We start from the raw sequence: 57,671 nt of genomic DNA on the forward strand, positions 1-57,671 counted from the left end.
CCCCTGGCCGAGGACGTCAGCGCGCGAGGATCAGCGCGCGAACGTCAGTGCTTCAGGCGGTAGATGAACGCCGCCATCGCCTCGCGCGTCACGCTGCTCTTCGGCATGTACTTCGGTTTGCCCGACTTCTGCTTGATGCCGGTCGAGAGGCCTTCCTTGTACATCCAGGTGATCTCCTTGTAGAACTTCTGGCCGCGCTTCACGTCGGCGAACGGCGACGTCTTCGCTCCCTTGTAGGTCGCGTTCTTCAAGCGGTAGATGAACGCCGCCATCGCCTCACGCGTCACGCTGCTCTTCGGCATGAACTTCGGCTTGCCCGACTTCTGCTTCACACCGGTCGACAGCCCGGACTTGTACATCCAGGTGATCTCCTTGTAGAACTTCTGCCCGGGCTTCACGTCGGAGAACGGCGAGGTCTTCGGAGCTTTGTAGCCCTTCGGAGCCTGCATCCGGAACATGAACGCCGCCATCGCCTCACGGGTGACGTTGCTCTTGGGCGCGTACTTCGCAAGGTTCTTGCCGGCCTTGATGCCCGTGGAGAGCCCGGCCGAACTCATCCAGTTGATCTCCTTGCCGAACTTGTGATCGTAGGGCACGTCGATGAACGGGGTGTAGCTGATGCGCACCTTGGCCTGCGTGCCGGAGGTGGACACCACCGTGACCCGGGCGTTGCTGCTCACCGGGGTCGTCGACTGCCCGGTCTTGCCCGACGAGTAGAACGCCGATCCGCTGCGGAACGGGACGACCGTCGACCGCTTGTAGTCGAACGGGCGCCACACGCCGTCGCTCCACAGCGCCTGGGCCTTCGGGTAGCTCTTGACCACCTGCACGCCGGTGACGAAGCGGGTCTTCCGGCCGTCGTTGAACGAGATGTAGTTGCCGTCGTTGAGACCGGTGCCGGCGTCCTGGCCGCCCCCGCTTCGGAACTCCACGTAGAAGCTGCCTCCGCTCTGGGTGTTGACCTTGAGCCCGCGCAGGCCGGAGTTGTTGCCGGCCCGGTTGATGGTGATGGTCTGCGAGCGGCCGCCGGAGGCGTTCACGCTCTTGACGCTGCCGGAGGGCAGCACGCCGAGCGCGGCCTTCTGCGCGATCGAGAGCGCGGGCGTCACCCCGGGGTAGGACACGCCCATGATGCTCCAGGCGTCGCCGTACTCGAGATCGCGGCAGGGGCTCACCGGCTTCGCCACGCGCAGACCGGTCTGCGAGTCGCCCTGCATCGAGGTCTTCGCGTCGACCCGCGACCCGGTGCACTCGCGCACCTGGCTGTGCCCCAGGCTGAGGTTGTGCCCGATCTCGTGGGCAACGACCGCCTTCATGTCGCTCACCGGTCGGCCGCTGCCGCGAGCCGCGATATCGACCCACACCGTGCCGCCCGAGTGGATGCTGCCCACGTGGCCGAGACCGGCGGGGCCGCAGTTGCCATGGCTCACGTACACCACCAGGTGCCGGCCGCCGGAGTAGTAGTTGGCCGGCTTCTTGCCGAACTTCGCGGCGGCCTTCTGCCACAGCGCGTCGGCGTTGCAGGCGTTCGCGGCCGACGCCGGAAGGGTGCTGTAGCTCCCCAGCTTGATGCCGTTGACGGCTCCGTTGGTCTGGCCCTTCCAGTAGGTGCCCGACTGCGTCACGAGGCTCTCGGCGTTGGCCCTGCTGACCGCACCGCCCACGATCACGATATCCGCCACGTGCTGCTTCTTCGCGGGCGCTCCAGCGGTCACCTCGGGCGCCACCGCGACGCCGGCGACCGGGGCCGGAGCCTCGTTGCGCGCCGCCACCTCGGCCACGGTGTCGAGCGCCTCGGCGACGGCCAGCGAGCCCTCGGCCTCGATCTCGGCCTGCACCTCGGCCCGCGTCTCGGCGTCGAGCTCCGCGATGCCCACGAAGGCGGCGTTCGAGTCGATCGCACCGCCCAGAGCGGCGGTGTCGACCGGTACGATCGCACCCTCGGAGGTCGCGAGCGACCAGGTGCCGCCCTCGAGCTGCTCCGCCGCCTCGTGAGCCACCTCGTGCGCCGCCTCGCTGTGCTCGTCGTGCTCGTGCAGCTCGGCCGTGAGATCGGCGGAGGGCTCGTTCGGCAGGAACAGCAGCTTGCCGCTCACCTCGAGCTCGCTCGGCGCCTCGGTCAGCTCATCGGCCGGGACCTCGACAGGGCCCTCCCCGCCTTCCTCGAGCGTCTCGGAAGCCGCTTCGTCCTGCTCGGCCGGGTCCTCCGGCTCGGCGGGCGCTTCCGCATCACCGGACTCGGCGGGATCGCCCGCCTCCCCCGATTCCTCGGGCGCCTGCGGCTCCTCGGACGAGGTCTCCTCGCCGTCGACCTGCTCCTCGACCGCGGTCACCGGGTCGGTGTCGCCGGTCGACGGATCGAAGGCCTGGGCCGGTGCCGCGCTCAGGACGAGCAGGAGCGCCAGGGCGCCTCCCACGGCGGGTTTCAGAATGGATTGCACGGTTCCCCCTCACGTCCGCTGACGACGCGGACCGACAACAGCTTAAACGAAGCTGTGCGAGTCCTGAAACCAACATCTGAAGAACTCCGCTTTTCGGCATCCCTCGCGCCGCCTGTTCGAGGGGCCAACGCCTCAGAGCAGCTCGGCGAGCTTGTTGTTGTACATCGTCAGCGCAGACCCGATGGCCATGTGCATGTCGAGGTACTGGTAGGTGCCCAGACGGCCGCCGAACAGCACCCGGTCCTCCGCCGCCGCGAGCTCGCGGTACTTCAGCAGGCGATCGCGATCCTCAGGCGTGTTCACCGGGTAGTACGGCTCGTCATCGCGAGTGGCGAAGCGGGAGTATTCACGCATGATCACGGTCTTGTCGGCCGGGTACTCGCGCTCGGGGTGGAAGTGCCGGAACTCGTGGATGCGCGTGTACGGCACATCGGATCCCGCGTAGTTCATCACGCTCGTGCCCTGGAAGTCGCCGGTCGGCAGCACCTCCTGCTCGAAGTCGAGCGTGCGCCAGCCGAGCTCCCCCTCGGAGTAGTCGAAGTAGCGATCCACCGGCCCCGTGTAGACCACGGGCACCGTGCCCACCGTCGCCCGCTTGTTGAGCGGCTGCGACTCGTCGAAGAAGTCGGTGTCGAGACGCACCTCGATGTTCGGGTGGTCGGCCATCCGCTCGAGCCACGCGGTGTAGCCGTCGACCGGCAGCCCCTCGTGGGTGTCGTTGAAGTAGCGGTTGTCGTAGGTGTAGCGCACGGGCAGCCGCGAGATGACCTCGGCGGGCAGCTCGGTGGTCGGGGTCTGCCACTGCTTCGAGGTGTAGTCGCGGATGAAGGCCTCGTAGAGGGGGCGCCCGATGAGCGAGATGCCCTTCTCCTCCAGGTTCCTCGCCGACCTGGTGTCGAACTCCTCGGCCTGCTGCGCGATCAGCGCCCGTGCCTCGTCGGGCCCGTAGGCCGCACGGAAGAACTGGTTGATCGTGCCCAGGTTGATGGGCAGGGGGTACACCTCGCCCTTGAAGTTCGAGTACACCTTGTGCACGTAGCTCGTGAACTCCGTGAAGCGGTTCACGTACTCCCACACCGTCTCGTTCGAGGTGTGGAAGAGGTGCGCGCCGTAGCGGTGCACCTCGATGCCGGTCTCGGGCTCGGCCTCGGAGTAGGCGTTGCCGCCGATGTGCGAGCGGCGGTCGATCACGACGACCCGCTTGCCCGCGCTCGCGGCGCGCTCGGCGATGGTGAGCCCGAAGAAACCTGATCCGACGACGAGAAGATCCATGCGCACCAGCTTAGGGGATGCGCCGACAGGCTCTTCCCCCGTCATCCTGCGCCAGGCGAGACGCAGGATCCTGCTCCACGCCTGGGATCCGGCTCCTGCGGCTGCGCGCGGAATGACGGGTCGCCGGGGTCCCCTTCGGCGCACCGGCGGAGTGCTCGCGACGCCGCCGGTAGACTGGCGGGAACCGTCAGGCACAGCTCACCATGAACCAGCACACCACTCCTCACCGTCTCGCCGTCGATGCGCTCCCCGAGGGCACCGACTCCGTCGACGTCCGCTTCGACGGGGTGCGGATCTGGTCGATCGACGTGCGGAACGCGACGATGGGCGAGTCGTTCGCGGTGGACTGGCCGGAGGCGCTGCGCCCCCACCTCACCGGCCGCGCGCTGGTGAGCGTGCACGACTCCGGCAGCGGCGCCGAGATCGAGTCCCGCGAGGTGCGCTTCGACGCCTCGGAGCATCGCACCCGCGTGGTCGACGGTGCCGGATCGCCCCTCGTGCTCAACAAGTGGGGTCGCCTGGGGGTGTCCCTCGAGGCGATGGGGGCCGAGACGCGGGGCCTCATCGTGGAGCGCTCGGCCCGGATCGTCGAGCAGCTGCGGGACCTCGGTCTGCGCCCCTTCGTCGTCGGGGGCACGCTGCTCGGAGCGGTGCGCGACGGCACGCTCCTCCCCCACGACGACGACGCCGATATCGCGTACCTCTCCGAGCACACGAACCCGGCCGACGTCGCCGTGGAGGCGTTCCGGGTGGGCCGGGAGCTGCAGGCGCGCGGCTACGAGCTCAAGCGGCACAGCGCGACGCACATGCAGCTGCTCTTCCGCGAGGGGTGGGTCGAGGGATCGGGATCCGCAGGGGCCGCCGCGCCCCGACCCGGCGAGGGATCGCCGCGCTCGGGCGGGGCCGGTACCGCACCGGCGCCGGTGCGGCACTACATCGACGTCTTCACGGCGTTCTTCACCGCCGACGGACTCATCAACCAGCCGTTCCACGTGCGCGGCGAGATGCGGCGCGATCAGATGCTGCCCTTCGGATCCGTCTCCATCGACGGCACCGACTTCCCGGCCCCGGCCGACACCGACCGCTGGCTCACGATCAACTACGACGAGAACTGGCGCACCCCCATTCCCGGATATCGGCTGGAGACGCCGGTCGAGACCCGGCGGCGGTTCGACAACTGGTTCGGCTCCTTCAACTTCCAGCGCGAGTTCTGGGACGAGTTCTTCGGCGCGGAGGCGGCGGAGCCCGCCGGTTCGGATCCCGGCGCGGAGGCCGGCACGGGATCGGACGGCGCGGGATCGGACGGCGCGGACGGCACCGGGCCGGATGCGGAGAACCCGGCGGATCGAACTCGCACGGCCGAGGAGCGGCGCTGGGCCGCGGGCCGCGACTGGCTGCTGGCGCAGGCCGATCGTCTGCACGCCCCGGTGCTCGTCGATCTGGGGTGCGGGGCCGGCGAGCTGAGCCGGGCCCTCGCGGAGGCGCGCCCCGCACGACGGGTGCTGGGGGCGGACTACTCCGCGGAGGCGCTGCGGGCCGCGGAGCGGGCCGCGGAGCGGGCCGCGGGATCCCGCGCCGAATTCGCGCACCTCAATCTCTATCGCGCGGACGCCCTGGCCCTCCCCCGCGCCCGCGGCATCTCCGAGCCCTTCGACGTCGTCGCCAATCACCTCATGGAGCAGCTCGGCCATCACGGCCGCGTGTACGCCTGGAGGATCATGCGCATGGCGCTCCGCAGCGGCGGCGGCGCGCGCTTCACCTTCCACGCGGCACCGGCCGCCGAGGTGCGCTTCGAGGATCCGACGGGCTGGCATCTCGAGACGGTTCAGCTGGTCGACGAGGCGGCGCGATTCGGCCTGGAGCTCGAGTTCTTCGGGCTGGACGCCGACACCGAGACCGAGCACGCCGGCGAAACCGCGGCCCCCGCGCCGTCGGACCCTCGACGACACCCCACCGGCGCCATCGTGCGCCTCGCCTCGCCGGGCGCCCGCGAGGGCACCATCCGCCCGGCGGACCCCGCAGCACGACAGGAGAGCACCGCATGAACCTGAGCAGCCTGCCTCGACGCGCGTTCGGCCGCGTGCGCCGCGTCTTCAACCGGCACGGCGCCACCGTCCACCGCCTCGAGCAGGAGCTGCGGGCGGAGCGGGAGCGCATCTCGCGTCTCGAGGCCGACCTCGACGAGCTGCGCCGCGACAGCCTGCGCGTGGCCGAGCTCGTGGACCTCGTGGAGCGGGGACTGACACCCCACTCCGACCACTCCTGACGCGCTCCCGCGGAGGAGTGCCCGCCGGTCTGCGCGCAGTCGCCGGACCCACGCGGGATGGACCCTGCGACTCGCGAGCTCGCGCAGGATGACCGGGAGCGGCGGATCCTGCGGCTCGCGGCACCCGGGGGACCCGGGCCCCGCCGGCGTCCGCCTAACGCACGCCTAACCGCGGAGCCCCTAGACTGCGAGCATCAGCATCGATCGCAGGGAGGCCCCGATGTCGACTCTCACTCACTCGCTCTACATGGTCGGCGCGGGCGTGCTCGCGTTCGGGGCGGTCTTCGCCTCCCATCAGCTCACCGCTCCGCTCGTGGAGCCGGCGGTGCACGAATCCGGTCAGGAGGACGCCGTGGACGATCACGCCGACGACGAGCTCGGGGAGGCGCCCATGCCCGACCCCTCCGAGGCGCTGCTCGAGCAGGCGATCCTCGGCCGCTGGCAGGCCCCCGAGCCCGCGAACCAGGACGCCTTCGTCGAGTTCACGCAGTACGGGCTCTGGTTCTCGTCCGACGGCTGCAACGGGCTGAACGGCTCGTGGATCGCCGCCGAGGACGGCACGCTCACCATCGACGGCACCGAGGCCATGACGATGATCGCCTGCGACAACGAGCCGATTCCGACGGCGGTGCGCTACGCGGTATCCGCCGAGGTCACGCCCGACGGGGAGCTGCTGCTCACGAACGAGGACGGTGAGCAGACCGCACTCGTGCAGGCCCGTCGCGGCGGCATCTCGTTGCAGGGACGCTGGGTGCCGGAGGAGAGCACGGGCGGCTCATACGTCGAGTTCACCGCCGACGGGCGCTGGGAGGGGTCGGACGGCTGCAACGCCGCTTCGGGTTCCTGGGAGCTGAGCGCGGCGGGATCAGACGCCGCCGGTGCCGACCCCGTCGCGTCGGACATCTCCTTCCCGCCGTTCGGGCGGCTCGTCGTCGGAGACCTCTCGGGGATGACGAGAATGGCCTGCGAGGATCTCGACGCGGTCAATCTCCCCCTCCTGCTCGCGGACGCCACGGGTCTCGAGTTCACCGATCAGAACCGAGTGACGCTCCTCGTCACGCAGCCCGACTCCGAGCAGTGGGAGCACGTGCAGCTGCGTCGCGCCGACGAGGGAGAGCCCGTCATCGTCGTGCCGTGACCCGCGGCCCTGATCGAGGAGGACGAACATGCCCGCATCCGCCCGCCACGCGCTCGGGATCCTGGGCGCGGGAGTGCTCGCCTTCGGCGCGGTGCTCGTCGCGCACCAGCTCACCGCTCCGCTCGCCGAGACCGAGGAGCCGCACCCGCCGGTGATCACCGTGCCGCAGGAGACCGGAGCCCCCGGCGATGCGGAGCCCGGCGACGGGACCGGGGATCCCGATGCCGTCCCGACCGGGCTCCCGCTCGAGGAGGCGATCCTCGGCCGCTGGCACGCCCCCGAGCCCGCCAACCAGAACGCGTTCATCGAGCTGACCGGGTACGGCATGTGGTTCGGCTCGGACGGCTGCAACACCGCGGACGGCACCTGGCGCATCGATGAGACGGGGGCGCTCGAGACGGACGACGACGGGTTCATGACCGCGATCGGTTGCGACAACGAGCCCCTCCCCGAGGCGATGTGGGCGGCGACCGCCGCCCGGATCACGGCCGACGACGCGCTGATCCTGACCGATGCCGACGGGGATGAGACAGTGCTCGAGCGCAGCCGGGCGGGAGGCGTGTCCCTCGCGGGCCGCTGGGTGGGGCCCTCCTCCGACATGCTGCTCACCCTCGTGGACTTCGGCGCGGACGGCGTCTGGCGGGCGACCGCGGGCTGCAGCGAGTTCTCCGGCACCTGGAGTCTCGAGGGGCTCGACCCCGATGCACGCAGCATCGATCTGCCGTCGGACGACGAGACCACGCTCCTGTACACCCCCGCGCCGGGGCTGCTCCGCATCGGCCCGGCTCCGTCGGAGCCGAACCCGGTGTGCACGGACGCCGAGATGACGGGCGAACTCCCCTTCGCGTACGGCGCCGACTACTGGCTGGGCTTCGCCTCCCCCGGCATCTTCTCGCTGACCCGGGTCGAGACGGGTGCGCTCCCGGATCGCCCGTTCACGTTCTACCGCACCGAGCCGTAGGCACCCACCGCCGGTTGACGACGAGGCGGCCCCGTCATCCTGCGCGCAGTCGCAGGATCCCGCGGATGGATCCTGCGACTCGCAAGCTCGCGCAGGATGACGGGCGGCGAGACGGCGAGGACTCAGCTCTGCGCGAGCGCCGCCGCGATGATGCGGTGCGCCGGCAGGATGCTGCGGCGCTCCTCATCGATGTCGACGCGGCCCTCGACGAGATCGACGAAGTGCTCGAACTGCGCCGCGAGCGGCTCGAGCCCCGACACCTCGGGCACCTCCATCTCGGTCATCTGCTTGAAGCCGGCGCGGCCGTCGGTGCTCTCGATGTTGGTGTGGCGGTACTTGGTGACGCTGCGCAGCAGCAGATCCACCTCCACCATCGAATCGAGCGACTGGATCGTGAGCCGGCGCACCTTGCGCTGACCGATCCTGCTCGCCGAGGCGGAGGCGATCCCGTCGCCCGGGAAGCGCAGTGTCACGTCGATCACGTCCTCGGCCCCGGGGACGGACTGCGGGTGGAAGTAGCCGAGCTCGGCGTGCACCTTCTCGGGACTCTGCGACCCGAAGATGCGCGAGATCAGGTCGGCGTCGTGCACCAGCACGTCCCAGGCGACGCCGGTCTTGATGCGCGCCCAGTGCGGCGAGTGCCGCTCGGCGCGCACGTAGACCGGATCCTCGATGAGCGCCTGGGCGGCGACCACACCCGCGTTGTAGCGCTCGAGGAACCCGCACTGCACCGGCACCCCGCGCCGCTCCGCCGTCAGCAGGATCTCCTCGGTCTGCTCGAGCGAGGGGCAGACCGGCTTCTCGATGAGCACGGGCAGACCCGCGTCGAGCACCTGCGTCGCGATGCCGTAGTGGTACTCGGTCGACGCGGCCACCACGACGGCGTCGGCGCGCTTCAGCGCGTCCTCCGCATCCGGATACCACTCGCCCCCGTACTGCTCCGCAGCCGCACGGCCGTTCTGCTCGAAGGGATCCACGATCCCCACCAGATCGGCGCGAGCGGAGGCCGCGATGATGCGCGCGTGGTTGCGGCCCATCGATCCGGCGCCGAACAGCACTACTCTGGGGTTTGCCACGGGGTCCTCCCTCTCTCGATTCCGCCGACGGTGCGCGTGCTCAGGAGCCCGCGCCGATGACGATGCGCGGCACCCCGGCCCAGCGAGCGGGGTCGGTCGCGTTGCGTCCGTCCGCGAAGAGCCGGATGCCCGGGAAGTCGGCGGGGCCGAGCTGCAGGTACTCGGCGTGATCGGCCTGCAGGATCACCACGTCGGCCTCGTCACCGATCCGGTGGGCCGCGAAGCCGTATCCGGCCAGCTCCTCGTCCGAGAACAGGGGATCGTGCACGGTCACCGTCGCGCCGCGCTCGGTCAGCGCCTCGACGGTGGGGAACACGCCCGAGACGGCGGTCTCCTTCACGCCTCCGCGGTACGAGGCGCCGAGCACCGCGACTCGCAGCCCCTCGAGGCCGCCGATGACCTGCTCGACGCGGTCGACCACGTAGCCGGGCATCGTGGCGTTGTAGTTGCGGGCGGTGCGCACGATGTCGGCGTCTGGATCGGTCGACAGGTACAGGCGCGGGTAGACGGGGATGCAGTGGCCGCCGACCGCGATGCCGGGTCGATGGATGTGGCTGAACGGCTGCGAGTTGCAGGCCTCGATGACGCGGTACACGTCGATGCCGGCGGTGTCGGCGTAGCGCGCGAACTGGTTCGCGAGGCCGATGTTGACGTCGCGATAGGTGGTCTCGGCCAGCTTCGCCATCTCGGCCGCCTCCGCGGTGCCCATGTCCCACACCCCGTTGGGGCGGGGCAGGTCGTCGCGCTCGTCGAAGGTGAGCACGGACTCGTAGAACTCGATCGCGCGGCGCGCGCCGGCCTCGTTCAGGCCGCCCACCAGCTTGGGGTACTTGCGCAGGTCCTCGTAGACACGACCGGTGAGCACGCGCTCCGGCGAGAACACGAGGTGGAAGTCCTCGCCCTCGGCGAGACCGGAGACCTCCTCGATGAGCGGCTTCCAGCGCCCGCGGGTCGTGCCGACGGGCAGCGTGGTCTCGTAGGAGACGAGGGTGCCGGGGGTCAGGTGCTCGGCCAGCGAACGGGTGGCGGCGTCCATCCAGCCGAAGTCGGGCTGCCAGGTCTCCTCGTCGACGAGCAGCGGCACCACGAGCACCACGGCGTCGGCGCCGGGGATCGCCTCCGCGTATTCGGTGGTGGCGCGCAGCTTGCCAGCCGGCACCTGCTCGGCGAGCTTCTCGGCGAGCCCGGCCTCGCCGGGGAACGGCTCCTCGCCGCGGTTGATGCACTCCACGAGGGCCCGGTTGACATCGACTCCGATCACCTCGTGCCCCATCGACGCGTACTGCGTGGCGAGGGGGAGGCCGATCTTTCCGGTAGCGACTACTGCGATCTTCACGCGTGCGAGTCTACCGCTGCCGTTTCGATGCGCGCTGCACGGCGCGATCGTACACCTCGCGGTAGTCGGCGCGGCGACGCTCCTCGGAGAAGGTCTCGCGGGCGTAGCCGGCGATCTCATCGGGCGTCCAGCGCTCGGGATCGGAGGCCAGCTCGGCGATCGCCGCGGCGAGCGCCGTGCCGCTGCGCGTCTCGACCGCGCGCGAGGCCGCCGGAGGCAGGAACGCCCGGTGCCCGCCCTCCCCGCTCGTGACGACCGGCAGCCCGTGCCCGAGCGCCTCGGCCACGGCGACGCCGAAGGTCTCACCCCGGGTGGGCAGCACGAACAGGTGGGCTCGCCGCAGCGTCTCGGGCAGCGCCTCGGGGTCGACGTGGCCGAGGAGGGAGACGCGCTCGGCGATCCCGAGCGCCGTCGCGTGCGAGCGCGCCTCATCGGCGAGGGGTCCGGATCCGGCCCACTCGAGCCGGGCGTCGACACCGCGGTTCCGCAGCTCGGCGACCGCGTCGATGGTCTCCAGCACACCCTTCCAGGGGATCAGGTTGCCGACCCCCACGAGCCGCAGCGGGCCGTCGCCGCGCTCCTCGGGCCGCTGCGGCAGCTGCCCCCGCTCCGCCGCATCGGCCGGGGCGAGGCGCACCCGGTTGCCGATCACGGCGGTCGGCTCGGATCGGAAGCGGTCGACGGCATCGGCCAGGGGCCGGCCCACCGCGACCATCGCGTCGGGGCGGCGCAGGCCCGGCCGCAGCACGGCACCGCCCAGGCGGGCGCGCAGCGTGGCGGGCGTGCCGACCAGCCCCGACCAGTGCTCGGTGTGCACCCACGGGCGGTGCGGTCCCGCGAGCGCGACCGGCAGGATCGCGGGGAAGGCCATCGTGTGCACCAAGTCCGCGCCGACCGCGTGCCGACGGATCTCCCGGATCGCGGCGCGCCAGGTGCCGGGGCGCGAACTGCTGAACAGGCCGCGGTGCACGGTCACGCCGTCGTCGGTGCGCCACTGCGCGGGGCCGTCCGGCAGCGCGGGATCGTGCAGGTGCAGCACGGCCACCCGATGGTCGCGCGCGAGCAGCTCGACGTCGCGCAGATTGAAGATCCCGGATCCCGGGGCCGAGGGGGTCGGGAACCAGGGGGTGACGGCGAGCACTCGCATACGCCCATGCTAGAGCGCGCCGATCGATGCGCGCTGCGATCCCGCGCCGAATCCGACGGTGCGCCGCCTTCTAGGATGGAGTGCATGAGGATCATGAGCGTCGTCGGCGCACGCCCCCAGTTCGTCAAGCTCTCCCCCGTCGCCCGGGCGATCACCGCGGCCGGGCACGAGCACGTCATCGTGCACACCGGACAGCACTACGATCCGATGCTCTCCGACGTCTTCTTCGAGGATCTCGGGATCCCGCAGCCGGACGCTCACCTGGGTGTCGGGTCCGGCACCCACGGCGTGCAGACCGGCGCGATCCTGTCGCAGATGGACGAGGTGCTCGAGCGCTTCTCCCCCGACTGCGTGCTGGTCTACGGCGACACGAACTCCACGCTCGCCGCCGCGGTGAGCGCGGTGAAGCTGCACTATCCGGTGGCTCATCTCGAGGCGGGACTCCGATCCTTCAACCGCGCGATGCCGGAGGAGCACAACCGCGTGCTCACCGACCACGCCGCCGATCTCTGCCTGGCGCCCACCGAGGTGGCGATGGGGCATCTCGCGACCGAGGGACTCGCCGACCGGTCGGTCCTGGTGGGCGACGTGATGACCGACGTGCTGTTCCGGGTGCGCGACGCCGTGCTCGAGAGCGGTGCGGCGAACCCGCTGCACGGGGTCGACCCGGCCGAGGGCTACTACATCGCCACGATCCATCGCGCCGAGAACACCGACGACCCCGCGCGGCTGCGCGAGGTCGTCGCGGCGCTCGCCGCCGCCGACAAGCCGGTCGTGCTGCTCGCCCACCCGCGCGTGCGCGCGAAGGCCGCGGAGCACGGCATCGACCTGGACGGCGGCGCGCTGCGGACCCGGGATCCCCTCGCCTACCCCGGGCTGATCGCGGCGGCCCTCGGCAGCGCCGGAGTGGTGACGGACTCGGGCGGCCTGCAGAAGGAGGCCTTCCTGCTGCGGGTGCCGTGCACCACCGTGCGGCGCGAGACGGAGTGGGTCGAGACGATCGAGCTCGGCTGGAACGTGCTGGCCAACACCGCCGGCGAGATCACCGCGGCGCTCACGCGGCCGAGACCCGAGGACACCAGCGCGGCTCCCTACGGCGACGGACGCGCCGCAGAACGGGCCGTGGCGGCCATCGCGGAGCGCATCGCCCGCTGAGCCCGCCGGAATCGACCGGTGCCGGAACCCACGCCCGGCGGAACAGGCGTGCCTCGCGAGCCGGCGCGGGTCGCGAGCCGCGACCGTCTCCGTCTGGCGCCTGCGCCTGCCGGACCGATCGTCCGGCTACGAGCCGCTCAAGTCGGCGGCGACCCGCCGGGCGCGCGCCTCCCAGGTGTGCTCGTGGCGCACCTCTCGCGCCCGCTCGGCCGCCCGCCGCCGCTCGGCGGGATCCGCGGCCAGGCGGTCCAGGAGCTCGCCGAACGCCGCGCTGCCGTACGGGACCGTCCAGCCGACGCCCTGCTCGCGCACGAAGCGCCCTGAGAAGCTGCCGTCGGAGGCGAGCACCGGCTTGCCGTTCCCCAGGTATTCGAAGAGCTTGAGCGGCACCGCGAAGGTCCAGTACAGGATCGGTTCGACCGCGATCAGGCAGGCGTTCGCCGCGTCGTAGAGCTCGCGCAGCCCCTCGCCGCTGCGGTGCACGACGCGGATGTTGGGCGCCATCAGCTCCCGGTACTCGGGCTCGCGCCGCTGCCACTCCGCCTCGCGCGTGCAGATGGTCAGCGACACGCCCTCGCGGCCCGCGATGGCGCGCACGCTCTCGTGCAGCCGGTAGTTGTCGCCCAGACCGCCCACGTAGAGCAGCTGGAGGCCGCTGTCGCGGGGCCGCTCCTCCCCCGGCCGGGCGGCGGCCGCGGACGATCCCGCTTCCTCGTCCCCGACCCCGGGATCCCGGATCTCGCAGCCGGGGGGCAGCTCGCGGAAGCGCGCCGGGTCGACGATGGGCACCCACTCGGCCATCTCCATCGACGGGAGATAGATGTCGATGCCCGCGCGGCGGTAGCCGCGCAGATCCCGACGGTGGAGCATGCGCAGGATCGCGGAGAGCGGCCACCGCACCACCTCGGTGAAGATGGGGAAGTTCCAGTAGATGTCGCGGTAGAAGAGGCCCACGGGGATGCCGGATCGGCGGCAGAACCGCAGGAACCGGATGTCGCGCGTGAGGCTGGTCGCCGGGGTGACCGGCTCGCCGAGCCCGGTGGGCGCCGTCGCGTTCTCCGAGTACACGAAATCCACCCGCAGCCCGTTCCGGATCTGCTCGCGCACCCGCTGGATCCGCTCGCGCCGTTCCGGGTGACGGCCCGAGATCTCGATCACCCGGTAGCCGATGGCCTCGAAGGCCTGCCGCATCCTGAGCGGCCGGATCCCACTGGCGCTCTTCGCCTCGGGATCCAGGCGATAGGCGACGTGGAAGATCATCACGGGCCGTCCGTCAGTCATGCGCGCCGGCTCCCTTCTCGGGCGCACCGGCGAGCCCGCTCGGATCCGCTGCCCCGACGATCGCGGCGATCGCACGCGCCCATCCCTCATTCTGCCGCTCGGCTGAGAGGCCGGCCGCCGCCGCATCGGCGTTGCGCTGGTATCCGCGCACGGCCTCGACGGTGAGGCCGTCGAGCGCGCGGGTGATCGCCGGCACGTCGAAGTCCTCGGTGACGATGCCCAGACGATGCTCTTCGAGCAGCTCGGCCATCGACGCCGTCGGGCCGATGACCAGCGCGAGGCGCGCCTGCACGTAGTCGAAGAACTTGTTCGGCAGCGCCAGCGCGTTGTTGGTGTTCGTCGGCGGGAGCACGTGGATGCCCACGTCGTAGCCGTTCAGCGTGGTGAGCAGCTGATCGTGCGGCACCGGGGGCAGCAGACGGACCCGGTCGCCCGACTGCTCGGCGAGTCGCGCGAGGCTGTCGTAGTACGGAGTGCCCTCGCCCATCAGGTAGAGGTCGAGTACGGCGTCGAGCGAGCTCTCGGCCACCGCGCGCATGATGCTCTCGAGGCGGCGGTTCTTGAGCGCGGCCCCCGAGTGCACGAGCCTGAGCGGCGAGGCGGCGGGATGCGGCTCGAGATCTCGATACGGACTGGCGTTCGTGACGACGCCGGCCTCGATGCCGAACTCGTCGTGGTAGCGACGCGCGATCGTGTCGCTCACCGTCGTGGCCGAGCGGGCGCGGCGCGCGTACCGGCGCAGCAGCCAGAGGTAGTACGGCCGGCGGATGCGCACCCACTCCGGGTGCTGATCCTGGCGGCCGGGCCAGTACTCGTGCAGGTCGAGGTGCACGCGCTCGCCCGGCGCTGCGGCGAGCGCCAGACCGGCGGTGTCGAGGTCGTTCGCGAGCACGGCGTCGAAGCGGCGGCCCCGGAGCAGCCGCCGGCCCTCGCGCACGGCGGGCGTCACACGGTAGGCGAGCCCGAAGAGGCGCAGACGGATGCAAGCGGCCCGGAGGAGCACTGCGGCCCGCGACTCCTCGGGCGAGACCTCCAGGTGCTCGTCGACGCTGGCGGGCGCCGGGCCGTAGCCGCAGGTGACCACCCGGTACGCGCCGGAGAAGCGGTCGATCTGCTTCAGCAGCCGGGCGTCCGAGGCGATCCGGGAGAAGGAGAGGATGAGGAGGGAGGGTCGGTGCACGGCTGCTTCCTGGATCGGGGCGGGGTCGGACCCGGCTCGGGTGTTCGGCGAAACGCTCACAGCAGCCCCGCCAGCTCGGCCTGCAGCCTGAACTCGGGCACCTGCTCGACCACGTCGTCGAAGGTGCCGCGGCCCAGGATCCTGCCGTGGTCGAGGTAGCAGACCTGCTCGTAGTCGCGGATCGTCGCGAGGCGGTGCGCCACGGTGATGAAGGTCACCTCGCCCTGGAGCTCCCGCATCGACGCGGTCACGCGGTTCTCGGTCGCCGTGTCGAGCGCGCTGGTGGCCTCGTCCATCACCATCACGAGCGGATCGGAGTAGAGCGCGCGGGCGATGCCGAGGCGCTGCTGCTGCCCGCCCGAGATCGCGGCCCCGCGTTCGCCGATGTGCTCGTCGATGCCGCGCCCGCGCTGCGCGAGCTCACCCAGATGGGCGCGCTCGAGCGCGTCGCGCACCCGGTCGGGATCGTAGTCGTCCTCCCACGTCAGCGCGACGTTCTGCGCGATCGAGGCGTCGAAGAGCGCCACCCGCTGGGGCACGTACCCGACCCGCGAGCGCCACTGCCGCATCACGTCCGAGATGGGCACGTCGTCGACGAGCAGCTCGCCCGACGTGGGCACGCTGAGACCGAGCAGGATGTCGATGAGCGTCGACTTGCCCGCGCCCGAGGGGCCCACGACCGCGAGACGCGTCCCGAAGGGCACGGTGAGCGTCAGACCGTCGAGCACGTGGTGCTCGGAACCCGGGTAGTGGAACCGCACGTCGCGCAGCTGGATGGCCCGCGGCGCCTCCGGCAGCGCTCCGCGATCCTCGGCCTGCGCGTTCACGACGTCGTCGGCACGGGCCGCCGTGAGCTCCCGGATCACGTCCCGGGCGTAGATCTCGTTGGCCCCCGCCGTGGTGAAGGCCGACTGCACGGTGGTCATGGCGGGGATCATGCGGAAGCCCGTGGCGGCGAAGAGGGCCACCGCGGTCATCGCAGCCGCGAAGCCGCCCATCAGGTACGCGCTGCCGCCGATCACGAGGAAGCCGCCGATCAGCGCGCTCTCGAAGGCGTATTTGGGCACGATGCCGAGGAAGGAGATGTTGGCGCGAGCTCGGGTGGCGATGCGCCGGTTCTTCGTCACCACGCGGCCGATCTCGTCGAGCTTGCCCCGCAGCGCCACCTCCTTGAGCGCGTCGACCATCTCGGTCATGATCGTGGCGACGCGGTAGGCGTACTTCCGATTGTTGATGCCCGCCTGGCGCGCGCGCCGCGAGATCACCAGCAGCATCAGCGCCGAGAACGCGGAGAGGTAGAGCAGCGCGATGACCGCCGTCGCCGGCTGCGCGATGACGAGCACCGCCAGCACCGACACGAACGTGAGCACGTTGCCCGGCACCTGCGACAGCGGCAGGATGAATCCCATGTTGGTGTTCGCCATCGAGCTGTCGACGATGCGCGTGACCTCTGCGGTGCTGATCTGCGAGCGCTTCTCCCAGTTCGAGTGGGTGTAGGCGCGGAACAGGGCGTCGCCGACCTCGAGCTCGTAGCGGGCGAAGCGGCGCGTGGCGAACCAATGCAGCACGATCGCCAGCACCCCCTTGAGCAGGAACAGCGCGCAGATCACCACGACGATCCACACGGTCGCCTCGGGCGGGACGCGTCCGATCACGGGCAGCTCGATGTCGTCGCCGCTGGCGATGGGGGTGACGACGGCGACGATGAGCGCGAGCGCGAGCGTGTCGAGGATCGCGAGCGCGCTCGTGACGATCGAGTACCACACGTAGAACGGTTTGGCGCCCTTCGGGAGCACGCCGAACACCTCGACCAGGGTGCGCCACAGTGATTTCATCGCTCTGCCTCCTCAGCGGGCGCCGCGCACCCCATCCACTCCGCGAGCACCAGGCCGCTGCGCCGGCCGTCGTGGTGGCGGCGAACGAACCCCGGGCCGCCGGCCGCGATCTCCGCGTAGTGGCCGGGGTGCCGCGCGACGTCGGCGAGCACCGCATCGAGCGTCTCCGGGGTCGCCTCGACCACCGGCAGCGCGTCGCCCGTCAGCTCCAGGGTGCGCTCGCGCACGCGATCCGACACGTGCGAGATCACGAGACGGCCCGCGGCGAGCGCCTCGCACGCCGCGACTCCGTAGTCGCCGACGCGGAACTGGTCGACCACGATGTCGGCCGCGCGGTAGGCGGCCGGCATCTCGGCGTGCGGGATGCCGGCGACGGGGCGGTAGTCGATGCGGCCCGCGGCTGCGAGGCGGTGCAGCACCGGCTCGATCAGCTCGGAGCCCTTCACCGTCGAGCTCGAGGGGATGTGCACCACTCGCGGCGGGCCGTCCCCCCCGAACGACGGCGCGGGCGAGGCCCAGCGGCCGGGGTCGACGACGACGGGGAGCCACCGAGCACCCGGCAGTTCGTCGAGCAGGGCGGGCGTGGAGACGAAGACCGGGATCCCCGCGGCGCTCACGAGGGATCGGTTGCGCGCGGTGACCTCGCGGAACGTGCGGGCGAAGTCTGCGTCGTCGAAGTGGGAGTGCGGTTCGGCCGCGAGGTGGCGATCGGGGTCGCGGATGTCGCTGCCGTGGAAGACGAGCGCCGTGCGCACGCCGGCGGATTCGAGGGCTCGGATCTGGGCGAGCGGCTCACCGCCGAGCAGGCCCGCGAACGGCGGCAGCCCGGATTCGAGCAGCGCGGCGTCGAAGCCCGACACCGCCGCGAGCTGACGGCGCTGCCAGGCGCGGCTGTGGGCGCCGTAAGCGGACGGCACGGACTGGTCGACGTCGAAGGCGAAGCCGCCCCCGCGCCTGAAGGCCATGCTCACGGCGGCGATCCCGAAGCCGGTGCGCTCGGCCGCCCGGGCCCACGCCGCACCCTGCCCGGCGCTGTTCGCCGGACCGATGAAGAGGCTGCGCGCCGCACCCGCACCCGCGGGTCGCGCCACCGGCGGGAAGGACTCCCCGGCCCGGCGCAGTCCGGCGATCTGCAGCAGGTCGTAGACCACCCGCTTCGGCGTGCGGCGGCTCACCGCTGCACCGCCGCGACGAGATGCTGCACGGCGCGCTCCGCGACCGCCCCGAGGCTGACGTTGCGCACGGCCCACTCCGACACCCGGCGGCGGCGCTCGGCGTCGAACGGCCGGCGGGCGACCGCGATCATCGCATCGGCCACCGCACCGGGGTCCGCGGCCACGGCCGCCCCGAGCGGGGCCCCGTCGACCTCGGTGCGCACGAAGTCGACCGCGGGCCCGGGGCCCGAGTGCACGAGCGGCGCCCCGCAGACCGCGGCGCTGTAGAGCTTCGTGGGGAACGCGAAGTCGTATCCGGCCCCCGGGCGCACGCTCGCGATCGCCGCCGCGGCGCCCTGCAGGACGGGCGCGACCCGCTCGGCCGACATCACCGGCTCGAACGACACGGCGTGCGCGATCCCGAGCTCCGCGGCTCGCGTCTCGAGCGCGTCGCGCTCGGATCCCCCGCCGATGAACCGCAGCCGGGCCTCCGGCACCTCGTGCAGCACCGCAGGCATGGCCTCCACGAAGACGTCGGCGCCGTGCCACTCCGAGGCGGTCCCGGCGTAGACGAACACGAGTCGGCCGTCGGCCTCCGGCTCGGGGGTCTCCTGCAGCGCCCCGGCGAAGCGGGCGGCGTCCACGCCGTTGCCCACCGTCACCACGGTGCCAGAGACCCCGAGCTCGGCGAGCCGCCCCGTCACCCCGTCCGAGACCGAGAGCACCACGCGCGCGCCCCGCAGCGCGAAGCGCTCGATCCGGCGGACCAGACCGACCATCCATCCCGGCGCGCCGGTCTGCGCCGAAGCGTCAGACCAGATGTCGGCGGCGTAGTAGGCGTAGGGCGTGCGCCGCAGTGCTGCGGCCAGGTGCACGAAGAAGCCCGTGGTGGGCGGCGGCTCGGAGACGATCAGGTCCCGGCGCGGCCCGAAGAGCACCCGCAGGAAGAGGGGGATGTCGAAGCTCATGTACTGCACGTAGCCGCGCACGTATCCCGCGCGGTCGCGCAGCACCGGGAAGCGGGCGACGCGGTACACCCGGTGCGCGGTCGGCGCCCCGGAGCCGGGATCCCGAACGCTTCCGGAGGCCGTGCGGAGCGCGGTATCGGCGGGGCCGGCTTCGAGCCCGCCGGCGTCTGCGCCGGCAGCGGAGGCACCGGTTCCGGCATCGGACCCGTCCGTGCCGGGAACCGCGGACCTCAGCGACGCCGGCGGCCGCACCGTCAGCACGGTCGCGTCGTCGCCGCGACGGGCGAAGGCCGCGGCGAGCGCGGCGAGCCTGAACGAGGCGGCACTCGGCTCGGGCTCGAAGATACGGCTGGTGATCGCGATGCGCACGTAGTCGGGGCTCCGGCTGGTCTAGGCGCCGGCCCGCAGCACGGCGGAGACGCCGGCGACGATGCGCTCGAGATCGCCCTCGCTGAGCGAGGGGTGCACCGGCAGCGACAGCACCTCGGCCGCCGCGCGCTCGGTCTCGGGCAGTTCGAGGCCGGGCGCGAACGGCGCGAGCGAGGGCAGGCGATGGTTCGGGATCGGGTAGTACACGCCGGATCCCACGCCGTGCTCCTCCCGCAGCGCATCGCGCAGGCGGTCGCGCTCGGCGGCATCGACGCGGATCGTGTACTGGTGGTAGACGTGCACCGCGTCCTCGGCGACGTAGGGGGTCGTGAGTCCGGCGACGCCCGCGAGGCCCGCGTTCAGCACGGCCGCGTTGCGGCGGCGCAGTTCGGTCCACCCGTTCACCTTGGTCAGCTGCACGCGGCCGATCGCGGCGTGCACGTCGGTCATGCGGGCGTTGAAGCCGATCACCTCGTTGGCGTACTGGGTCTCCATGCCCTGGTTGCGGAGCAGGCGCACCCCCCGGGCGATCTCGTCGGTGGCGCACGACACCATGCCACCCTCGCCCGAGGTCATGTTCTTCGTGGGGTACAGGCTGAACATCGCGAAGTCCCCGATGGTGCCCACGGGCCGCCCGCGCCACGAGGCGCCGTGGGCCTGCGCGGCGTCCTCGTAGATCGCGAGGCCGTGCTCCCGCGCGATCTCCTCGATCTCGTCGACGAGGAAGGGGTGCCCGTAGAGATGCACCGGCATGATCCCCTTGGTGCGCGGCGTGATCGCGGCGCGCACCGACTCGGGGTCGAGCGTGAAGGTGCGCGGCTCGATGTCGGCGAACACCGGGGTGGCGCCGGTCAGCGCGACCGAGTTGCCCGTCGCGGCGAAGGTGAACGAGGGCACGATCACCTCGTCGCCCGCCCCCACTCCGGCGGCCAGCAGGCCCAGGTGCTGCCCGCTCGTGCCCGAGTTCACGGCCACCGTGGCGCGTCCCTGCACGAAGTGCTCGGCGAACTCGCGCTCGAAGGCCGCCACCTCGGGTCCCTGAGCGATCATCCCGGAGCGCAGCACGCGGTCCACCGCCTCGCGCTCGTCGTCACCGATGATCGGCCTCGCCGCGGGAATGAGCTCAGCTGACATGCATCCACCTTTCATGCACGCGGGTTCGCGCGCCCATCATCTGCCAGAATACCTGTATGACCCTTGAACCAGCGGCAGAGCGCCCGGTCGCAGCCGCCGACGTCTGGGTGGTCATCCCGCTCTACAACGAGTCGACGGTCATCGCGGGCGTCATCGCGGGCCTGCTGCCGGTCTTCCCCGACGTGGTCTGCATCGACGACGGATCGCGCGACGGCTCGGGCCGCATCGCGCTCGAGGCGGGCGCCCGCCTCGTCACCCACCCCATCAATCTGGGCCAGGGCGCGGCGCTGCAGACGGGCTTCGAGTACGCGCTCGAACGCGGCGCGCGCTACGTCGTGACCTTCGACGCCGACGGGCAGCACCGCGTCGAGGACGCGGCGGCGATGGTGCGGCGCGCCCGCGACGAGGACCTCGCGATCGTCTTCGGATCCCGGTTCCTCGACGACCGCACCGACCCCGGCATCCTCAAGAAGATCGTGCTCAAGACCGCGGTCTGGGTGACGAACCTCACGACCCGGACCCGCCTCACCGACGCGCACAACGGACTGCGCGTGATCCGCGAGGACGCGCTGCGGCGCATCAAGCTGCGGCAGGATCGCATGGCGCACGGCACCGAGATCGTGGTGCAGCTGGGCCGCACCGGCCTGCCCTACGCGGAGCAGCCGGTCGAGGTGATCTACTCCGACTACTCGAAGGCCAAGGGGCAGTCGCTGCTCAACTCCGTGAACATCCTCGTGGACCTGATCATCCGTTAGGCGCCCCCATGACCCTCTTCCAGCTCCTGCTCATCGCCGCCGTGATCGCCGCGGCGGCGCTCGCGGTGCGCTTCCTGCCGGGCGAGCGCTCCCTCGCGCTCAAGCGGATCTTCGCGATCCTGTTCGTGGCCGCCGCCATCGTGGCGATCATGTTCCCGGCCGTGCTCACGGGCGTCGCCAATTTCTTCGGCATCGGGCGCGGCACCGATCTGCTGCTCTACCTGTTCATCGTCGCGATGCTGACCTTCGCGGTCGCGGTGGTGCGGGCGAAGGCCCGGAGCGATGCGCGGGTGACCGAGCTGGCGCGGGCCGTGGCGCTCATGGAGACGCGGATCCGGGAGCAGCTCACCGACCCCTCGGATCGGAGCGCCGATCCGGCTCCGGGCGCACAGCCCCGCCGGGACGGCGACCCGGACCCGGGCGATGGCCCGGAGACCGGCCCGGTCCCGGGCGGCGATCCGGACGCCGACCCGGATCGGGGCGCGCGCTCGTGAGCTGGGTGGCCTTCATCGCGCCGGCTGCCGCGTCGCTCGCACTCATCGCGATCCTCGGCCTCCCCGTGTCGTTCGCCCTGCGGCTGCGCGGCTTCGCGGTCGCCGTGGTGGCCGTGCCCGCCGCGTTCGCGGTGATGGCGGTCTCGAGCATCGTCGCCCCCGTCGTCGGCGTCTCCTGGTCCCTGCTGCCGCCGCTCGCCGTGACGGTGCTGCTCTCCGCGGTGCTCTGGCTCCTGCGCGGCCGGCTGGGGGCCTCGGAGCGGATCCGGAACCGCGCGAGCGCCGCGGCCCAGCGCCGCGACCTGTTCGTCTCGCTGGGTGCCGCCGCGATCGGCGGCGCGGTCATCGCGCTCTCGCTCGTCGTTGGACTCGGGCGGGGCGACGTGATCTCGCAGACCTTCGACGCGGGCTTCCACCTCAACGCGGTGCGCTACATCCTCGACTCCGGATCGGCGTCGCCGCTGACGGTCGATCTCACCTCGCCGGGCACGCCGGTCTTCTACCCCGTCCTCTGGCACGGCTTCGTGGCGCTGCTGGTGCAGCTGACGGGCGCCTCGATCCCCCTCGCCACGAACGCCGCCCTCGTCGCCGTCTCGGCGGTCGTCTGGCCGCTGGGCGCCCTCGCGCTCGGCCGGGCCGTCGCCGGGCCCAGCGCACGGGTCGCGCTCATCACGGGGGCGCTCGTCGCGGCGTTCCCCAACTTCCCGCTCTTCCTCGCCGGCTACGGCGTGATCTACCCCAATCTGCTCGCGCTCGCGCTGCTGCCGTACCTGCTGGTGGCCGGGCTGCAGACGCTCAATCTCGGGCCGGCCCGACGATCCATGCCGCTCTCGCGGGGCACCCGCTGGCTCCTCCTGCTCGGCGCGCTGGGCGCCGCGGTGCTCGCGCACCCCAATGTGATCCACGCGGCCCTGATCTGGGGGGCGGTGCCGGTGCTGTGGGCCGCCGTGCGGGCGCTGCGGGGCGCGCCCGTGCCCGACGCGGGCGGGCTGCTCGCGATGCCGAGCCGCCCGCCCGCACTGCGCCGCGGGAGCGCCGTGCTCGGCCTCGTCCTCTTCGCCGCCGCGACGCTGGCGGCGTGGATCGGCGGGCGCACCGCCGACAACGTCTGGCAGGGCTTCTACGGTTTCCGCGCCGCCCTGCTGCAGCTGCTCGACGGCACGCCGCATCTCGAGGGCTCCGCCTGGACGGTCTCCCTGCTGGTGCTGCTGGGAGTCGTCATCGCGTGGCGGCACCCCCGGCTGCGCTGGCTGATCGGAAGCGCGGCCGCACTCGCATTCTTCTACTACATCGCCGACGGCTTCCACACCGCGGAGTGGCGCACGCTGTTCCTGAGCCCCTGGTACAACGACCCGCGGCGCCTCGCGTCGCTGGTGCCGTTCGGGGCGCTGCCGCTCGCGGTGCTGGGCGCGTCGGCGGCCTGGACGATGCTGCGGCCGGGTCTGCGGCGCCTCGCAGCCGCGCGTGCGACGCATCCGCGCCGGGCGCGTCGCGCGCTGACCGCGTGGGCGCTCCTCCTCCTCGTGGCGGCGGGGCAGGCCGGTACGCTCACGGCCCTGCAGATCGTGCGGGACAGCTATCAGGAGCCCGCTCCCCTGCTCAGCGACGACGAGCTGCGTCTGCTGGAGCGGCTCGACGACGTGGTGCCCGAGGGCGAGCGGATCCTCAACAACCCGCTCAACGGCAGCGCCCTCGGATACGCTCTGGCCGATCGCGATGTGGTGTTCCCGCACGCCGGCGGACGCTACGACCAGCGCGGCTACGAGCTGGTGGACTCGATCGTGGACGACCCCGCGCGGGCCTGCGAACTGGCCGACGCACTGGATGTCGGCTTCGTGCTCGACTTCGGGATGGACTACGTGCTCGACAGCGACACCCGCCGGGGTGTGCCGTTCCGGCACATGCAGGAGCTGGATCGCTCGCCGATCCTCGCAGAGGCCGACCGCGAGGGCGATGCCGTGCTCTACCGGGTCGACTGCGAGTGAGCCCGGCCCGCGCCGTCCGCGGCGGAGCGGGCCGGCCCCGCGACGACGTGCCGGGGCGACGCGCGATGCCGAAGCGGAGCGCCCCGCTCGGTGCGCTGCTGCTCGGCGGGCTGCTGCTCGGCGTCGCGCTCACCACCGGCTGCGCAACGGGTGACGGGCGCGCGGGCGGCGCACCGGACCCGTCGGCATCCGGACCCGGGTCGACCCCGGCCCCGACCCCGTCGGCGGAGAGACCCGTCCTGCCGCCGGCCGGCGCCGCACCGGACTATCAGCTGGGCGGAGCCTATCCTCCGGCCGACGGGGTCGGCATCGTGGTCCGGGATCGCCTGGCGGCTCCCGATCCCGAGCGCTACTCGATCTGCTACGTGAACGGCTTCCAGACGCAGCCCGGGGAGATGCACGAGTGGCCCGAGGAGGTGCTGCTGCGCGACGCCGACGGACCGGTCGTCGACCCGGACTGGCCCGACGAGGCGCTGCTCGACACGTCGACCGAGGCTCGGAGGGACGCGATCCTCGCCAGGGTCGTCCCGTGGATCGAGGGATGCGCGGCCGCAGGGTTCGACGCGGTCGAGTTCGACAACCTCGACACCTACACGCGCTCCGGAGGCGCGCTGACCCGGGAGGGCGGCATCGCGCTCGCCGAGGCGTACGTGGCGGCCGCGCATGGAGCGGGTCTCGCGGCGGGTCAGAAGAACGCCGCTGAGGATGCGGCGCTGCTGCGGGATCGCGCGGGCTTCGACTTCGCCGTGGCCGAGGAGTGCGCGGCCTACGGGGAGTGCGCCGCTTACACCGGGGTCTACGGCCGGAGGGTCATCGACATCGAGTACACCGACATGCTGCCGCGGTCCTTCGCGAGCCTGTGCGCGGACCCGGACTCGCCGCGGTCCATGGTGCTCCGGGATCGCGAGCTCGCGGTTCCCGGCGATCGGGCGCACGTCTTCGAGGTGTGCGACTGAACCGCGCGTCGGGTCAGCCGTACTGCTCGTCGTAGCGCATGAGGAACGCGGCGAAGGCGTCGCGCTTCGTGGTGCCGTACTCGTTGTAGCGCACCTTGCCGCCGGTGGTGATACCGGTGGTGATGCCGTTGTCGTACATCCAGCGGATCTCGCGGTAGAACTTCGAGGAGCGATTCACGTCGGCCAGGGGTTCTCGCCCCGTCGGGGTGTACCCCCTGGTGCCGCTCAGACGGTAGAAGAACGCGGCCATCGCCTCGCGCGTGATGGCCTGCGTCGGCCGGTAGAGCGGTTTGCCGGACGCCTGCCTGGTGCCGGTGGCGAGCCCCTCGGCGTGCATCCAGCGGATCTCCTTGTAGAACTTGGTGCTCCGGTTCACATCAGCGAAGGGTTCGGGGCCGCTCGGCGTGTAGCGGGGCGAGCCCGCGTAGCGGTAGAGGAACGCCGCCATGTCGGAGCGGCTCGTACTGCCGGCCGGGCGGAAGTTGCCGGCCTTGTCGCCCGTCGTGATGCCGCGATCCGCGAGCCACATGATGTGCCGGTGGAACTGCTGATGCGCGGGCACGTCGGCGAAGCGCGGGCGCGCGCCGTCGGCGATCGAGATGGCGCCGCCGGGCCAGCGGTAGACGTTGGCGATGCGCATCGTGCGCAGGTCCCATCGCCCTCCGAGCGTGTAGGCGTGGTACACGAAGCGCCAGGAGCCCTTCGCGTCGACGAAGACGCTGCCACCGCCCGGTCCCTGCACGGATCCGGCGCTGGCGAGCAGCCGATTGTCACCCGCGGGGCGCTTGCAGGGGGCGGTCGGCCCCTGGGGGCAGATCGCGTAGCTCGTGGAGTAGCTGCTGGTGGTGTTGGGGCCCGACCAGAACTCGCCGCTCGAGTAGAACAGGTAGGTGGTGCCGCCGATCGTGGCCATCGAGGGGTTCTCGATGGCGTGCTTCTCCCAGGGGCTGGACAGATCGCGCTGCAGCAGGTCGACGGTGCGGGATCCGGCCTTGAGACGTCCCGTGGAGGTATCGATCTCCTGCGCGTGCAGGCCCTGGCGGGTGCCGGCGGCGTTCTCGCTCTTCCACAGGAGATACCACTTGCCCCCGTACGAGACGGGTTCGGGATCGATGACGCCGTTGGGGCGGTCCCCGGGGCACACGACGTTCGAGTTGCCGCTGATGTAGCGGTAGGGGCCGGCCGGTTTCGTCGAGGTGGCGAGCCCGATGCAGAAGCGGTCGGGGCCGCCGCCCGTCGCGCGGATCGAGAGGTAAGCGTGGTACTTGCCGTTGAAGCGGGCGACGCCGGGGGCCCAGGTCTCCTGCGAGCGCCAGCCGAAGTCGCCGGAGTCGGCGGGGTTGCGGGGCATCTTCCGCGCCCAGCCGGGCCGCGGCGATACGAGGCCGTCGGCGTTGAGCCAGGCCTCGCGGCGCTGCAGGGCGGGCGTGCTGTCCGGCACGAGGTAGTTGAAGCTGCGGATCTCGATCGGGATCGCGTCGTCGGTGAAGGGGTCGTAGTCGTCGGGCCGGCCGCGGTCGTACCATCCCATGTCGGAGGCGTAGGAGGTGACGTTCCAGTTCCGCAGGTCGGTGCTGCGCAGCACCGGGAGGTTGCGGTTGCCGGAGTTCGTCGAGAAGGCGTAGTAGGCGGTGCCGCCGGCCTCGGTGACCGGCAGGATCTGCGGGTCGGCGAAGTTGCCGACGTACGCCGAGCCGGGCCACGGCCACATGCCGTTGGCCGCCGGCGCGGTGATCGGGAGCGGCCGCGGCGGCTCTTCACCATCGGGAACCGGAGCGGGCGCCTGCACGGAAGGGGGCGCCTCTTCGACCTCCTCGGCATGGGCCGGAGCGACGATTGCGCCGCCCAGCATCAGCGCCGCAATGGCGATCGAGGCGGTCAGCTGTGAGGTCTTCCGAGCGAGTCCCATGCGCCTTCCCTGAAATCGATGAACTTCATCAGCCTAACCGAGCGCCCGGCCCGGTAGCGGTTCCGGGGCCGGCTCACGGGACCGGGACCGGGCGCCCGGGGCCGGGCGCCAAGGGTCAGCACCAGGGGCCGAGGCCAGCGACAAGGGTCGACACCAAGGGTCGGCTTCCGGGGCCGGGACCGAGGAGCGACGCCAAGTATCGGCACCAAAGCTCGGTAGCAGGGGTCGGCGTCAGGGCCCAGGTTCGGTGTCAAAGCTCGGCGTCAGGGGTCGGCGCCAGGGTCGGAGAGGGCGCCACAGGTCGGCGGCGAGAGCCGAGGATTGGGATCGAGCCGAGGACCGGAGCCAAGCCGCGACGGGACCCCTCTCCCCGGGGTTCAGGCTGCGAGTGTACAGCGGCGCCGTGGTGGATCGAGGTCTCCCCAGGCGAATCGGAGTTCGATACGGGGTCGCATCGCGATCGTTCTGCCTCCGGGGTCGTGGAGGGCGAAGTCGTCGGTACGGACACCGGTATCCGCGCCGGGAGCGTCACCGGTACCGGCTTCTGCGCCAGGACCATCGCGGGTACCGACACCGACCTGGGTACCGACACCGACACCATCACCGCCGCGGCCACCGGCCCCGGCGCCGATATCGATATCGGCGCGGCCGTCGACGGCGAGGCTGTCGGGCCCGCCGATGCCTGCGCTGCGGCCACCGGTTCCAGGGCCGCTTTCATCTCTGACCGGGTCGGTATCGTCGGAGCGCGTGATGCGCCAGCCGCCGTTGTGGAGCTGCATGTGGTGGAAACGGCAGAGCAGGATCCCGCGATCGAGATCGGTGCTCCCCTGATCCCTCTGCCACTCGTCGATGTGGTGGGCCTCGCAGTACGCAGGCGGTCGATCGCAGCCCGGCCACCGGCACCCGCCGTCTCGGACCGCGAGCGCGATGCGCTGTCGGGCCGTGTAGAGCCGCCGCTCCCGCCCCACATCCAGGGGCCGCCCCGACCGGTCGACCGTCACCGGCACCACTCCGCTCGCGCAGGTCTGCTGCCCTACCACTCCGGCCGGGATCGCGGCGGGATCGTCTTCGAAGTGCCCGGCACCCCGGCGAACGGTGCGCCGGTCATCGGCAGGATCGACGATCTGCACGAGACGGACGCCGGCCTGCCGGGTGCCGAACACGGTCTCGGCGTCGGCAGGCGTGCCGGCCCGCAGCAGATCCATGAGCAGGTCGAACTCGAGCTGCTCATTCGTCCGCGGATCCTCGATCAGCTCCCGCGCTCGGGTCTGCTCTTCGGGATCCACGAATCTCGGTCCGCCGCGCCGGGGTCGCAACGCGGCATCTCGCGCCGACCGCAGCCACGCCGCCGACACGTCGTCGAACGCGATGCTCCCGCGCGTGACCCCGTCCCGGTCCCTCCACATCCGGAACGACCGCTGCTCGTACCGGGCCAGGTACCGCCGCTCAGCACCCACGGGGTCGAGCCGATCCCGTACCGCACGCGCCGCGCACCCCAGATCCTCGACCGTCCTCCAGCCCGCCTCGGCGACCAGCTGCTCCGCCGCCACCGACCACACCGCCGCCCGCTCCCGCGCCTCGCGAGCACAATCGTGCTCCGGCACCGGCAGAGACGGCGACGGCGCGCTCGACCCCGCGCTCGACCCCGGGTTCGATCCCGGATCCGACTCCAGCGCCGGACTCGATCGCGGTACCGGGCTCCCGTCGCCCCTCAGCACTCCCGGCGCGGCCGGCGCGGCCGGTGCGACCGGCACCTCGCAGTCATGAGCGGGAGGATGGCCGAGCCCGCGGAAGATCGTATCGTGCTGAGCCGCGGTGATCGTGCCGTTCAGCAGCGCGGACCCCAGCGGCGCGTGCCACGGTGCTGCCGGGGCTCGGCTCCCGAAGCCTCCGGGGCCGTTCGACTCAGCGCCATCGGCTCCGGCACGACCGGTCCCGGCACTCCCGCCCTCGCCGCCCTCGCTGCCCTCGCCGCCCTCGCCGCCCTCGGCACCGTCCGCTCTTTCGACTCCTCCGATCGGATGATCCGCTGCATCACGGACGACGTCGCCCATCTCGGGGATGCTCCCGCTGCCCTCTGGTACAGGGACTCTCCCACTCGCACCTGTTTCGCGGCCTCGCCCCGGCTCATCCCGGTGATCTGCTGCACCAGTGACACCGCGTTGCGGTGCCCCGCGGACTGCGCCAGTCCTGCATGTCCCGCCGAGCGCGAGGAGCGCTGCGCCACCACACCCGCGGCGGCCACACGCAGCCGTTCCGCCATCTGCCCCACCGCAGCGGCCAGCTCCAGCAGCTGCACCGCGCCCTCGTCGTCGAGACGCCCCACCGCTCCCGGCAGCAGCGCGGCATCGGGCACCTCACCCGTCAGGGCGCGGATCGCAGCGACCCGATCGATGAGGTGAGCAAAGAAGGACATGCTCAATTTTCCCATTTGATCAGGGAAAATACCTAGGGATAACTCGACGGTTTTTGTCGCGTTTCGGCGCTTGTGGACGAAGCATCAGTGGCGCCGCCCTCCCCCGCCCCTCCCTCACTCGGCCCGCCCCCGGAACCCGCGAGATATCCGCCACCCGGTGTTCCCACCGCGCAACATCGACCCCCGCCCGGGAGGAGCGAGCCCGGAACCGGCGAAGAGCCCGCCGTCGCCGCCGGCACCGATCGTCCGACGCGAGCCGGCCCGCCGCGGACCGATCCGCGGCCCTCATGCCCACGGTCGCAGCGAGTCTGCGCATCGGCGGATCCCCGCCAGGAACCCGCCACGAACTGCACAGCCCGTCTCACCGGGCAATTCTCGGCCCCTGTTCGAGCGCAGAGCATGAGGCCTCCGACACGCTCAGATCGCCGCTTGCCCCGGCTCACCGGCCCGCATCCCGCCACGGCAGGGTGAGCGCAGCGAACCGCGGCGGTCCGAGGCTCGCCGCCCGAAAGCGCCCTGAGATCTCGACGGGCTCCACCGGTGGGGCATTCGATCACGACCGATCCAGTCCGCGGGGAGCGGCCTCGATCTCGACAGGCTCGATCAGCCGGAGGGGCCCTCGATCCCGACAGGCTCCATCAACGGGCAGCACCACAACCCCAATCAGCGAACACCACCACAAGCTCGATCAGCCCACCACACCACCCCGGGCTCGATCGGCGGGACGCCCCGCGAGCTCAGAACTTGCCGTCGTACCGCATGAGGAACGCGGCGAAGGCGTCGCGCTTCGTGGTGCCGAGCGCGTCGTAGCGCACCTTGCCGCCCCCGGCGTCGATCCCGGTGGTGATGCCGATGTCGTACATCCAGCGGATCTCGCGGTAGAACCTCGACGAGCGGTTCACGTCGGCCAGCGGTTCCCCGCCCTTCGGCGTATAGCCCCGCAACCCGCTGAGCCGGTACAGGAACGCCGCCATGGCCTCCCGGCTGATACTGCTGCTCGGCTTGTACAGCGGTTTGCCGCCCGGATTCCGCACGCCGGTGGAGAGGCCCTCGGCGTGCATCCACCGGATCTCGCGGTAGAACTTCTGCCCGGGCCGCACGTCGGCGAAGGGCTCGGGCCCGGAGGGCGTGTACCGGGGCGAACCCGCATAGCGGTAGAGGAACGCCGCCATGTCGGATCGGCTCACGTTCGCCTTCGGCCGGAAGTTGCCCGCCCGGTCGCCGGTCGTGATCCCGCGATCCGCGAGCCACTTGATCTGCTTCGCGAACTGATGGTCTCCGGGCACGTCCCCGAAGATCGGCTTGGGCCCGTCGGTGAGCACGAGGCGTCCGTTGCCGAGACGGTACAGGTTGGTGACCCGCATGTTGCGCACACCCGGGCTGCCGCCGAGCTCGTAGGCGTGGTAGGCGTACTTCACCGAGCCGTCCGCGGCGGTGAACAGGCTGCCGCCCGCAGGGCCCTGCACCTTGCCGCTGCTCCGCAGCAGGCGGTTGTCGCCGGCGGGGCGCTTGCAGGGAGCCGTGGGGCCCTTCGGGCAGACGGCGTAGCCGGTGGCGTAGTTGCTGGTGTTCCCTGCGGACGCCTGATAGTTCCCGCCCGAGTACAGCAGGTAGGCGGTGCCGCCGATCACCCGCATGGTGGGGTTCTCGATGGTGCCGATCTCCCACGTTCCCGAAGACATGCTGCGCGTGAGCAGCGTGACGCGGGATCCGGTGAGCTTGCCGGTGGCCGTGTTGATGGGCTGCGCGTAGAGTCCCTGCTCCACGCCGCCCCGACCCTGCCCCTTCCAGAGCAGGTACCACTTGCCGCCGTACTGCACCGGCTCGGGATCGATCGCGCCGCCCGGGTCGCTCGGCTGGCACTGGATCGCGTCTCCGCCGTTGGCGTAGCGGTAGGGGCCGCCGGGTTTCGACGACGTCGCGAGCACGATGCAGAATGCTCCGTCGGGGGCCGCGCCCGCGGCGCCGGCCGGCTTGACGCGCAGTGACATGTACGCGTGGTACCTGCCGTTGAAGTGGGCGACGCCGGGGGCCCAGTTCTCCTGGCGGTTCCACCCCCGGTTGCCCATCTTCAGGCCCATGTCGTGGGCCCACTTCGGCCGCGGGGAGACGAGCCCGTCGCCGTTGAACCAGGTCTCGCGCTCCTGCATGAACCGCGCCGAGGCGGTTCCGCGCGGCGTCTGGTAGGTGAAGCCGCGGATCTCCGACGGGATCGCCGTGTCGGCGCGAGGGTCGTAGTACCCGGGATTGGAGTACATCTTGTCGTAGTCCGCGTTCCAGGGTTTGGTGCTGAAGTTGAAGTTGCGCTCGTCCCAGCCCGGCTGCGACGAGTACGCGGCCGGGTACCAGTGCTTCAGATCGGTGCTCCGGAGCACCGGCAGCCGCAGCTGGCTGGTGGTGGTGCCGAAGGCGTAGTAGACGGTCTTGCCGCCCTCCCGCACCGGCAGGATCGTGGGATCGGCGAAGGTGCCGGTGTAGGGGCACCCGGGCCGCATCCAGGTCTTGTGCGCGGCGCAGAGCGAGCTCGCCGCGAGGATCGGGCCCGGATCGCTCTCAGCGGCGACCGGCGCGCTCCGGTCCTCGGCCGGTTCCGGTTCCGGTGCGTCCCCGGCGGTTTCCGATGCGTTCGCGGAGGATCGGGCCGGATCGGCATCGGGGACCCCGCCGTCCGCACCGGGATCGACGCCGGGATCCGGATCCGCGGCTTCCGAAGCGTCCTCACCTGTGCCGGCCCCGGCGCTGTCACCCGTACCGGTCTGCGGCTCGGGATCCTCGGCGCCCGGCAGGCCCGGGGCATCGTTCTGCCCGTCACCGGATGCGTCGCCGAAGGACTCGGCCGCGGCGGTATCGCGACCCTCCGCGAACGCCGGACCGGCGACGCCCGCCGTCGAGCCCACCACGAGCCCCGAGGCCAGTACCAGCGCGCAGAGGTGCTTCCAGAGCCGCACGGCGTCCTCCCCCGGGTCGAGCGATGCGTCGGAGTCAGCCTAGCCGACGCGGAGCGGAGCCCCGCATGCGGCGGGATCCTGGAGGCCCCGATCTCGACAGGCTCGACCGGCGAGGAGAGCACGCCCCGGGTCCCGGTAGGCTCGGCCGGCAGGGCGAGCAGATCCCGGCGGGCTCGACCGGCGGCACTCGCCCACCCCGCACGCTCAGCCCGTCGGGTCGATGGCCTCGGTGAACATGCGCAGCGAGCGAGCGGTGAACGCCTCGGGGTCGAACTCCCCCGTTCCCGAGAGCCGCCCGTCGGCGACGCGGTGCAGCGCCTCGACGAGGCCCTCGAGCGAGATCGGCACGAGCGGCCCGAACGCCCCGTCGTGCAGCACGGAGCGCGATCCGGGGGTGTCGGTCGCCACGACCGGCGCGCCCACGGTGAGCGCCTCGAGGATCACGAGCGGCTGCCCCTCGTGCAGCGACGGCAGGATCAGGGCCCCGGCCGCTCGGAGATGCGCCTGGGGATTGGGCACGAGACCGCGCAGACGCACGAGGTCGCCGATGCCGAGCGCCGCGATCTGCCGCTCGAGCTCGAGCCGAAGGGGTCCCTCGCCGAGGCAGGTGATCTTCACGGGCCGGCCGAGCTCGTCGCGGCAGGCGGCGAGCGCTTCGAACAGCTGCGCGTGGTTCTTCTCGTGCGAGAGGCGCGCGATGACGCAGGCGTGGGCCCCCTCCGAGGCGTACCACTCGGCGTCCGAGGGGTCCATGGGGATCTCGGCGAGGGCGCGGATCTCGGCGACGTTGATGGTGTTCTCGATGGTGATGTGCTTCTCGCGGGGCACCCCGAGGTGCTCGTGCATGGTCTCGGCGTTGTAATCCCGCACGCCGTCGCTGACCGAGGCGCAGAAGGCCATGCGATCCATCGTCAGCAGGCCGGCCCGCAGGCGCGGGTACTTGTTCTCGATCTCCTTCCACATCTCGTTGTGGAAGATGATGCCGCGGCGGCCCCCGGCGATGCGCACCCCGTCGTTGACGAGGGCGATGTTCTTCGCGTCGTAGGCGCTGAACTCGACGGCGGAGTGGAAGACGGCCTGCCCGAAGAGCCGCCGCGCCTCGCGCTCCATGCCGCGCGCGACGTGGCGCTTCGCAAGGGGGAAGTCGATGTAGCGCCGGGTGGAGAAGAACTGCAGGGCCTCGCGCTCCATGCGGGTGCCGGCGTACTGGCCCACCTGCGGCAGCACGCGGGAGTAGCGCCGCACGTCGGCGAGCGTGTCGGCCTCGGCCCCCTCGAGCGCGTTGCGGTTCGGCATGAGGTAGGGCGCGTACTCGCTGCCGTCGAGCGCCGCGATGAGGCTGCGCACCGAGCGGGTGATGCCGTTGGGCGGCAGCCCGCCGGTGGAGAGCAGCACGGCGCGCCGGGGGGCCGGATCCGCCGATGCGGCGGATGTCCCCGCGTGCGACGCGGCATCGGGCGCGGCAGCGGGCTGCGCGTCGGGCACGGGGACCGGCGCGGGATCGCCGCCGGCGCCGAAGAGCAGCTCGACGGCCCGTCTGGCCGAGGTGCCCGTCTCCGGCGAGCTGAAGCGAGCGGTCTGCTCGGCGTACTCGTCGACGAAGCCCTGGCGATCCTGCACCGCCTGCAGCAGCAGTTGCCGAGCCTCCTCCGTGCTGCGCGCGTCGGCGCCGGGCACCTCCTCGGCGCCGAAGTACAGGCCGCGGTCGGCGGAGTAGGCCTCGATGTCGGCGATGAGCTTGACCACCGGCACGCCCACGGCCGCGGCGTCGAAGAGCACGCTCGAGAAGTCGGTGACCACGGCGTCGGCGGCGCCGATGAGCTCGTTGGTGTCGAGCTGCGGCGGCACGAAGACGAAGCCGTCGGGGTCGGCGGCACCGCGGAACGCCTCGCTCACGTAGTGGTGCGCGCGCACGGCGATGGTGAGCCCCGGCGCGCCCAGACCTCGCGCGACGTCGACCACCTGCTGCACCTCGGCGTCGCGCTCGGTGAAGGTGCCCTTCCAAGTGGGCATGTACAGCACCAGCCGGCCGTCGGCGGGCACGCCCAGCTCGGCGCGCAGCGCCGTGCGATCCTCGTCGCTCAGCTTCACCGAGAGATCGTTGCGCGGGTACCCGCCGCGCACGAAGACGTGCGGGATCAGCTGGTCGACGTCGTGCCCGCGCGAGAGCACGTCGAGGGTGTGCGGGTCGGGGCCGAGCACCGCGTCGGCGTGCAGGAAGTTGCGGCTGATGTTGCCGTAGGCGAAGGGCTCGGAGCGGTTGTCGCGGCCCATCGTCTTCCACGGCACCCCGTGCCAGGTGTTGAGGTAGCGCTGGCCGTCGCGCTTGGAGAAGCCGTACTCGATCGTGGAGTTGTTGACGATGTACCCGGCGCTCGCCAGGTAGCGGAAGTGGCCGGGCGATCCCTTGCGCACGAACACCACGTTCGGGCGGTCCAGCAGGGAGGGGTGGATCGCCGCGCCGGGGGCGATGCTCCAGACGTGCAGCAGATCGGGGTGCTGAGGATCGTCGAGCAGTTCGCGGCAGATGGCCAGCGGGTTGCAGGAGGTCGTGGCGCCCAGCGACGACTCGTACAGCACGGTGCGGGGTTGGATCGGCTCGGTCTCGCTGCACTCGTCGTAGAAGCGGTCGAGCGGGGAGCCGAGGTCGGTCCAGGCCTCGAGGCTCAGCGGCACGAACGGCAGCCGCTCGACCTGCGCGGCGCGGATCGCCGCCCACGCACCGGGCCACTCCTCGGCCTCGGCGAGCCGCGCCGCGAGCTGCAGTGCGGCCTGGGCGCGCAGCTCGTGTCCGCTGGCGCGCGCGGCGATCTGGCGCAGATGCTCGACGCGCAACGGCCGCACGAGCTGCTGGTTGAAGCGCGAGACGAGCGCCTGCAGCTGCGGATCGACCTCTCCCTCCAGCGCCGATCCCGCGATCACGGACTCGGGCCCGGGGCCGTCGAGATAGCTCTCGACCGCTCGCTGCTCGCTGCCCGGCGCGTCCCCGGGCTCGCGCTCGGCGACGATCGCCGAGCGCCGGAAGCGCGCGAGCGGGGTCAGGTCGCGCTGATCGGATCCCGCGTACACCTCGAGGGCCTCATCCGGCCGGTCGAGGAGCTCGAGCAGGCCGCCCAGCGCCTCGCGCGTCCCGGGGGCGCGGTCGGGTCGCGCGGCGGCGTGGCGCGCGTGACGCAGGGCGAGATCGAGTTCGCCCAGCTGCAGCCGGGCGAGAAAGCTGAGCTCGAAGAGGCGGGTCTCGGCGGTGTCGGGCAGCTCGCGCAGCAGCTCGGCGGCCTCGTCGGCGTGCTGGTACTCCTCGAACTGCAGGCTCGCCACGCGCAGCAGATCGAAGCCCTGCACGGCGGACTCGGGCGTTCCCGCACAGGCCGGGGCCGGGGCGAAGGCCCGGTAGGCCTCCTGCGCAGCCGCCGGTTCGCCGATCTGCCGTGCGCAGTAGGCCCGGATGAGCAGGCGCTCGTCCCCGGCCGGCAGCGCCGGAAAGGTGCTGAGCTCCTCCCAGGCGTCCGCGTAGCGTCCCTGCCGCACCAGTGCATCGGCCAGCCACCCCCGCCAGGAGAGCCGGGTCTCCTCGTCGCCCGCGAGAGCGATCGACTGCTCGACGGCGTGGATCTCGCGGTGCAGGTTGCCGCGGGCCCGCTGGTTCCAGGCCTCCTCGTCGTAGATGCGAGCGCACGCAGGATCGATCTCCTTGGCCCGCTCGATGTAGACGTCGCCGAGTGCGAGGGCCCTGCGGAGGTAGTGCGCCTTCGCGATCTCGACGAGCATGGCGGCTGTCGTGTCGTCCTGCTCGGCGAGCCGCTGCGCGTAGCTCAGCGCCGCTTCCGCTCCGTCGCGCTGCTCCACGTAGTCGAGATACGGCACGAGCGCCTCGGGGTAGTCGCGCAGCCGCCCCTCGAGGCGCTGCTGCGCCCGCTCCACCAGCCCGGGCGAGAACCGATTCGCGGCGCGCAGCACGAGGAAATCGCGACGCCAGGGCCGCTCCCGGTCCACGAGCAGGCCGATGCCCTGGGCGACGGATCGCGAAAGCGTGCGCATGGAACTCATCCCTGCGAGTGTACTCCGGGGTCCGCTGCGCGGAACTCAGTCCCGGACGAACTCCACCTCGGAGTCCGGGGAGAAGAAGGCAGTCCCGTGCTGGAAGCGCAACGACCTGCGGCCGTTCTCATCCAGAGTCTGGATCTTGCCCGCGACGAAGCCCCAATCGCCCGCCGGCCCCCCGGCGGCGGCGTACGCGCGCTGGAACGCGCCGTTGCGGAGCCCCCGGGTGACCTTCAGCGACGACGAGGCCAGGATCATGCCCTTGCTGCAGGGCTGCATCAGTCCTCCGCCGTTCTCGTCGATGACGACGGGTTCGCCCTCGAGCACGCCGTACTCGCTCGGATAGGCGGTGACGAAGCGGTCCAGCGACTCGCGCAGATCGAAGGGGCCCTTCCTGGCCTGCCGCAGGCGCCGGGCGGCCGCCCCGCTCGTGCTGTCGAGCACCTTGAGCGCCTCATCGATGGGCCCGTCGAAGATGGCCCGGCCCTGATGCAGCACCACTCCGCGGTCGCAGAGCTGCTTCACCTGGCTGGCGCTGTGGCTCACGACGAACATCGTCGTGCCGCGGGCCCGCATCTCCTGCATGCGGGCGGCGCACTTCTTGCGGAATGCCGCATCGCCGACCGACAGCACCTCGTCGATCAGCAGCACATCGACCTCGGTGTGCACGGCCACCGCGAAGCCGAGCCGAGCCTGCATCCCCGACGAGTAGTGCTTCACCTCGGTGTCGATGAACTCGCCGATCTCCGAGAACTCCAGGATGTCGTCGAAGCGCGCGTCGGTCTCCTTCTTCGACATCCCGAGGATCGCCGCGTTGAGGTAGACGTTGTCGCGACCGGTGAGGTTCGGGTTGAACCCCGCGCTCACCTCGATGAGACCCGCGACACGACCTCGGGTGCGCACCCAGCCGCTGTCGGGCCGCATGACCCCGGAGAGCATCTTGAGGGTCGTCGACTTGCCGGATCCGTTGCGCCCCATGAGGGCGATCGACTGCCCCGGGGGGACCTCGAGCGTGATGCCGTCCACGGCGTTGAAGTGCGAGCTGAGCTTCTCCCGCTTCAGCAGCGCGAGGAACGACTCCTTGAACGAGCTGTTGTACTTGAGCGTGAACGACTTGGTGATGTCGTTGATGACGATCGCCGGCTTCTGGGCGACGTCCGCCGGCTGCGTCTCAGAGGTGCTGGGCAAAGTTCCCCTCCATCTTCCGGAACGTGAGCTGCCCGATGAGCAGGGTGGCAAACGCGATCGCAAGGCCGATCATCGCGTTCAGCATGAGGTGCTCCGGCCGATCCGACCCCGGTGCGATCGGCAGCCAGAACACGTCGTGGAAGAGCTCGACGGTCACCGTGACCGGATTGACCATGTACAGGTGGTAGATCCAGGAGGGTGCGAGGTCGCGCACCAACTGCGAGGAGTAGAGCACGGGCGAGGCCCAGGTCGAGAACATCAGGATGAGGTCGACGATGTTGCCGGCGTCGCGGTAGGCCACGTTGATCGCGCCGAAGAACAGCCCGAGCCCGAGCGCGAACACCAGCACGATGACGAGGCCGAGCAGGAAGACGAGGACCTGCATCCAGGTGATCGTCCACCCCAGGAAGATGCAGATCACGAGCAGCACGGCGGCCTGCGGCAGGAAGTGGATGAACGCGGCTCCGACCGCCGAGACGGGGAAGAGCTCTCGCGGCAGATAGATCTTCTTGACCAGCGAGGCGTTGCCCGTGATCGCGTTCGTCGAGTTGCGCAGCGCCTCGCTGAAGAGGTTGACCGTGATGATCCCCCCGAACAGGTACACCGGGAAGTAGTCCATGCCCCGGTTCGCTCCGAGCAGCACCCCGATCACGAGGTAGTACATGAGGAACTGCGCGGCGGGGCGCACGTAGGACCAGATCCAGCCGAGCACCGAACCGTAGTAGCGGGTCGCGACGTTCTTCTTCAGCAGCAGCGAGAGGAGATACCGGTGCCGCAGGACGTCCCACAGGCCCTTGCTCTTCCCCGGAGCACTGTAGTCCGGGTCTGTGAGCGCCGCTTCATAAACCACGAGGATGCAGTCTACTTCGTTTCCCTGACGACCCTCTGCAGCACCGGATCAACCGAGGGCCGCGGTGACCGGGCGCAGATCGGGGTGGGCGCGCCACCACGCGATGTGGCCGTTCAGCGCGGCGAGGTCCTCGGGCAGCCAGTCGCTCCCGGTCAGGAACTCGCCCGCCTCGTAGTGGGCCCGCAGCGCAGCGGCCACCTCCGCACCGCACCCGGCGCGCTCGATGCCCACGGCGTTGACGCCGGTGAGCCGCGGCGGAGTGCCGTACACCTTCGCGAACGGGGGCACGTCGCGGGTCACGGGCGTGCCCATCCCCACCATCGCCCCCGGGCCGATGACCCGTCGCTGATGCACCACCGCGTTCATGCCGATGTTGACCCGATCGCCGATCGCGCAGTGCCCCCCGATCGAGACGCCGGCGGACACGGTCGCGTCGGCCCCGAGCAGCACGTCGTGCGCGAGGTAGGCGCGGTTGAGCACCCAGCTGCGCGCACCGACGGTGGTCTCGCGGTAGGTGCCCTGGTGGATGACGGCGCCCTCGCGGATCACGGCGCCCTCGCCGATGCGCACGCCGGAGTGCTGCAGGTCGCCCGTCCAAGCCGTGTTCTGCGGCAGACTCGACATCTCGGGAGGGGCGCCGACCTGGGCTCCGGGCCCGATCCAGACGCCGTCCTCGATGACGCAGGGGCCCAGGACGACCGCCCCCGGTCCGATCTTCACGCCGTCGCCGACGACGACGCCCTCGCCGATGAACGCCGTCTGGCTGATCTCACTCATTCGGTCCCTTCCCCCGCAAGCTGCGCAGCTTCAGGCGCACGCGATCCCGCAGCGCGGCCCCCGGGGGCCGCACGCGATGGCGCAGCTCCGCATACTGGGCGTGCAGACCGGCGATCTCCTCGCGAGTCCGTTCCAGCTGCTTCTCCAACTGCCCGATCCGGGAGACGTGATCCTGCTCGGTGAACGAAGCGTTCAAGCGGTAGAGGTTCGTGCCCTCCTGCGCCACGCGGGCCACCGCGAGCAGTTCCTCGTTCCGCTCGTCGGTCCAGGACGTCTCAGAGACGGACGGGAGATCCTCGCGCGGCACGGACTCGCCGTCGCCGATGTCCGCGACGATCCCGTCCCACCATCTCGACTGGTACGCGCGCCGGGCGAGGCCGACGGCCCGCACCCCCGAGCGGATCCTTTCGCCCTCGGTCCAGAGCGCCCCGAGCACGCGGGAGCCGAAGAGCGCCGTCCATGACTCGTAGGGGATCGCGAAGGACTCCATCCCCAGGTTGGCGAGCGCTCCTCGCATGCGGACGGCGGAGTAGTAGCTCGTCACGATCCCGATCGCGGGGGTGCCGACCGCCGCACCGAACACCACCGGGTGGTAGCGCGTCGACACGGTGAAGACGGCACCTGCGGTGACCGACAGCAGATCCCGCGCCGAGATGATGTCGAACGACCGCACCCGGCCACTCGCCGAATAGGCCGCGATCCGCTCGTGGCCGAAGCGATCGCCGTCCTGCCCCAGGTCATCGGCGTCGCCCAGTCGGCCCATGTGCGGCAGCAGCACGATGTCCGCGTCCTGCTCGGCGACGATCTGATCGAGCATCGTCGCGAGCTTGCGATAGTACTCCTCGCGGGAGAGGCCCGTCGACCAGGCGTGGTACGTGAAGCTTCCCACGACGTAGCGCTCGGAAAGGCCCAGCAGATCCCGCGCTTCCTCCGGGGTGCGCGACGGCTCCAGCAGGATCGCGTCGTCGAGCGTGTGCACCACGTTGCCGGCATCGCCGACGATCTCGCGCATCAGAGCGGCCGTGGTGCGCTCCCGCGCGCCGAACACCCTCGCGTAGGAGGCGATCTCGCCGACCAGCTCGCGATCCTCGGGGAGGAGGTGGGGGCCCACGGTCTGGCTGGACACGTAGAGCGGGATCCCGAAGTGCTCGGCGAGCCGCTTGAGCGTCAGTCGCTCGAAGATGTGGTGCATGCCGCTGGAGTTGAGATTGCCCCCGCCCGCGATGACCACGGCGTCGGCGGCGCGCACGGCGTCCACGGTGCGCACGGCTTCCGCCGGGATATCCCCCTCGCCGCGCGCGCCCGCCACGATCGCGTCGAGATGGCGGATCTTCGGCTCGCGCCGGTAGATGGTGCGGTAGCCGAAGCGGGGCACGGCGTCGACGTCGTAGAACGGCGCGGAGATCCCGGGGTCACCGGCCATGAGGGTGACCTGTGCTCCTCGCTTGCGCAGTTCGGCGATCGCCACCTCGGTCATCGCCTCGTCGCCCAGATGGTAGTTGCCGTTCCAGCTCACATCTCCGATGACGACGACCCTCATGGCTACCTCTGTTTCAATCGCGTGCGGAACCGCTGACCAGCCTAGTCGGTGCCGGGCCCGCCCGCGGCGAGGGCCTCCCGCGCCTCGGAGCCGATGACCGCGCCTCTCCGGTAGCCGGGCAGGAGCACGACGTCACCGGGCAGGAAGCGGTAGTCTCCCCCGTCGCCCGTGTAGAGCGCGAACTCGCCTTCGTCATCCGCGGCGATCGCGTCGATCGGAAGCGTGTTGAGCCTGCGATAGTCCCGCGGTCCGGGCGGTTCGGCCGGAAGGTAGACGAAGCGCCACGTCCGCGCGAGCACCTCGGCGGGGAAGGGCTGCATCTCGTGGTGGGAGAGGCCGGTGCTCACGAGCAGCCGCGCGTGCTTCATCAGGATGAAGTGCCGCGCGCTCCCCCTCGTCACCGTCCGCAGACCGCGAAGGGCTTGCCGGTCGGAGGAGGAGTCGACCACGCACCACACGTCGGGTGCGCCGGGTCGCGCGTCGAGCAGACTCCGGCACACATCCGGCAGCCAGGAGGCGCCCGCCTCGTCGGAAACCGCCCAGGCCCCGGAGAAGCGCCGGTCGTAGCCGGTCACGGCGGCGAACCGCAGCGGCAGAGAGTAGCGGAGCCTCGCGAACGCGCTCCGAGCCCGAGCGCCCAGGGTCGGCACAGGGCCGCTCGGAGAAGCCGCACCTCCATCGGGTCTGCGCTGCCCGAGCTCCGCGCGGATCCCGGCCGCCGTCAGCGGCCGGCCGCCCAGCTCGAACACGAAGCCGTCCGTGCTCGTCAGCACCACCGAGTCCGGCGCCGCCGGCGACAGCCGCAGGATGTGCTGGTAGCCCCAGGTCGATCCGAGGTACTCGACGCGACGGACCTTCGTCTCCCGGATCCCGGCTCCGCTCACCTCCAGCCCGCCCGGCGCCCCCGGCGCATCGGAGTAGAACCCCACCCGCAGCGACGACGCGGGGTCACCGCCCAGTCGTTCGACGGGCGAACGGCGCAGCCCGCGCTGCGCCGCGAAGAGCCAGGCCATCCGCATCTCGAGGGGGACGTCGAAGATGCGGAACGACTCGATGCGCCGAGCACCCATGCGCCGCAGGTTCTCGGCGAGCTCCGCCCGGATCTCGTCGAGAACCCCCTGGGCGACGCCGTAGACGGGCGAGTCCGCCTGGCGGTTCCGCCGGAAGAGGTAGAACGTGAAGTACAGCAGGGTGTTCGCCAGCCACTGCGGGCACTCCGCTCCCGCGGATTCGAGCAGGGCCCGGTGCGTCACCCCGAACACCGTGGTGAAGCGCTCGATGTTGCGCTCCTGCGTCTTCACGATCGAGGAGTCGTCGATCCGGCGCCGATAGCAGTACTCCGCCGACGGCACCAGCACGTACCGGGCGCCGTTCAGCAGCAGGTAGCGCATGATGAAGTCGGCGTCCGAGGCCGTCGGCAGATCCTCCCGCACCCGCTGCCGGTGCGCGGCGATGCGCTCGGCGCTGAAGAAGACGGTTCCCCCGAGCGTCTGGATGTCGTCTGGGGTCTCGATCAGATCCACCGCACGGCGCTCCCCTCCCGCGTACTTGAAGTCGAGCGGGTGCCGGATGTCCCTCCCCTGCGGGTCCTGCAGGCGGATGCGGCCCACGAACATCCACTCGTCGGGGTGCGCCGCGCGCGCCGCCTCGATCTCCGCGAGATAGCCCGGGTCGAGACGGTCGTCGGGGTCCGGCGAGGAGACCCACGCGCCGCGCGCACGAGAGAGACCGGCGTTCCTCGCGGAGGCGACTCCGCCGTTGCGCTTCACGACGGTGCGCACGGCGTAGTCGGTGCGCCCGGCCCACTCGCGCACGACCTCCTCCGACCCCTCCGGGCAGCCGTCGATCACGAAGACGAGCTCGTACCCCGAGTGGTCGGCGGTCTGGGCGTCGAGCGACGCGAGGAACCCGGGCAGGTACTCGGCCACCCGGTAGCAGGCGAGGATCAGCGTGGTGTGGGGCGTGCGGGCTTCCCAAGCCGCCTCGGGGAGGTTGCGGTCGTCGGCCTCGACCGGCTCGTCGCGAGCATCGATCGGATCCCTGCTCATATGCCCCCGCTACCCGTGACGTCAGGCCCACAATCTACCATCGGGCGGCTCCGGCGAGTTCGTCAACGCAGCTCTTCCCGTTTAGAATGTGCTGGTGAACAGTTCAGCTGCACCCAAGCTCATCGTCATCGGCCAGGGCTACGTCGGCCTTCCTCTCGCCGTCCGGGCGGTCGAGGCGGGTTATGACGTGATCGGCATCGATTTCGATCAGCGCCGCATCGATGCGCTGAACCGGGGCGAGTCGTACGTCGAGGACATCCCGGACGACGCCCTGGCCGCGGCGCGCGAGTCGGGGCGCTATCGCGCGACGAACACCTACGACGAGGCTGCGGGATTCGACTACGCGGTGATCACCGTGCCGACCCCGCTCAAGGACTCGCTGCCCGATCTGAGCTTCATCGAGAGCTCGGGCGCTTCACTCGCCCCGCACATCACCCCGGGCGCGACGATCGTGCTCGAGTCGACCACCTACCCCGGCACGACGCAGGAACTGCTGATCCCCATCCTCGAGCAGGGCTCCGGCCTCACGGCGGGCAGCGACTTCCACGTCGGCTACAGCCCCGAGCGCATCGATCCGGGCAACCAGAAGTTCAGCTTCAAGACGACCCCGAAGATCGTCTCGGGCATCGACCAAGCGTCGCTGGAGCGGGTCGACCGGCTGTTCTCCGACCTCGTCGACCGCACGGTGCCGGTGAGCACCCCCCGCGAGGCCGAGATGGCCAAGCTGCTCGAGAACACGTTCCGCCACGTCAACATCGCGCTCGTCAACGAGCTCGCCGTCTTCGCGCACGAGCTCGGGGTCAACGTCTGGGAGGCCATCGACGCCGCGGCCACCAAGCCCTTCGGATACATGAGGTTCACCCCCGGACCGGGTGTCGGCGGTCACTGCCTCCCCATCGATCCGAGCTACCTCTCCTGGAAGGTGCGCACCGAGCTCGGCCGCAACTTCCGCTTCGTCGAGCTGGCGAACGACGTCAACGAGCACATGCCCGATCACGTCGTGCAGCGCACCATGCACCTGCTCAATGACGAGGGCAAGGCGCTCAAGGGCTCGAACGTGCTGCTGGTCGGCGTGGCCTACAAGAAGGACTCGGGCGACTCCCGCGAGTCCCCGGCCCTGCGGATCATCGAGCTCCTGGGGCAGTACGGCGCGCGCGTGCTCGCCGTCGACAGTCACGTCGAGGACCACCGCTGGCCGGCGGGAGCCGAGCGCGTCGAGCTGACCCCCGCGACCCTCGCCGAAGCCGACGTGGCCATCGTCGTCACCGACCACTCGGACATCGACCTGTCGCTGCTGGTCGACGCCCCGCTCCCGGTGTTCGACACCCGCAACAGCGTGCAGGGAAGCAACATCCACCGGCTCTAACCCCCGGGGCCGGGGCGCAGGGCGCCTCGGGCCGAAACGGAACCGCAAAGAAGGATCATGCGCCTCTCCTCTCAACGCCAGCTCATCGCGATCATCGTGCTCGGCGCCTGCGTGCTCGCCACCGCGGCCGTGTGCCTCTTCGCCCCGCTGCGCATCGCGCTGCTCGCGCTGCTCGTGGTGCCGGCCGTGTGCAGCTTCGTGGTCCTCGTCTTCCTGCGGAAGACACTCTCAGCCGTGTATCAGCTGCGCGACTCCCTGCACGGCGGGGTCGCGACCGACACCGCCGCGACCAGCGAGGCGGTGCAGCGCGAGTTGGGCGTCGTGACAGCGCGCCTGGACCGCATCGAGCACCATCTCCCCGAACGGATCGCGGCTCGCGTGGCATTCGAGAACGCGCGGCGGGACGAGCCTTCGACGCCGGGCTCCTCGGCGGATCAGTAGCCCAGATCCTCCTCCATGTCGCTGCACATGAACGCGTCGAACGAGTTCGCCGGATCGGGTGGGCTCGGCGAGCCCACCGAACTCACCCGCATGGAGTTCATGCGCCTCAGTCGTCAGTCGCCCTGGCGCATGCTCTCGATGGGCAGCCGGCTCCGCTCGTACGACGTGCTGGAACGCCTCGCGCGCGATTCGACCGAGGGCAGGATGAGCTGGCCGCGCATGCTCGCGTGCATCGAGGACGGGACCTCTTCCTCGCAGATGCGGGAGTGGAACGCTCCCTATGCCGTGTGCTCCGTCATTCTGGCGTGCGTCCTCGATCCCGGTCCGCGGCATTTCTCCGCGGCGTCCACCGTGCTCCATGCGCTGGCAGGCGAGTCGAAGCTGTGGACGAAGGGCGCTGCCCACGCGCTCCGGCTCGCGGCTCAGACCTCGGTGCTCACCGACGCCCACGCGCTGTTCCGGGAGTTCGCCAAGCTCCCCTTCCTCCCTCCGGGGGTGGTCTGGGCCGGTGAGACCGACTTCCTCCGCCCGCAGACGCGATCGGAGTGGGACGCCTCCGACGGCGCAGCGGGCGCGGACGGGGAACCCGGCCAGTTCGACATCTGGTGGAAGGCGTTCAACGCGCCGTTCACCGAACGCGGTCTGGCGCCCTACGGCCTGCAGCCCGAGGGCTTCGACGACCCCGAGCGTCTCTTCTCGGCGATCCGGGCGCCCGAGGTCGCTCCCGCTGCGCTCCCGCGGGAGCAGCAGCCGCTCGTCACCGTCATCGTGCCGACCTACTGCCCCGACGCCGGCTTCCTCAACACGATCGAGTCGCTGATCCGGCAGTCCTGGTCGAACCTCGAGGTGCTGATCGTGGACGACAGCTCGCCTTCCGGTCATGAGTTCCTGGCCGCCGCCGCAGCCTCGGATCCGCGCGTTCGCGTGATCCCCCTGTCCGAGAACGGCGGGGCCTACCGGGCCCGGAACGCGGGCCTGCTCGAGGCCCGCGGCGAGTTCGTCGCGTTCCAGGACGCCGACGATCTCTCGCATCCCAAACGCATCGAGTTGCAGGTGCTCCCGCTGCGCGAGAACACCGGCCTCATCGCGTCGGTCTCGCGTGCGCAGCGCGTCCTGACGGACGGTACGCTGACCTACTTCGGCTACCTGCCGCATCGCACCAACGCCTCGTCGCTGACGTTCCGCCGCGCTCCGGTGCTCGAGCGTCTGGGACGGTTCGATGCCGTGCGCAAGGGCGCCGACTCGGAGTTCACCGAGCGTCTCACCAGCGCTTTCGGCGGGGACTCGCTGCTCGAACTGCCCGACCCGCTCAGCCTCGTGCAGCTCACGCTCGGCTCGCTGTCGCGTTCGGACTTCCGCCCCACGTGGATGTCGGGCAACCGTCTCAGCTACATGCGCCAGTTCCAGGCCGCGCATCGCAGCATCGCCGCTCAGGCCGCACCGGACTGGAGGCTGAGCGACGCTCGCCCCGCCATCACCCGTTCCGCCCCGGGCATGCGGGGCGAACCGGCCCGTGAGCGGCTCGCGGTCGCGGTCGTCTCGGACTGGAACGACAACATGGCGCCGCTCCGCGACGCCACGACGCTCGTCCGGGGTCTCGCGGCCGGGACCGAGCAGCCCGTCGGACTGGTCAACGGAGTCCGCCCGCGCTTCAGCTCCATGGAGCGAGCGCCCATCGACGACGGACTCGCCGAGGCCGTCGAGCGCGAACGGGCCGTGTGGGTGAACTGGATCGATCCCACGAGGATCGATCGGCTGATCTTCGACAGCCCCGAGTTCCTCTGGGCGCTCCCCCACCCGGACGAGCTCGGCCTGCAGGCGGGGCGCGTCGAGATCGTGCTCGACGAGTACCTCCGTCGCGTGGACGTCCCGACCCTGCCCCCGATCGAGTGGTGCGAGGACCGGGTGCGGGAGCGGTTCGGGGTCCGCCCCGTCTGGCTCGTCGCGTCGGCGTCTCTGCGGGACCGGCTGCGCTCGCGCGGCAGCGACGCCGAACTCCTGAGCGGGATCGCGGCCGGCCCGTCCGGGGCCCGGCCGCTCGTCCCTCTCCGACCCGTCATCGGCGTGGTGCTCCCCGCACGCGCGGATCATGCGCAGTGGGACTGCGCTCGTGTGCTCGCCCAGCTGCCGCCCTCCGGGATCGGCGAGGTCGTGCTGTACGACGAGACGGGGGCTCTGGATCCGCAAGACCCGCTCGCGCAGCGACTGCCCGTGCTGACGTCGGGGGACTGCGACCGGGAGGAACTGCTGCGACGCGTGGGCATCCTGGTTCCCGATCTGTTCGGGGAGCGCCTGCTCGCGGCCGAGACCTGGGTCCGCAGCGGCCTCCGAGCCGGCGTGCCGATCGCGCTGCCCTACGGCGTCGAATCCATGCAGCAGCCGCCCGCCCTGCGCTATCCCGTGGGAGGGGCGCGGGATCTGCTCTCCGTCCTGATGCTCGATCCCTCCTACGCCGAGATGCGGGCCGATTCTCCGGCCCGGTTCGAGCCCGCCGCCGAGCCCCCGGCGATCCGCTTCGTGATTCTCGGACCCGAGGATGAGGAGCAGGTCGAAGCCACGCGGGAGTCCATCCGCGGACTCTCTGACGATCACGAGATCCGTGTGATCCACGGCGACCGGATCGGCGACCTTCTGCGGGAGGGGACGCTCGACGGCCTGTCCGCCTCGTCGCGCGTCTGCCTCGTGCCCGCTGGGAGTCGGTTCGCCACGGACGCCTTCGCCGGACTCCACGGATCGGCCGCCGAAGACCTGCACGTCTTCAGCGAGGCGGCCTACGAGTACCGTCTCAACCAGGAGCTCGAGGGGGTCGGCACCGTCGTCGCCGGAGGGGGCGCTCCGCTCTGGGCCGGTTCCACGGCCACCCTGGTGCGGGCCGACGTGCTGTCGGCGGTCGTCCATCGATACTCCGGGCACGGCATCGGGGACGGCATCGCATTCGCTGCGGCGCTGTCGGTCAGCGGCGGTTTCGGCGTGCTCGGCGGCGTGCACTCGCCGAAGGGGCACGAGGACCGCGCGGACGAGGCGCCCGAGGCGCTCACGGAGAGCTGGTACACCGCCTTCGCCGACGACTGGGCGCATCTGCTCGAGACGACGCGGGGGATCGGCCCCGCGCACGACTATCTGCAGGAGGTGTTCGTCTACCTCCTGGCCGTCCGGCTGCGGCTCAACAGCGGGCCCGGCCAGAAGCTCACGCTCTCGGACGCCGGTTTCGCCGCGTACTCCCGGCTCCTCACCCGCGCGCTGAGCACCGTCGACGACGCCCGGCTCTGGTCGCCGCGGACGCGGGGCAAGGCCCTCTCGTCCGCGTTGCGGCACTTCCTCCTCCGGCTGAAGCACCTGCACGATTTCGCTCCCGCGCAGCTCGAGGACGCCGACGGGCCGTTCACCGAACTCAACGGACTCGAGATCGAACGGCCGAAGGCGACGCGGATCACCATCGACGGGATGCACACGAGGGACGGCGTGCTCACGATTCACGGGCGCCTGCCGCTGCACTTCGACTATCCCGGCTACGACCTCGTGCTCCGCACCGGCGAGGAGTCGTTCCCCCTCCAGGATCGGGGCAGATACGCCGACGTGCTGCTGCACGGGCACCTGCTGTCCCGCGCGCGAACGTTCAGCGCGGAGATCCCTCTGACCGGCATCGGAGAGCGCGTGGAGTTCCGCTACGAGAACGACCGCGTCTCGCTGCCGCTCCAGCTCTACTTCGCGCGAGCCGCGGCGAAGCTGAGCTATCAGCAGGGGGCCTACTGGGCGATTCCCGGCACGGGAATCCTCACACCGGTGCATCGCGGGATCGCGATCGCCCCGTACTCGCGGAGGAGGCTGATCGCGGCCGAGATGCGCAGACAGCGCTTCCTGCGCGGTTCCGGCGATCCCGTGCGCGTCGCGGCCGCGCGCCTGCGGCTCAAGTACTTCCTGTCGCGTCGCCGCTTCAGCCGCAAGCGCATCTGGATGTACGCGGACCGCATCGTGAAGGGCGGCGACAACGGGGAGTACGCCTATGCGTACGCCGCAGCGCAGAACGACGGCATCGAGAAGCACTACGTGCTGCGCCCCGGCAGCGCTCTCGAACGGCAGTTCCTCGAGAAGGGACTCCCGTACCTCTCCTACGGTACGGACGAGCAGCGCCTGCACTATCTCAACGCCTCCGTGGTCTTCGCCACGCGCCTGTCCCCCACCGACACCTTCGGCTTCCAGGACGACCAGAAGCACTTCCGGGATCTGTTCGACGCACGTGTCGTCTACATCAACCACGGCCTCGTGATCGATCGCCTCGACTACGTGCTCAACGCGGGCTACACCGACTTCGAGCGCGTGTGCGTGGTCTCCGGGATGGAGCGCGACAACCTGCTGCAGCCGTCCTACGGATACCGACCCGATCAGGTCGAGGTCACCGGTTTCGCGCGCTACGACGGGCTGGTCTCGGCGCCCCGGCGCACCATCCTGCTGGCGCCCACCTGGCGCACCTACCTGCACGATCCGCAGCAGGGCGACCGCCAGGCCGACGGTCATCGAGCCTTCCGCCGCACCGAGTACTTCCGCGTGTTCGACTCGCTCATCAACAATCCTCGCCTCCACGAGGCGCTGCGCCGATTCGACTACCGCTTCGTGTTCCTCCTGCACCCCAACGCCAGCTCCCAGCTCGCCGACTTCCAGGCGCACGACGAGCGGGTCGAGGTGCGGGCCGCGACCGAGGACGTGAGCTACGAGCAGCTGCTCGTCTCCGCGGATCTCATGATCACCGACTACTCCGGAGTCCAGTTCGACTTCGCGCACATGCGCAAGCCGGTCGTCTACTATCAGCCGGACTCGATCCCTCCCCACTACCGGGAGGACTCGTTCGACTACGAGCGCGACGCCTTCGGAGAGGTCACGGGTTCCGAGGACGAACTGGTCGATCTTCTCTGCGCGTACCTGGAGCGGGACTGCGTCGTCTCGCCCCGGTACGAGCGGCGGATCGAGGAGTTCTTCGGACATCTCGATCACGACAACGCGAAACGCATCTACCGGGTGGGCAGAGAGGTCGACCGCCGGCCGGATGAGGAGCCGCACCATGGCTGACCCCGTCTCCACGATGATCAACCGCGACGCCGCCGACTGGGAACGATCGGCGCCGCACACCACGCTGATCGTCGCCTGCTATCGCGTCGCCGAGTACCTTCCGGCGTTCTTCAGCTCCCTGGAGCACCAGACCGCCGATCACCGGGGCTACGAGATCGTCTTCGTGATCGACGGATCCCCCGATGATTCGGAGGGCATGGTGCGCGAGTGGATGCCCACGACGGACTTCGCGGTTCGCGTCGTCTCGAAACCCAACGGCGGCGTCGCGTCGGCCCGGAACATGGGACTGGAGTGGGCGCGCGGCGCGTGGGTGACGCACCCGGATCCCGATGACCGGCTCGACCCGGACTACCTGGCCGAAGTCGAGCGGGCTCGCGCGGCCTTCCCCGAGGAGACCATGCTCGCGGCACGCGCGATCCTGACCTCACCCGCGGGCGAGGAGATCGGCCACACGCTCGACGCCCGCTACGCGGACGCCGGCATCTCCGTCGTCGACCTCCACGCCGAGCCGCGGAAGATCCACACCCTCGGCGGGGTCGCCTTCTTCAAGCGCGCGGTCATCGAGCGGCACGGGCTGCGTTTCGACGAGCGGATCCTGCAGTCCTCCGACACCGATTTCATCGGGCACTTCCTCCTCTGCAACGACGCGCGCTATGTCCTGGTGCCCGGCGCCGGGTACCGGTATCTCCGCCGCTCCGACGGCTCCTCGATCGTGTCCACCCACAGCGGCAACATGTCGCGCTACGCCTCCCTGTTCGGCATCTCGCACGGCGGGCTCCTCGATCGCGCGGGCGACGAGTGCCCGCCCTGGCTGGCGAACCTGCTGCTCTACTTCGTGTTCATGCTGTTCAGACGCAATCGGCATCCCGACACCCCCGTCGACCTGGCGGGCGAGCACGAACTCGCCATCATCCGGCGACTGCTCAAGCGCAACCTGGAACGGATCGGCGCGGAGTCGATCCGGCGCTTCGACATCTTCGCGGTGCCGCTCGAGTACCGCATGGCCTGGCTGGCCGCGGTCGGCGAGATCGATGCGTCTCCCGTCGAGCATCTCCTGTGGTACCCGGCCTCCGGGTCGAGGCGCGTCGCGATCTATTCGACGGACTCGGCCCCTCCCGTGGATCTGCGCATCGAGCCGCGGACCGCGGTGATCACCGACCAGAAGCGCCGCTCGATCGAGTTCCTCGGGGCCGACTGGGTCTATCAGCACGTCTTCGTGTACCGGGCCGCCCCGGGCTCGCGGGTCGCATTCGCGTGCGGGGGAGGTTTCGAGATCGAGGCCGGCGGCGAGGTGCTCGGAGCCGCGGATATCCGCGCCACGTACGGGCTCGAACCGCCGATCGCGGTGCAGCCCCGAAGCCAGCGGCCTCCGGCCGCCGCCGGTCGGCCGGAGGCGGCCGGCGAGCGCGCCGAGCGCCTCCCGAGGCCCGGCCTGCTGCGTCGACGCGTCTGGGTGTTCCTTCCGGACGAGCACGGCGATGCGCTCGAGTGCCGCGCACTGCACGAGTACACGAAGCGGCACCTCTCGGACGTGCAGGCGAGCTTCGTGCTGCCCGAAGGCTCGCGCCACGCCGAGTGGCTGCGATCGGCCGGCGCACGGACGGTCACCGCCGGCTCCTCCGCCCACCTCGCGCTGATGCGCCGGGCCCAGCTCGTGTTCACCCCCCGGGCCACCCGACAGGCGTTCGATCCCTTCCCGGGGCAGGACCTGCGTCGCGATTGGCGCATCGTTCTGCTGCCGCGGACGGGACTCGACCGGCTTTCCTATCGCGACGGCTCCATCGCACGCGCCGACATCGTCCCCGTGTCCACCTCGATCGAGCTGGAGCGGATAGGCGGTCGCTACGGCAGATCGCTCGTCATGCCGAACAGTGCGAGGTTGAGCGGGCTCCCGCATCACGACCTGCTCGAAGCGGCCCGGATCGCGCCATCCGCACTCGCACTCGCCCCGAGCTGGCCCCGCGACCTGAAGCATCCGGCGATGCTGCCTCCGGAGGGACTCGAGCAGGTGCGCACCACCGATTTCATCACCGGGTGGAACTCGGTGCTGCAGATGCCCGAGCTCCGGGCGCTCGGACAGCGCATCGGACGCGTGGTGCTGCTCCTCCCCGACGGGGCTCCCGCCGACCTGTTCGCCGTTCCCGGCCACGTCGAGATCGCGTCCTCGGCAACCGAGCGGATCGCGGTGCTCGGCGCCGCCGCCGCGGTGCTCACCGACTACTCCGGCACCGACGCCCTCGACGCCGCCTACCTCGGCCGTCCCACCGTGTATCTGCAGACCGCCCCCTCCCGCCGCCTCGGCCCGCCCGACAGCCCGCGGCGGCGCTCCTCGGCGTTCCGCGAGGAAGGATTCGGTCCCGTGGTCCGCACCCCAGCCGCAGCGATGGCCGCGCTGGAGGGTGTCATCGAGCACCTGCCGGACCGCTATCGTCGGCGGGTGGAGGAGGCCTTCGACCACCGGGACGGACGGGCTCGCGCGCGCCTGGTGGATGCGCTGCTCCGATGAGCGGATCCGTTCGGACGAGCGAGCGCGCCCCCGCGCGGCCGGCGCAGGCTCCGTCCTCGTTCCGGCCGGACGTTCAGGGGCTCCGCGCGATCGCGGTGGTGCTGGTGGTGCTCTACCACGCCCGACTCCCCGCACTCACCGGCGGCTTCGTCGGCGTCGACGTCTTCTTCGTGATCTCCGGCTTCCTCATCACCGGTCACCTGTGTCAGAGCCTGGTGCGCCGCGACTTCGCCTTCGGGACGTTCTACGCCCGCCGCGTGCGCCGCATCCTGCCCGCCTCGCTCTGCGTGCTCGCAGCGTCCCTGCTCGTCGCGTGGCTCGTCGTCCCCCCGCTCGCTCTCGCCAGGGTCTCGCGCGACGCCGCGTGGACGGCTCTCTACATCCCCAATCTCCTCTTCGCCCGCGAGGGCACCGACTATCTCGCCTCGCCCGACCCCAGCCTGTTCCAGCACTACTGGTCCCTCGGGATCGAGGAGCAGTTCTACCTGCTCTGGCCGTTCATCATCTGGGCGGTCTACCGGATGTCGCGCAACAGCCTGCGGGTGGTCACGTGGACCATCGCGCTGATCGTCCTCGCGTCGTTCGCCGCGTCGATCCTGCTGACGCCGATCAACCAGCCGTGGGCGTTCTTCCTGCTCCCCACACGCGCATGGGAGCTCGGCGTCGGTGCGCTCATCGCTCTGATCCTCATGCGTCGCCCGTTGCGCGTCGTCCGCCGCGTGCGGGTCGCCATCGCGGGCGTCGCACTCGCCGCGCTGGCCGCCTGCGCTCTGCTGTTCAGCAGCACCACGCCCTTCCCCTCGTACTGGGCGGCGGTACCGGTGCTGGCGACGGCAGCGATCATCGTCGCGGGCCCGTACGACGGCCTGCTCGGCAAGCTGCTGCAGAATCGCGTCGCGCTGTGGATCGGCGCCGTCTCGTACTCCGTCTATCTGGTCCACTGGCCCCTGCTCATCCTGCCCCAGGCGGCCGGTTCCTGGAGGACGCCCCTCTCCTCCTGGCAGTCCCTGCTGCTCGGCCTGCTCGCCTTCCCCCTGGGCTGGCTCAGCTATCGCTTCGTCGAGACGCCCTTCCGGCGTCCGCGAGCCGGATGGCGCGGTTCGTCGTGGCCGGCGCTCGCGGCGGCCGTGATCGCGGGGGTGCTGGTCGCCGGCATCGCCGTGGTCGGCATGCGCGCGGTCCCCGCGATGGCGATGCACGCCGCAGAGGCGGCACCGGATTTCGTGCTGACGAACGCTCCCGTCGCTCCGCCGGTGGTCGGCAGCAACCTCAACGTGCGGTTGCAGGACCACCAGGAGGAGTCCGCTGTTCCCAGCGGCCGGGGCTGCAACCTGACGACGGTCAGCACCGATCCCCCGCCGGGATGCACCTACGGGTCCGATCCGGACGCCCCATCGGTGGCCCTGATCGGAGATTCCCACGCCGCCCAGTGGGCCCCGGCGTTCGAGACCGTCGCCGAGGCCGGTGCCATCCGTCTCACCGCTCACACGAGAAGCGGCTGCCCGCTGCAGGATCGCAGCCTCTCGGCGGGGTTCGACGAGACCCCCGCGTGCATGCTCTGGAAGCAGCAGGTGCTGGACGCGCTCGCGGCGGATCCGCCCGACCTGATCGTGCTGAGCAGCTCGGTGAGGCCCGAACTCACTCCCCCGGAGGCGTACGAGCGCTCGATGCGGGCGCTCCTCCCCTCCCTGCCGTCGGGCAGCCGCATCGTCCTCCTGCAGGACACGCCCCTCTTCCCCGGCGACCCCATGTCCTGTCTGTCGAAGCACACGCGCGCACCGCAGCGGTGCGCGGTCGATCGGGAGGACGGCGTCCACACGGAGATCGCCGCCGTCGACGAGGTGCTCGCGGACGATCTCGGCGTCGCCCGGCTCGACTTCACGGAGTACCTCTGCGGCTCGACCTGCCCACCGGTGCAGGGGAACCTCCTGGTGTTCAAGGACCGGCACCACATCTCGAAGACGTTCTCCCGCGAGATGGCGCCCGTCGTCGCGGAGGCGCTGGCGCCGTTGCTTCCGCAGCAACGGCGGTAGCTAGCCGCCCGCGGCTTCGACGGCCGGCGAGAGACGCGCTTCGAGCAGATCGACCGTCGACTCGATGAACGTGTCGGTCAGATGCGAGCCCTGCCGATACACCAGCACGTCTCCGATGACCGCGGGGCAGCGCTCCGCAGCGGGGCAGGCCAGGTCAGCGGTGTCGACCGTCGTCTCCACTCCCAGCAGTTCGGCGGCGGCCAGCTGGAAGCCCGCTCCCGATCGCTCGATCGCCTCGTCGCGATCGAAGGAGCACTGCGAGAGCTCTTCGGGGTGCTCGGCGACGCATTCGTACACCTCGAAGTCCGGGGCGGGATTGTCGAGCAGGGGGACGACGCGGATTCCCGCCTCCCGCAGCTCGGACCACCACGCCGCGATCATCTCCGCCCCCGGGTCGACGTCCCCACCTGAGTCGACTCCGTCGAACACCTTGCGGCCCGTCGTCACGACCACGTCCGGCGCATCCTGTTTCAGCCGGGCGAGCGCCGAACGATTCCACTCCGCGCAGTTGGCGCGCTGTCGGTCGCCGAGATCGTAGAGCGGTTCGGCGAAGGCGCACGCCGACTTGAAATAGGTGCTGATCCGCCAGCCCCTCCGCTCCGCGATCTGCGAGATCGCCGGTTGCCACTGGAGGATCTTCGAGTCGCCGACCAGCGCGACCTGGAGGTCGCCTTCGGGATCCCCGTACTCGCAGACCACGACCTCGGTCTCGTCGTCGCTCACGACGCAGCCGTCGTGCTGAGCCTGCGGCAGATCAGCGGTCGCATCCGCCGGCGAGGGCACGACTCCCGCCGCCGTCTCGGCGGGCTCGTACGGCAGCACCACCCCGTCTGCTCCGGTCCGCAACGCACCGGCACCGCTCGCGGGCGAGCCGGTCGCGGATCCCGCACCGGTCGAGCTCGGCACCAGCAGGATCAGCACGAGACCCGCGAGTACCCCGACGAAGGAGAGGTTGAGGCCGAACGACACGGTGAGCCCCGGGCTCCCGGCCAACCGCTTCGATCGGCGGATCGGGTTCTCGATGAACTTGAGGCTCAGCCAGGCGAGCACTCCCGAGAAGAGCACCAGCAGCAGCCGGTATCTGAGCCTGAGCTCACCCCACTGCGCCTCCGCCAGCACCAGCACCGGCCAGTGCCACAGATACCACGAGTAGGACAGGCTCCCCATCCAGACGAGCGGACCGAGGGCGAAGAACCGTCCCGCGTCGATCCAGCGCAGATCCCTCCCCGTGGTGGCGATGATGATCGCGGCGGTGCCCAGCACGGGCACGAGTGCGGCGGTTCCCGGCCAGGGCGTCGCCTTGCTGAACGCGAGGGCGGCGAAGCCGATCGCCGCAGCGCCTCCCCAGCCGAGGAGCACCGCGACCGCACGCGGCAGCAACGGCCACCAGGCGGCCCCCACCGCCACCGCGGCGCCCGCACCGAGCTCCCACAATCGGGTCGTGGTGACGAAGAAAGCTCCGTCGGGATTGACCTGCGTGTAGTGCACGGACCACACGAAGCTGGGGATCGCCACGAGAGCGAGGACGGCGCCGGTGAGCGTTCGCACCCGCCCGGTGCCGCGGCCCCTGAGCACCAGCCACGCGCCCAGGGCGAGCAGGATCGGCCAGATCACGTAGAACTGCTCCTCGACCGCAAGCGACCAGAAGTGCAGCAGAGGTGAAACGCCCGCGCCCTCGGCGTTGTAGTCGACGGCCTCCGCGGCGAAGCGCCAGTTGACGATGTACAGCGAGGCCGCGGCGATGTCGGCTCCGATGCTGCGCCAGGAGGTGTTGGGTACGACGAACCAGGCCGCCAGCGCCGTGACGACGAACACGGTGAGCGCCGCGGGCAGGAGCCGCTTCATCCGGCGACCCCAGAAGCTCACCAGGTCGAGCCGACCCCTCGTCTCGATCTCCCGGACGATGTGGCTCGTGATGAGGAACCCGCTGATGACGAAGAACACATCGACACCGACGAAGCCGCCGTGGAGGATCGGAACGCCGGCGTGGAAGAGCAGCACCAGGCCGATCGCCAGGGCGCGCAGTCCCTCGATCTCGGGCCGGAAGGATCCGCGGCGGACAGCAACCCCGCTCTTCTGCGTCGCGTTCCTGCTGCTCATCCCCGACTTTCGATCCTGAAATACACCAGCGGTAATCCTACTCGACGCTTCGTGTACCTTGGCAGGGTGAAGAAGGCTGCAGCATGACGGTGTATTTGACCCACGGCGCGAAGAAGAACGTCGGCGACTACCTCATCCACTCCCGAGCCCGGAAGCTGTGGACTCACCTCCTGCCCGGGGCGGAACTCGTGTCGATCCCGCGCTGGGAGAAGATCGAGTTGCCCGACGACGCCCGTCTGCTCGTGCTGTGCGGCGGACCCGGATTCACCCCGCGCATGGTCGAAGGGGTCTTCCCCGTCGTGCAGAACGCCCTCGAGCAGGGCGTCCCCGTGTCCGGACTGGCGCTGGGATGGCAGGGACTCCCCAAACGCAACCCCGGTTCTTTCGCCATGACGGCGCGCAGCGTCTCCACGCTGCGCGCGATCGCCGAGGCGGGCGCCCCGATCTCGGTGCGCGACGACGTCACCCGGGAGATCGCGCAGCAGTTCGGCATCGAGGCGGTCCGCACCGGATGCAGCGCGTGGTACTCGGTGCCCCACCTCGGCACGGACCCGGAACCGGTCGCGGCCGCGCCGGGTACCATCGTCTACACGACGCCCGCGCACGCGGCGAACACCCGGGAATCGATCGCCATCATGCGCCTGCTGCGCAAGCGGTTCGCCGGCGCGAGACTCATCGCCGCCTTCCACCGGGGCATCCGTCCAGACGCGCAGACCACCCGCCGGCAGAGCATGCCGCTCGTCGCGCAGGCCGCCGCGGCCCGGGCCCTCGGGTTCGAGGTGCGCGATGTCGCCTACGACCTCGACAAGATCGGCTTCTACCGCGACGTCGATCTGCACATCGGCTATCGCGTTCACGCGCATCTCGATTTCGTGAGCCGCCGCAAGCCGAGCGTGCTCATCAGCGAGGACGGACGGGGGTTCGGTCAGACCGCCACCCTGCACGGCAGGAAGCACGTGCTGTGGGCCGGCGATGCGCAACTCGGCGAGAAGCTCGACCGACGCCTGACCGCCGAGATGCGGGCGGACTGGCCCTCGCTCGCGCGCGCGGTCTCGGTGATCGAGGAGACCTACCCGGTGATGCGGGAGGCCGTCCTGCAGCAGGCGCGGCTGTAGCCGGACGGCCTACGCCTCGGCGAGGTCGCCGAGGCCCACCGCCTCGCCGGACTGCTTCGGGACGGCCAGTCGCCGGCCCACCACCGAGTCCCAGGCCGCGATCTCGAGACCCGTGTTCGCGCGCAGCGCGATGAGATCCTCCTCGGTCACGACGGTGCCGGCCGCGAGATCCCTCGTCGTGAAGATGCGCCGACGCGCGTTCTCGATCGCGGCGCCCTGCGCCTCGATGTCGGGGATCCCGTCGCCCGCGAGTCGCCTGAACGTCTCGAGCGACGCGACGTACTCCCGCAGCAGCGCCTCGTCGAACGCGTGGTAGTGATCGTTGCCGACGCCGGCGCGATCGTCGGTGAAGTGCTTCTCGATCACACGGGCCCCCATGATCGAGGCCATGTCGAGCGCCGGGAGCGAACCGTCCGCGGACGGGGC

Annotated in this window: 38 protein-coding genes (1 of these 38 running past the window's edge); 15 read left to right on the forward strand and 23 right to left on the reverse strand. The window is 71.0% G+C overall.

The genetic code is table 11. From position 1 onward, the window contains the following. Nucleotides 1-44 precede the first annotated feature (44 nt). Together ACWKZU_RS15555 and glf are read right to left on the reverse strand one after the other, a co-directional pair. A complete protein-coding gene (locus ACWKZU_RS15555; RefSeq protein ID WP_449283242.1) occupies nt 45-2,441 on the reverse strand; it encodes an S-layer homology domain-containing protein in 2,397 nt (798 codons plus the stop codon). 132 nt (nt 2,442-2,573) lie between these two features. Next, the gene (glf, locus tag ACWKZU_RS15560) at nt 2,574-3,713 is read right to left on the reverse strand and encodes a UDP-galactopyranose mutase (protein ID WP_449283243.1); all 1,140 of its coding nucleotides are present in this window, start codon (nt 3,711-3,713) and stop codon (nt 2,574-2,576) included. Between the two features lie 203 nt (nt 3,714-3,916). On the opposite strand from glf, the gene ACWKZU_RS15565 reads away from it, so the two are divergent. The 4 genes from ACWKZU_RS15565 to ACWKZU_RS15580 all read left to right on the forward strand — a co-directional run bounded on the left by ACWKZU_RS15565 (nt 3,917) and on the right by ACWKZU_RS15580 (nt 8,078). Then, nucleotides 3,917-5,758: a methyltransferase domain-containing protein gene (locus ACWKZU_RS15565; RefSeq protein ID WP_449283244.1), complete on the forward strand. Its 1,842-nt coding sequence runs from the start codon at nt 3,917-3,919 to the stop codon at nt 5,756-5,758. Further along, nucleotides 5,755-5,979, forward strand: a complete 225-nt coding sequence (locus tag ACWKZU_RS15570; RefSeq protein ID WP_449283245.1) for a DUF6752 domain-containing protein — start codon at nt 5,755-5,757, stop codon at nt 5,977-5,979. Before ACWKZU_RS15565 ends, ACWKZU_RS15570 begins: the two co-directional genes overlap by 4 nt. A gap of 220 nt (nt 5,980-6,199) precedes the next feature. After that, the gene (locus ACWKZU_RS15575) at nt 6,200-7,117 is read left to right on the forward strand and encodes an META domain-containing protein (RefSeq protein ID WP_449283246.1); all 918 of its coding nucleotides are present in this window, start codon (nt 6,200-6,202) and stop codon (nt 7,115-7,117) included. Nucleotides 7,118-7,145: 28 nt separating this feature from the next. Next, nucleotides 7,146-8,078 (forward strand): hypothetical protein, encoded by a 933-nt coding sequence (locus tag ACWKZU_RS15580; protein WP_449283247.1) that lies wholly within the window; start codon nt 7,146-7,148, stop codon nt 8,076-8,078. A gap of 122 nt (nt 8,079-8,200) precedes the next feature. Here ACWKZU_RS15580 and ACWKZU_RS15585 read toward each other — a convergent pair whose 3' ends face one another. The 3 genes from ACWKZU_RS15585 to ACWKZU_RS15595 are packed head-to-tail and all read right to left on the reverse strand — an operon-like array spanning nt 8,201 to nt 11,637. After that, nucleotides 8,201-9,154: a Gfo/Idh/MocA family protein gene (locus ACWKZU_RS15585; RefSeq protein WP_449283248.1), complete on the reverse strand. Its 954-nt coding sequence runs from the start codon at nt 9,152-9,154 to the stop codon at nt 8,201-8,203. A gap of 40 nt (nt 9,155-9,194) precedes the next feature. Then, nucleotides 9,195-10,490, reverse strand: coding sequence for a nucleotide sugar dehydrogenase (locus tag ACWKZU_RS15590; RefSeq protein ID WP_449283249.1), 1,296 nt, complete (start codon nt 10,488-10,490; stop codon nt 9,195-9,197). Between the two features lie 10 nt (nt 10,491-10,500). Continuing rightward, nucleotides 10,501-11,637 carry a glycosyltransferase family 4 protein gene (locus ACWKZU_RS15595; RefSeq protein ID WP_449283250.1) on the reverse strand — a complete coding sequence of 379 codons (1,137 nt, stop codon included), beginning with the start codon at nt 11,635-11,637 and terminating at the stop codon, nt 10,501-10,503. Between the two features lie 84 nt (nt 11,638-11,721). Between ACWKZU_RS15595 and wecB the strand changes: the two genes are divergently transcribed. Next, complete coding sequence (gene wecB / locus ACWKZU_RS15600; RefSeq protein WP_449283251.1) at nt 11,722-12,792, forward strand: non-hydrolyzing UDP-N-acetylglucosamine 2-epimerase; 1,071 nt, start codon at nt 11,722-11,724, stop codon at nt 12,790-12,792. 126 nt (nt 12,793-12,918) lie between these two features. Here the strand turns inward: wecB and ACWKZU_RS15605 are convergent, their stop codons facing one another. Genes ACWKZU_RS15605 through ACWKZU_RS15630 form a run of 6 tightly spaced genes read right to left on the reverse strand, consistent with a single transcriptional unit; the run spans nt 12,919 to nt 20,713 of the window. Then, the gene (locus ACWKZU_RS15605; RefSeq protein ID WP_449283252.1) at nt 12,919-14,073 is read right to left on the reverse strand and encodes a glycosyltransferase family protein; all 1,155 of its coding nucleotides are present in this window, start codon (nt 14,071-14,073) and stop codon (nt 12,919-12,921) included. Next, nucleotides 14,066-15,253 carry a glycosyltransferase gene (locus ACWKZU_RS15610; RefSeq protein WP_449283253.1) on the reverse strand — a complete coding sequence of 396 codons (1,188 nt, stop codon included), beginning with the start codon at nt 15,251-15,253 and terminating at the stop codon, nt 14,066-14,068. The genes ACWKZU_RS15605 and ACWKZU_RS15610 overlap by 8 nt, the downstream gene beginning before the upstream one ends. 56 nt (nt 15,254-15,309) lie before the next feature. Next, entirely contained in the window at nt 15,310-17,088 is a 1,779-nt protein-coding gene (locus tag ACWKZU_RS15615) for an ABC transporter ATP-binding protein (protein ID WP_449283254.1), read from the reverse strand. After that, nucleotides 17,085-18,263, reverse strand: coding sequence for a glycosyltransferase (locus ACWKZU_RS15620; RefSeq protein ID WP_449283255.1), 1,179 nt, complete (start codon nt 18,261-18,263; stop codon nt 17,085-17,087). Before ACWKZU_RS15620 ends, ACWKZU_RS15615 begins: the two co-directional genes overlap by 4 nt. Beyond that, the gene (locus tag ACWKZU_RS15625; RefSeq protein WP_449283256.1) at nt 18,260-19,579 is read right to left on the reverse strand and encodes a glycosyltransferase; all 1,320 of its coding nucleotides are present in this window, start codon (nt 19,577-19,579) and stop codon (nt 18,260-18,262) included. Before ACWKZU_RS15625 ends, ACWKZU_RS15620 begins: the two co-directional genes overlap by 4 nt. 21 nt (nt 19,580-19,600) lie before the next feature. Beyond that, the gene (locus ACWKZU_RS15630; protein WP_449283257.1) at nt 19,601-20,713 is read right to left on the reverse strand and encodes a DegT/DnrJ/EryC1/StrS family aminotransferase; all 1,113 of its coding nucleotides are present in this window, start codon (nt 20,711-20,713) and stop codon (nt 19,601-19,603) included. A 56-nt stretch (nt 20,714-20,769) separates the two neighbouring features. Between ACWKZU_RS15630 and ACWKZU_RS15635 the strand changes: the two genes are divergently transcribed. From ACWKZU_RS15635 to ACWKZU_RS15650, 4 genes are all read left to right on the forward strand, one after another. Continuing rightward, on the forward strand, nt 20,770-21,468 hold the full coding sequence (locus ACWKZU_RS15635; protein WP_449283258.1) for a glycosyltransferase family 2 protein: 699 nt from the start codon (nt 20,770-20,772) through the stop codon (nt 21,466-21,468). Between the two features lie 8 nt (nt 21,469-21,476). After that, nucleotides 21,477-21,962 carry a DUF2304 family protein gene (locus tag ACWKZU_RS15640; RefSeq protein WP_449283259.1) on the forward strand — a complete coding sequence of 162 codons (486 nt, stop codon included), beginning with the start codon at nt 21,477-21,479 and terminating at the stop codon, nt 21,960-21,962. Then, nucleotides 21,959-23,947 carry a DUF6541 family protein gene (locus ACWKZU_RS15645; protein WP_449283260.1) on the forward strand — a complete coding sequence of 663 codons (1,989 nt, stop codon included), beginning with the start codon at nt 21,959-21,961 and terminating at the stop codon, nt 23,945-23,947. Before ACWKZU_RS15640 ends, ACWKZU_RS15645 begins: the two co-directional genes overlap by 4 nt. Nucleotides 23,948-24,012: 65 nt before the next feature. Then, nucleotides 24,013-24,903, forward strand: a complete 891-nt coding sequence (locus ACWKZU_RS15650; protein ID WP_449283261.1) for an endo alpha-1,4 polygalactosaminidase — start codon at nt 24,013-24,015, stop codon at nt 24,901-24,903. A 13-nt stretch (nt 24,904-24,916) separates the two neighbouring features. Here ACWKZU_RS15650 and ACWKZU_RS15655 read toward each other — a convergent pair whose 3' ends face one another. The 10 genes from ACWKZU_RS15655 to ACWKZU_RS15700 form a co-directional block, all read right to left on the reverse strand. Next, nucleotides 24,917-26,812, reverse strand: coding sequence for a family 43 glycosylhydrolase (locus ACWKZU_RS15655; protein ID WP_449283262.1), 1,896 nt, complete (start codon nt 26,810-26,812; stop codon nt 24,917-24,919). A gap of 377 nt (nt 26,813-27,189) precedes the next feature. Beyond that, nucleotides 27,190-28,566 carry a DUF222 domain-containing protein gene (locus tag ACWKZU_RS15660; protein ID WP_449283263.1) on the reverse strand — a complete coding sequence of 459 codons (1,377 nt, stop codon included), beginning with the start codon at nt 28,564-28,566 and terminating at the stop codon, nt 27,190-27,192. Between the two features lie 74 nt (nt 28,567-28,640). Next, nucleotides 28,641-29,228 (reverse strand): hypothetical protein, encoded by a 588-nt coding sequence (locus ACWKZU_RS15665; RefSeq protein ID WP_449283264.1) that lies wholly within the window; start codon nt 29,226-29,228, stop codon nt 28,641-28,643. A gap of 737 nt (nt 29,229-29,965) precedes the next feature. Continuing rightward, a complete protein-coding gene (locus tag ACWKZU_RS15670; protein ID WP_449283265.1) occupies nt 29,966-32,176 on the reverse strand; it encodes a family 43 glycosylhydrolase in 2,211 nt (736 codons plus the stop codon). Nucleotides 32,177-32,380: 204 nt separating this feature from the next. Beyond that, a complete protein-coding gene (locus ACWKZU_RS15675; protein ID WP_449283266.1) occupies nt 32,381-36,223 on the reverse strand; it encodes a CDP-glycerol glycerophosphotransferase family protein in 3,843 nt (1,280 codons plus the stop codon). Between the two features lie 36 nt (nt 36,224-36,259). Further along, nucleotides 36,260-37,405 (reverse strand): ABC transporter ATP-binding protein, encoded by a 1,146-nt coding sequence (locus ACWKZU_RS15680; protein WP_449283267.1) that lies wholly within the window; start codon nt 37,403-37,405, stop codon nt 36,260-36,262. After that, a complete protein-coding gene (locus tag ACWKZU_RS15685; protein WP_449283268.1) occupies nt 37,389-38,255 on the reverse strand; it encodes an ABC transporter permease in 867 nt (288 codons plus the stop codon). Before ACWKZU_RS15685 ends, ACWKZU_RS15680 begins: the two co-directional genes overlap by 17 nt. Before the next feature lie 48 nt (nt 38,256-38,303). Beyond that, nucleotides 38,304-39,032 (reverse strand): DapH/DapD/GlmU-related protein, encoded by a 729-nt coding sequence (locus tag ACWKZU_RS15690; RefSeq protein ID WP_449283269.1) that lies wholly within the window; start codon nt 39,030-39,032, stop codon nt 38,304-38,306. After that, nucleotides 39,025-40,572, reverse strand: a complete 1,548-nt coding sequence (locus ACWKZU_RS15695; protein WP_449283270.1) for a polysaccharide pyruvyl transferase family protein — start codon at nt 40,570-40,572, stop codon at nt 39,025-39,027. Before ACWKZU_RS15695 ends, ACWKZU_RS15690 begins: the two co-directional genes overlap by 8 nt. A gap of 41 nt (nt 40,573-40,613) precedes the next feature. Next, complete coding sequence (locus ACWKZU_RS15700) at nt 40,614-42,620, reverse strand: glycosyltransferase (RefSeq protein WP_449283271.1); 2,007 nt, start codon at nt 42,618-42,620, stop codon at nt 40,614-40,616. 94 nt (nt 42,621-42,714) lie between these two features. Here ACWKZU_RS15700 and ACWKZU_RS15705 point away from each other — a divergent pair, with 94 nt between their 5' ends. Genes ACWKZU_RS15705 through ACWKZU_RS15725 form a run of 5 tightly spaced genes read left to right on the forward strand, consistent with a single transcriptional unit; the run spans nt 42,715 to nt 54,030 of the window. Next, nucleotides 42,715-43,986, forward strand: coding sequence for a nucleotide sugar dehydrogenase (locus ACWKZU_RS15705; RefSeq protein WP_449283272.1), 1,272 nt, complete (start codon nt 42,715-42,717; stop codon nt 43,984-43,986). Between the two features lie 57 nt (nt 43,987-44,043). After that, nucleotides 44,044-44,427 (forward strand): hypothetical protein, encoded by a 384-nt coding sequence (locus ACWKZU_RS15710; RefSeq protein ID WP_449283273.1) that lies wholly within the window; start codon nt 44,044-44,046, stop codon nt 44,425-44,427. A 15-nt stretch (nt 44,428-44,442) separates the two neighbouring features. Further along, nucleotides 44,443-49,491, forward strand: coding sequence for a bifunctional glycosyltransferase/CDP-glycerol:glycerophosphate glycerophosphotransferase (locus ACWKZU_RS15715; protein WP_449283274.1), 5,049 nt, complete (start codon nt 44,443-44,445; stop codon nt 49,489-49,491). Further along, nucleotides 49,484-51,997, forward strand: coding sequence for a bifunctional glycosyltransferase/CDP-glycerol:glycerophosphate glycerophosphotransferase (locus ACWKZU_RS15720; RefSeq protein WP_449283275.1), 2,514 nt, complete (start codon nt 49,484-49,486; stop codon nt 51,995-51,997). The genes ACWKZU_RS15715 and ACWKZU_RS15720 overlap by 8 nt, the downstream gene beginning before the upstream one ends. Then, entirely contained in the window at nt 51,994-54,030 is a 2,037-nt protein-coding gene (locus ACWKZU_RS15725; protein ID WP_449283276.1) for an acyltransferase family protein, read from the forward strand. Before ACWKZU_RS15720 ends, ACWKZU_RS15725 begins: the two co-directional genes overlap by 4 nt. Here the strand turns inward: ACWKZU_RS15725 and ACWKZU_RS15730 are convergent, their stop codons facing one another. Continuing rightward, complete coding sequence (locus tag ACWKZU_RS15730) at nt 54,031-56,130, reverse strand: acyltransferase family protein (protein WP_449283277.1); 2,100 nt, start codon at nt 56,128-56,130, stop codon at nt 54,031-54,033. Between the two features lie 83 nt (nt 56,131-56,213). Here ACWKZU_RS15730 and ACWKZU_RS15735 point away from each other — a divergent pair, with 83 nt between their 5' ends. Continuing rightward, the gene (locus ACWKZU_RS15735) at nt 56,214-57,245 is read left to right on the forward strand and encodes a polysaccharide pyruvyl transferase family protein (RefSeq protein WP_449283278.1); all 1,032 of its coding nucleotides are present in this window, start codon (nt 56,214-56,216) and stop codon (nt 57,243-57,245) included. A 9-nt stretch (nt 57,246-57,254) separates the two neighbouring features. Here the strand turns inward: ACWKZU_RS15735 and ACWKZU_RS15740 are convergent, their stop codons facing one another. Next, on the reverse strand, nt 57,255-57,671 hold the 3' portion of the coding sequence (locus ACWKZU_RS15740) for an N-acetylneuraminate synthase family protein (RefSeq protein WP_449283279.1). It continues 630 nt past the right edge of the window; 417 of the gene's 1,047 nt are visible here — the last part of the coding sequence; the start codon falls outside the window, past its right edge — the gene reads right to left on this strand; its stop codon occupies nt 57,255-57,257.

The organism is Leucobacter sp. (assembly GCF_053528595.1).

Coding starts and splice junctions, on each gene's coding strand:
- glf (WP_449283243.1), bottom strand. CDS start 3,713: ATGGATCTTCTCGTCGTCGGATCAGGTTTCTTCGGGCTCACCATCGCC.
- ACWKZU_RS15565 (WP_449283244.1), top strand. CDS start 3,917: ATGAACCAGCACACCACTCCTCACCGTCTCGCCGTCGATGCGCTCCCC.
- ACWKZU_RS15570 (WP_449283245.1), top strand. CDS start 5,755: ATGAACCTGAGCAGCCTGCCTCGACGCGCGTTCGGCCGCGTGCGCCGC.
- ACWKZU_RS15575 (WP_449283246.1), top strand. CDS start 6,200: ATGTCGACTCTCACTCACTCGCTCTACATGGTCGGCGCGGGCGTGCTC.
- ACWKZU_RS15580 (WP_449283247.1), top strand. CDS start 7,146: ATGCCCGCATCCGCCCGCCACGCGCTCGGGATCCTGGGCGCGGGAGTG.
- ACWKZU_RS15595 (WP_449283250.1), bottom strand. CDS start 11,637: ATGCGAGTGCTCGCCGTCACCCCCTGGTTCCCGACCCCCTCGGCCCCG.
- wecB (WP_449283251.1), top strand. CDS start 11,722: ATGAGGATCATGAGCGTCGTCGGCGCACGCCCCCAGTTCGTCAAGCTC.
- ACWKZU_RS15605 (WP_449283252.1), bottom strand. CDS start 14,073: ATGACTGACGGACGGCCCGTGATGATCTTCCACGTCGCCTATCGCCTG.
- ACWKZU_RS15615 (WP_449283254.1), bottom strand. CDS start 17,088: ATGAAATCACTGTGGCGCACCCTGGTCGAGGTGTTCGGCGTGCTCCCG.
- ACWKZU_RS15630 (WP_449283257.1), bottom strand. CDS start 20,713: ATGTCAGCTGAGCTCATTCCCGCGGCGAGGCCGATCATCGGTGACGAC.
- ACWKZU_RS15635 (WP_449283258.1), top strand. CDS start 20,770: ATGACCCTTGAACCAGCGGCAGAGCGCCCGGTCGCAGCCGCCGACGTC.
- ACWKZU_RS15640 (WP_449283259.1), top strand. CDS start 21,477: ATGACCCTCTTCCAGCTCCTGCTCATCGCCGCCGTGATCGCCGCGGCG.
- ACWKZU_RS15650 (WP_449283261.1), top strand. CDS start 24,013: ATGCCGAAGCGGAGCGCCCCGCTCGGTGCGCTGCTGCTCGGCGGGCTG.
- ACWKZU_RS15655 (WP_449283262.1), bottom strand. CDS start 26,812: ATGGGACTCGCTCGGAAGACCTCACAGCTGACCGCCTCGATCGCCATT.
- ACWKZU_RS15665 (WP_449283264.1), bottom strand. CDS start 29,228: ATGTCCTTCTTTGCTCACCTCATCGATCGGGTCGCTGCGATCCGCGCC.
- ACWKZU_RS15675 (WP_449283266.1), bottom strand. CDS start 36,223: ATGAGTTCCATGCGCACGCTTTCGCGATCCGTCGCCCAGGGCATCGGC.
- ACWKZU_RS15690 (WP_449283269.1), bottom strand. CDS start 39,032: ATGAGTGAGATCAGCCAGACGGCGTTCATCGGCGAGGGCGTCGTCGTC.
- ACWKZU_RS15695 (WP_449283270.1), bottom strand. CDS start 40,572: ATGAGGGTCGTCGTCATCGGAGATGTGAGCTGGAACGGCAACTACCAT.
- ACWKZU_RS15700 (WP_449283271.1), bottom strand. CDS start 42,620: ATGAGCAGGGATCCGATCGATGCTCGCGACGAGCCGGTCGAGGCCGAC.
- ACWKZU_RS15710 (WP_449283273.1), top strand. CDS start 44,044: ATGCGCCTCTCCTCTCAACGCCAGCTCATCGCGATCATCGTGCTCGGC.
- ACWKZU_RS15715 (WP_449283274.1), top strand. CDS start 44,443: ATGTCGCTGCACATGAACGCGTCGAACGAGTTCGCCGGATCGGGTGGG.
- ACWKZU_RS15720 (WP_449283275.1), top strand. CDS start 49,484: ATGGCTGACCCCGTCTCCACGATGATCAACCGCGACGCCGCCGACTGG.
- ACWKZU_RS15725 (WP_449283276.1), top strand. CDS start 51,994: ATGAGCGGATCCGTTCGGACGAGCGAGCGCGCCCCCGCGCGGCCGGCG.
- ACWKZU_RS15730 (WP_449283277.1), bottom strand. CDS start 56,130: ATGAGCAGCAGGAACGCGACGCAGAAGAGCGGGGTTGCTGTCCGCCGC.
- ACWKZU_RS15735 (WP_449283278.1), top strand. CDS start 56,214: ATGACGGTGTATTTGACCCACGGCGCGAAGAAGAACGTCGGCGACTAC.